This window comes from Methylobacterium jeotgali, assembly GCF_022179345.1.
In the GTDB taxonomy this organism is placed as follows: Bacteria; Pseudomonadota; Alphaproteobacteria; order Rhizobiales; family Beijerinckiaceae; genus Methylobacterium; species Methylobacterium jeotgali.
In genome coordinates this window covers 1-56121 of the sequence record NZ_BPQR01000027.1, presented here as the reverse complement: position 1 = coordinate 56121, position 56121 = coordinate 1, and the positions used below count along the sequence as shown (strand labels likewise).

Below are 56121 nucleotides of genomic sequence, written 5' to 3'. Positions count from 1 at the left end.
CAAGGGCGAGATGGGGTTGAGCGGCCGCGAGCGCTTCGATCCCGCCCTGCAGGACGCCATGGGCTTCCACCTGCTCGAGCGTCGCGGCTACAGCCGGTTCATGGCGGGACGCCTGAGCGTGACGGCCTTCGGCCTGAACCTCGCGAAGGAATGGGCGAGCTTCCCAGTGCTGCGCGCCTGCAAGGGGCAGCACCGCAAGGTCGAGCGCGGGCAAAGCTACTACGCCGGCGACGGGCAGAACCACGCCCTCGTCACGCCGGAGGCTATCGAGGCGCTGCTCACCGAGATCAGGCCGGCCGGCGCGAGCCAGGCCGAGGCCGCGCCGGTGCCGGCAGCGGTCGCGCCCGTCGAGGCACCGCAGCTCGTGCAGCCCGCCGGCCCGCCGGCCGCCGGCTTCCTCGGCCGGCTCAGATCCCTATTCGGGCGCTCGCAGCCGGCGGCCGCGGCGGTGCCGGTGGCCTCGCCGACGAAGGGCGACCCGACTGTCTACCGCGTGCAGGAGCGGCTGCGGCAGCTCAACTACTACCGCGTCGGCCGGCTCGACGGCGTGGACAGCATCGAGTTCCGCGACGCGGTGGCGGCCGCCCGCAAGGATAACGGGCTCGGCGACGGCGGCTTGGACAGCGCCTTCCTGACCGGCCTCTACAGCTTCGGGCAGCGGCCCGTCTCGGCGAGCCGCGGCGCGATGAAGCTGCCGGAGGCGATCCGCTACCGGCCGGAGGTCATGGCGCCCAACGTCACGGTCGGCGCCACCGGCCTCGCGGGCCTGTTCGCCAGCGTGGCCGGCGGCGCCGGCGTCTTCGACAAGGCCGGCGCCACGGTCGACCGCTTCAACGGCTATCTCGACACGGCCGACGCCTGGGCCACGAAGGGCGCGAGCGTCGCCGCGTTCGTCGGGGCGCACTGGCCCTGGCTCGTCGGCGCCCTCTGCGCCGTCCTCGTCTGGAAGGCGATCGTGGGCCTGGCGGACGGCATCGCCAAGATCAGGGCGGCGGTCTTCTGATGGTCGACCGCAACGGCCATTCGGCCGCCTACCCCGATCGGGCGATCGAGTGGCTGTTCACGGCGCTGATGCTGGCCTGGGGCGGTTGGCTCCTCATGCCCTGGGACACGTTCAAGAGCCCGCAATACGCGCTCCTCGCGGCGATCGCCGGCGAGAGCGTGTGGGGCGCCTGGTCGGTCAGCATCGGCCTGATCCGGGCGGCGGCGCTCTACGTGAACGGCGCGCACCGGCGGACGCCGGCGATCCGGGCGTTCTGCGCCATGCTCGGGTTCGTGTGGTGGCTGGTGCTGGCCTACCTGTTCCTGACCATGCCGGGCGCGCCGCCTTTCGCGGGCTTTAGCTGGTATCCCGTTCTCATGGTCTTCGAGGTCATGTGCATCTGGCGGTCGGCCGCGGACGGCTACCATTCTCGGGCCTTCACACGGCGAGCTGCGAACGCACGATGAGCGTCACGGCCGAGCAGGCGATCAGCGCGATCGTGACGCTCATCGGGAGCGGCGGCCTGGTGGCGATCGTCACCGCCTTCCTTGCCTACAAACAGGAGGCGGCGAAGGGACGCCGCGGCGATCCGGACGGGCGTGTGGTCGCCATGCAGGTGGCCGGGGCGCCCTGCCTGACGCAGAGCAAGGAATTCGAGCTGCTGGCCAACACCATGTCGGCGCTGAGCATCGAGGTCGCGGAGAACAACCGGCTGCTGCGCGCTCAGGCCGAGCGCGTCGAGTTCGAGCATGAGCTCGAGGACCGGGCGACGATGGAGCTGATGCGTCGGTTCGTCCGCGAGCACGGCGCGCCGATGGTCGACCGGCCAGGCGGCCCGCTTAACCGCCGGCGGGGCGATGTAGAGTGACCCTGCGGCCCCCCAAGGCGGCGTTTCCTCCCACTGGCCCGGCGTCCCTCGCCGGGCCATTTTCGTGCGACCCTCGGCGCAGTTGTTCCGTGCGACGATCGCATGAGATCGCCGGCATATCGCACGGCGCCGTGCGCTAAGTTGCTGTAAAGATTGGATTTCGGGATAACTCATTGTCATCAGCCGCGGTCGTCGGCTCACCGGACCTGGACCGTCGCCTCCGGCGCCTCCCTCTAGGGCGCTCGGGCACGAGACAGCTTCGGCCGGACCGCGGTTCGGCAATGGAAGGGCCGCCCAATGGGGCGGCCCTTCGGCTTTTCTCCCAAGGTCTTCGAGACCCAAGTCTCCCGATCCGGCCCGGCGCCCGGTCGATGCCGGCGCGCTCTTTTCCGAATCCAGGATCGTTTGCGGAAGCGCGCTCAGCGCTTCTGGAAGAGGGGCTGGGCCAGCGCCTCGGCCCGGGCCTGCCAGAGGTCGCGCTCCTCGCGGATCTCGGCCAGCGCCTGCATCTCGGACTCGACGTGGCGGCGCAGGTCGCGCAGCTCGTCGGCGAGCATCGCCTGGATCTCGGCGTAGCGCTCGCCCTCGATGCGCAGCTGCGCCTTGAGCAGCATGTTCTCGGCCATCAGCTCGGTGATGTCGGGGTCGCGGGCGGCCTCGGCGGCGGGCGCCGCGACCGTCTCCGGCGCGGTCTCGACGAGGCGGGGCGCCCAGCCCCCCCGATCCGGCTCCCCGCGCTCCTGCACGGGCTCCTCGGCCGCGGAGACGGCCTGGGCGCGGATGGCGGCGAGCCAGTCCCGCAGGGGTGCGGTGGCCGGACGGCCGCCGGCCTCGTGATGGGTGGCGTGGCGGGCAGGTTCGGCCATCGGTGAAGATTTCCTCTCGGTCGTCCTCATCCCATCAGATCATGCTTAACGAAGGGTAAATCTTAACGCCCACCCGCCGTCCCGGATCGGCCGGGTTTGACTTCCCCGTCCGGCCCGCTTATGGCCCGTTCCCCGATCCGACGCCCGGCGTCGACACGAAGCCGACCGGCCCGAGAGGCTGGAGGCCAACGCCCGACAGCGCGTGCGCGCCCTCGGGCGTGCTTCGCGTTGGCGGCACGGCTTTTCCGGATCGCCGACGCGAAACCGAAGGACGCCGTGACAGCCGAGACCCGGACCAGAGACGCCCCGGCGCTGCGCATCGAGGATGCCGTGAACACGCATTGCCCCTGGTCGGGCAAGCCGATCGCGGCCGACGCGCTGACGCTCTACAACGGCGCCGTGGTCGGCTTCTGCGATCCGGCGTGCCGGGACCGGTTCGCGCGGGCCGTCGACGCCTTCGAGGACGCGCTCAGGGCGCGCCGCGTCGAGAACGCCGGGCTCCACCAGTGAGCCGCACCTCTCCAGTCGGGACGCTCTGAGCATGTTCGAGGGCTTGTCCGACCGCCTGTCCGGCATCCTTTCCGGGCTGACGCGCCGCGGCGCGCTGACCGAGGCCGACGTCACCGCCGCCATGCGCGAGGTGCGCCGCGCGCTGCTGGAAGCCGACGTGGCGCTGGAGGTGGTGCGCGGCTTCGTCGACCGGGTCCGGGAGAAGGCCGTCGGCGCGACCGTGCTGAAATCGGTCACGCCGGGGCAGATGGTCGTCAAGATCGTCAACGACGAGCTCGTGGCGATGCTCGGCGCCGAGGCCGAGGTGATCGACCTCAACGCGCCCGCCCCCGTCGCCATCCTGATGGTCGGCCTCCAGGGCTCGGGCAAGACCACCACCACCGCCAAGATCGCCCGGCGCCTGTCGGGCCGCGAGAAGCGCCGGGTGCTGCTCGCCTCCCTCGACACCCGCCGCCCGGCGGCGATGGAGCAGCTCGCGGTCCTCGCCAAGCAGGTCGAGGTCGAGAGCCTGCCGATCGTCGCCGGCCAGTCGGCGGTGCAGATCGCGAGGCGGGCCATGGACGCGGCCCGGCTCGGCGGCTTCGACGTGGTGATGCTCGACACCGCCGGCCGCACCACGGTCGACGAGAGCCTCATGAACGAGGCCGCCGAGGTGAAGGCGGCCACCAAGCCCCACGAGGTGCTGCTGGTCGCCGACGCGCTCACCGGCCAGGACGCGGTCAACACGGCGCGGGCCTTCGACGAGCGCCTCGGCGTCACCGGCATCGTGCTCACCCGCATGGACGGCGATTCCCGCGGCGGCGCGGCGCTCTCCATGCGCGCCGTCACGGGCAAGCCGATCAAGCTCGTCGGCGTCGGCGAGAAGGTCGACGCGCTGGAGGAGTTCCATCCCGCCCGCGTCGCCAACCGCATCCTCGGCATGGGCGACATCGTCTCGCTCGTCGAGAAGGCGGCGGAGACGATCGATCAGGAACAGGCCCTTCGCACCGCCGAGAAGATGCGGAAGGGCAAGTTCGATCTCGAAGACCTGTCCATGCAGCTCGGCCAGATGGAGAAGATGGGCGGCATCGGCGGCCTCATGGGCATGCTGCCGGGCATGGGCCAGATCAAGAAGCAGGTCGAGGGCGCCAACCTCGACGAGCGGATGTTCAAGCGCCAGCGGGCGATCATCTCCTCGATGACGCCGGGGGAGCGCAGGAACCCCGACCTCCTCAAGAACTCCCGCAAGAAGCGCATCGCGGCAGGCGCCGGCGTCAAGGTCGAGGAGATCAACAAGCTCCTCAAGATGCACCGGACCATGGCCGACATGATGAAGGCGATGGGCTCGGGCAAGCGCGGCATCGGACAGGCACTGGGCTCGATGTTCGGGCTCGGCGGCGGGGGCATGCCGGGCATGGGAGGGGGGATGGGCGGCGGCATGCCGGGCCTGCCGCCGGGGATGCCCGAGCCGAGCCCGGAGCAGATCGCGGCGCTGGAGAAGCAGTTCGGCGGCAAGCTTCCGCCGATGCCGCCGGGCCTCGGCGGCGGCATGCCGAAGATGCCGGGCCTGCCGGGCCTGGGCGGCGCCAAACTGCCGGGCCTCGGCGGCTTCCTGCCGGGCAAGAAGAAGTGACGATCCTGTCCGCGCAGGGGGTCGACCCCGAACTGGCGGGCCTGCGCGAGAGCATCGACAACTTCGATGCCGCGCTGATCCATCTGCTCGCCGAGCGTTTCCGCTGCACGCAGCGGGTCGGCGAGCTGAAGGCCCGCAAGGGCCTGCCTCCCTCCGATCCGGGCCGGGAGGCGCGTCAGGTCAAACGCCTGAGAAACCTCGCGGTCGAGGCCAAGCTCGACCCCGATTTCGCCGAGAAGTTCCTCGCCTTCGTGGTCAAGGAAGTCATTCGGCACCACCGGACGATCGCCGAAAGCGTCGATCAGAACGCCGATCTCATTCAAAGCACCGAAAGGAAAGACTGATGTCCCTCAAGATCCGCCTCACCCGCGGCGGCGCCAAGAAGCGCCCCTACTACCGCATCGTCGTCGCCGACGCCCGCGCCCCCCGCGACGGCCGCTTCATCGAGAAGGTCGGCGCCTACGACCCGATGAAGGCCAAGGACGATCCGGCCCGCGTGGTGCTCGACAACGAGAAGATCGCCTCCTGGCTGCAGAAGGGCGCCCAGCCGACCGACCGCGTCCTGCGCTTCCTCGACGCCGCCGGCCTCGCCAAGCGCCCGGCCCGCAACAACCCGAAGAAGGCCGAGCCCGGCGAGAAGGCCAAGGAGCGGGCCGAGAAGCGGGCCGAGAAGGCCGCCGCGCCCGCCGAGGACGCCGCCGCCTGAGGCGCGCAGGATGACCCGCCGTCCCCCCGGCTCTTCCCTCCGCGGGGACGGCGCTCGCCGTCCGCGTCCGTCCGGCCGCCTGAGCGGCGAGGCCGAGACCTCGGCCCGCCGCCCGCCACCCGCCGCCCCCGAGCCGCCGCAAGCGGCCCCGGAAGGCTCCGGCCTCGTGCTGCTCGGCGAGTTCGGCCGGGCGCAGGGGCTAGCCGGCGAGGTCCGCCTCAAGTCCTACACCGCGGACCCGAAGGGGATCGCGGGCTACGGCCCCCTCGTCGCGACCGACGGGCGGCTCTTCGAGATCGCGTCCCTGCGGCAGGCCCCGGGCGGGGCGCCCGACATCCTCGTCGCGCGGGTGAAGGGCGTGGCGAGCCGCGAGGCCGCCGAGGCGCTCAACCGCATCGCCCTCCACGTGCATCGCGAAAGGCTCGGCGCGCCCGAGGACGAGGACGAGTTCCTGGCGACCGACCTCGTCGGGCTCGCCGTCTTCGATCCGCAGGGCCGCGAGATCGGCCGCCTGCGCGGCGTCGAGAACTATGGCGGCGGCGATCTTCTCGAGATCGTTCCGCTCGCTGGCGGCGCCAGCGCGCTCCTGCCCTTCACCAAGGCCTTCGTGCCGAGCCTCGACGTGGCCGGCGGCCGCATCACCGTCGACGCGCCGGACGATCTTTTCGATCCGCCGGGCCCGCGCCCCAAGGACGAGCCGGCCTGAAGGACCGTCTCATATCGTTTCCGGTTGCTTGGCTCGGTCGGCGCTTCTCCTCCCCGCAAGGGGGAGGAGAGAAGGCGCAGCGCCGAGCCGAGCAACCGGAAACCGATCAGGCCGCGTGCCGCCGGCTCCGGCCGGCGATCCCGGCCGAGGCCGTCACGACGCAGCCGATGGCGAGCCACTGAAGCGCTGTCAGGCGCTCGCCGAGAAGGGTGAGCGCGCAGAGCGCGGCCACCGCCGGCTCCAGGCTCATCAGGACGCTGAAGACCTGCCGGTCGAGGCGGCCGAGGGCGAACATCTCCAGCGAGTAGGGCAGCGCGCTCGACAGCACCGCCACCGCGAGCCCCAGGGCGAGGACGGCCGGCGACAGCAGCGCCTGGCCCGCCTGGACGAGGCCGAAGGGCAGCGTCACCAGGGCGGCGACGCTCATCCCGAGAGAGACGGCGAGCCCGCCATCGATGCGCGCCGCCCGCTGCCCGAACAGGATGTAGAGCGCCCAGCACAGGCCGGCGGCGAGCGCCAGGGCGATCCCGGCAGGATCGAGCGCCGTCCCGCCGTCGAGGGGCAGCAGCAGGCCGAGCCCCAGCACCGCGAGCCCGATGAAGGCGAAGTCCGCGGCACGGCGGGACGCCGCGATGGCGAGGCCGAGGGGGCCGACGAACTCCACCGCCACCGCGATCCCGAGGGGGATCGTGCGCAGCGACAGGTAGAACAGCAGGTTCATCGCCCCGAGCGCCGCCCCGTAGAGGGCGATGGCGCCGATGTCCCGCAGGGTGGCGGAGCGCCGCCAGGGCCGCCAGATCGCGGCGAGGATGAGCGCCGAGAAGCCGACGCGCAGCGCCGTCACGCCGGTCGCCCCGACGAGGGGAAACAGCGACTTGGCGAGCGAGGCCCCGGCCTGGATCGAGACCATGCCGGCGACGAGCGCCGCCACCGGCAGCAGGGCCGAGGGCGGCGCTCCGGCCGGGCCGGGCTTCACAGCACGAAGCGGCTGAGGTCGGCGTTGGCGGCGAGGTTAGCGACGCGCTCGCGCACGTAGGCCGCGTCGATCGCGATGCGCTCGCCGGAGCGGTCGGTGGCGGTGAAGGAGATCTCGTCGATGACCCGCTCCAGCACCGTCTGGAGGCGGCGGGCGCCGATGTTCTCCACCGAGCCGTTCACGTCCACGGCGACGCGGGCGAGCGCGTCGACGGCGTCCTCGCTGAAGACCAGCTCCACGCCCTCCGTCTCCATCAGCGCGGTCGTCTGCTTGAGCAGGCTCGCCTCGGTGGCGGTGAGAATCTGCTTGAAGTCCTCCACCGTAAGCGGTTGCAGCTCCACGCGGATCGGCAGGCGGCCCTGCAGCTCCGGCAGCAGGTCGGAGGGCTTCGAGACGTGGAAGGCGCCCGACGCGATGAACAGGATGTGGTCGGTCTTCACCGGCCCGTGCTTCGTCGCCACCGTCGTGCCCTCGATGAGGGGCAGGAGGTCGCGCTGCACGCCCTCGCGGGAGACGTCGGCGCCGGAGCGACTCTCGCGGGCGCAGATCTTGTCGATCTCGTCGAGGAAGACGATGCCGTTGTCCTCGACCTCGCGGATCGCCTCCTGCACCAGCGCGTCGGAATCGACGAGCTTGTCGGATTCCTCGGCCAGGAGCGGCGCGTAGGCGTCGGCGACGGTCATGCGGCGGGGCTTGCCCTTAGCCCCGGCAAACGCCTTGCCGAGCATGTCGCCGAGGTTGATCGCACCCATCGAGGCACCGGGCATGCCGGGGATCTCGAACATCGGCAGGCCCTGGGGCTGGCCGCCGGAGAGCTCGATCTCGACCTCCTTGTCGTCGAGCTGGCTGTCGCGGAGCTTCTTGCGGAAGCTCTCCCGGGTGGCCTGGCTGGCGGTGGGGCCGACGAGGGCGTCGAGGATGCGCGCCTCGGCCGCGGCCTCCGCCTTCGCCTGCACGGACTTGCGCTTCTCCTCGCGCACGAGGCCGATGCCGACCTCCACGAGGTCGCGCACGATCTGCTCGACGTCGCGGCCGACATAGCCGACCTCGGTGAACTTCGTGGCCTCGACCTTGAGGAAGGGCGCCCCGGCGAGCCGCGCGAGGCGGCGCGCGATCTCGGTCTTGCCGCAGCCGGTCGGGCCGATCATCAGGATGTTCTTCGGCGCCACCTCCTCGCGCAGCGGCCCTTTCAGCTGCTGGCGCCGCCAGCGGTTGCGCAGCGCGATGGCGACGGCACGCTTGGCGTCGCCCTGGCCGACGATGAAGCGGTCGAGCTCGGAGACGATCTCGCGGGGTGAGAAGGTGGTCATGTCAGGCCGTCTCCAGGCTCTCGATGACGAGGTTGCCGTTGGTGTAGACGCAGATCTCGGCGGCGATGCCCATGGCGCGGCGCACGATCGCCTCGGCGTCGAGGTCGGTGTCCTCGAGCGCGCGGGCGGCGGCGAGGGCGTAGTTGCCGCCCGAGCCGATCGCCATGACGCCGCCCTCCGGCTCCAGCACGTCGCCCGACCCAGAGAGCAGCAGCCCGACCTCCCGGTCGGCCACCAGCATCATCGCCTCCAGGCGCCGCAGGTAGCGGTCGGTGCGCCAGTCCTTGGTGAGCTCGACGCAGGCGCGGGTGAGCTGGCCGGGATACTGCTCCAGCCGCGCCTCCAGGCGCTCGAACAGGGTGAAGGCGTCCGCCGTCGCGCCCGCGAAGCCGCCGATCACCGCGCCCATGGCGAGCCGCCGGACCTTGCGGGCGTTGCCCTTCACGATGGTCTGGCCGAGGCTGACCTGCCCGTCGCCGCCGACGACGACGCGGCCGCCCTTGCGCACCATCAGGATCGTCGTCGCGTGCATGCTCGGGGGGGCGTGGGGCTCGGTCAACGCGGTCTCCGTGGATGAAGATCGCCCGGAGGTAAGCGTCGCCGGCCGGAAATGCCAACGCCTCCGGGCAGCGCGCGCAAGGCGTGAGCCGGCGCATATTTTTTATCCACCCCCTTGACGCGGGGGGCCCTTCGGGTGCGAACCCCCCGCGAAACCATCGAAGCCCCGGGACACACGCCATGACCGCCTCCCCGTCGCCGCTGTCGGACCTCTCGCAGGAGGCCCTCTCCGACCTGCGCCGTTCGCTCCGCGAGGAGTACGAGGCGCTGAAAGGCCGTGGCCTCAAGCTCGACATGACCCGCGGCAAGCCCGCCCCCGAGCAGCTCGACCTCGCCGCCGAGATGCTGGCGCTTCCGGGCAACCGCGACACCACCGCCGAGGACGGCACGGACGCGCGCAACTACGGCAACCTCCAGGGTCTCTCGGAGACCCGCGCGCTGTTCGCGCCGGTGCTCGGCGCGCCGGCCGACCAGGTGGTCGTCGCCAACAACTCCAGCCTCGCGCTGATGCACGACACGCTCGTCTATGCGCTGCTCAAGGGCGTGCCCGGCGGCAAGGGCCCGTGGTCGAAGGATACCGACATCGCCTTCCTTTGCCCGGTGCCGGGCTACGATCGCCACTTCACCCTCTGCGAGGGCTTCGGCATCCGCATGATCCCGATCGAGATGACCGGGGAGGGGCCGGACATGGACGCGGTCGAGGCCGCCGTCGCCGACCCGGCGGTGAAGGGAATATGGTGCGTGCCCCAGTACTCGAACCCGAGCGGGGAGACCTACAGCGAGGCGACCGTGAAGCGGCTTGCCGCGATGAAGACCGCCGCCCCGGACTTCCGGCTGATGTGGGACAACGCCTACGTCGTCCACCATCTCACGGACTCGCGCCCGCAGCTCGCCAATATCCTCGACGCCTGCGCGGAGGCGGGCCACCCGGACCGGGCCATCGTCTTCGCCTCGACCTCGAAGGTGACGATCGCCGGCGCGGGCCTCGCGCTGCTCGCCTCCTCGCCCGCCAACGTGCGCTGGTACCTCGCCCAGGCCGGGCGCCGCAGCATCGGGCCGGACAAGCTCAACCAGCTCCGCCACGTGCGCTTCCTGCGCGATGCCGCCGGCATCGATGCGCACATGGACCAGCACCGGGCGCTGATCGGCCCGAAGTTCGCCGCGGTGGAGCAGGCCTTCTCCGCCCGTCTCGACGGCCGGGACGTCGCCCGCTGGAGTCGGCCCGAGGGCGGCTACTTCGTCACCCTCGACGTCACCGACGGCACCGCGGGGCAAGTCGTAAGTCTCGCCAAGGAGGCCGGCATCGCGCTGACGCCGGCCGGGGCCACCCACCCCTACGGCCGCGACCCCCACGACCGGACGCTACGCATCGCGCCGACTTTCCCGAAGCTCGAGGAGGTTCGGCTGGCCGCCGAGGGCGTGGCGCTGTGCACGCTGCTCGCCGCCGTCGAGAAGCGCATCGGGGCCTGAGCGACCGATCGGACCGGCGCAGGCTACACCACCACGGTGATCGCCTGCGCCGCCCGTGTCAGGCCGGTGTAGAGCCAGCGGGCGCGGTGCTCGCGGAAGGCGTAGGACTCGTCGAAAAGGACCACCCGGTCCCATTGCGAGCCCTGCGCCTTGTGGACGGTGAGCGCGTAGCCGTAGGTGAACTCGTCGGTCTCCCGGCGTAGATATGCGGGGATCTCCTCCTCCGAGCCCTCGATCACCGCGCGCAGCACCTTGATGTCGGTGGGACGGCGGCGCAGCGCCGGGTCGTCCTCAGGGACCACGTCGAGGCGGACCGTGTCCGGACGCGGGGCCGCGCGAAGCGCATGGACCGTCCAGGTCGAGCCGTTGAGCAGGCCCTTGGTACGGTCGTTCCTGAGGCACACGAGCTTCTCGCCCACCGCCGGCATCGGGTCGGTCTGGCCTCGAAGCGCGCGAAGCCGCCCGTTGTAGAGCCGGCGGGTCTTGTTCAGGCCGACGAGCACCTGGTCGGCGTCGAGCACGAGATTCGGGTCGATCGTGCGGCGCGAGACCACGCGGCTCTCGCCGTACTCCCCGAGCGACAGGCGGCCGCCCTCGCGCACGGTCATCGCCATGCGCACGATCGGGTCGTCGGCGGCCTGGCGGTGCACGTCGGTGAGCATCACGTCGGGCTCGGCCTCGGTGAAGAAGCCACCGCCCCGCACGGGCGGGAGCTGGGCGGGGTCGCCGAGCACCAGCACCGGCTTGCCGAAGGAGAGGAGATCGTTGCCGAGGTCGGAATCGACCATCGAGCACTCGTCGATGACGATGAGGTCGGCCTTCGCCGCCGGGCCGGAGCGGTTGAGGGTGAAGCTCGGGCCGCCCTCGTCGCCCTCCTTGGTCCGGTAGATCAGGGCGTGGATGGTCGAGGCGTCGTGGCAGCCCTTCTGGCGCATCACGGAGGCCGCCTTGCCGGTGAAGGCGCCGAACACCACCGTGCCGTCGACGTCGTCGGCGATGCGGCGGGCAAGCGTCGTCTTGCCGGTGCCGGCATAGCCGAACAGCCGGAACACCTGCGGCTCGCCGTCCCTGATCCAATCGGCGATGGCTTTGAGCGCCGCGTCCTGCTGCGGCGCGAATCGTGTCGGGACCGCCTCGCTCACGGCCAGCGCACGGTGGGCGGTAGCGAGGACAGGATCGAGGCGACGTTGCCGCCGGTCTTCAGGCCGAAGATGGTGCCGCGGTCGTAGAGCAGGTTGAACTCCACGTAGCGCCCGCGCCGCACCTGCTGCTCCCACCGGTCGGCCTCGGTCCAGGGGGTGGCGAGGTTGGCGCGCACGATGGCCGGATAGGCCTCGAGGAAGGCGAGGCCGACGTCGCGGGTGAAGGCGAGGTCGGCCTGGGGCGCGCCCGTCCAGTGGTAGTCGTAGAAGATGCCGCCGATGCCGCGGGGCTCGTCCCGGTGCGCGAGGTGGAAGTACTCGTCGCACCACTCCTTGTAGCGGGCGTAGTCGGCGGCGGGCGCGTGCGCCTCGCAGGCCCGGCGCAGCGCCCCGTGGAAGACCTGCGTGTCGGGATCGGCCTGCGTCCGGCGCCGGTCGAGCACGGGGGTGAGGTCGGCCCCGCCCCCGAACCACGCCTTCGTCGTGACGACGAAGCGGGTGTTCATGTGCACCGTCGGCACGTTCGGGTTCCAGGGGTGGGCGATGAGCGAGATGCCGGTGGCGAAGAAGCGGGGGTCCTCCATCGCGCCGGGCATCTGGGCGCGGAACTCGGGCGCGAACTCCCCGTGCACCGTCGAGATGTGGACGCCGGCCTTCTCGAAGACGCGGCCCTTGAGCATCCCCATCTCGCCGCCGCCGCCCGGCGCGCCGGTATGGTCGGTTCGCACCCAGGGCGTCCTTACGAAGGTGCCGGGCTCAGGTGGCGCGTCGGCGTCGAAGGGGCCATCGGCCTCCCGCTCGATCGCCTCGAGGGCGCCCGTGATGCGGTCGCGCAGCGTCCGGAACCAGGCGGCGGCCTCGCCCTTCAGGGCGGCGAGGTCGCCGGGGTCCGGCGCCGGGGCGGCGTTCAGGGCGGATCGGCGGTCGGCCTTCGCATCGCTCATGGGAAGGCTTTTCCACCCCGGCGCCGATCCGTCAATTTGGGATCGGGTTCGGGCGGGGCGCCCGCTCAGGTGTCGGTCTGGCGAATCGCCTCGCCGACGATCATCGCCGCCGCCACCGCGACGTTGAGGGAGCGCATCCCGGTCCGCATCGGCACGCGCACGCGGGCCTCGGCCGCCGCGTGGACCGCCTCCGGCACGCCGGCCGATTCCCGGCCGACCATCACGCAGTCGCCGTCGCGGAACGCGAACCCCGTATAGGGCAGGGCCCCGGCGGTGGTGGCGAGCACCAGCCGGTGCCCGGCCTCCCGCCGCCAGGCGTCGAAGGCGCTCCAGGAGACGTGCCGCCGGACCTCCACGGCGTCGAGATAGTCGAGCCCGGAGCGGCGCAGGTGCCGGTCGGACACGTCGAAGCCCGCCGGCTCGATGAGGTCGACGGCGAGCCCCAGGCAGGCCGCCATGCGCAGCATCGTGCCCGTGTTCTGGGGGATGTCGGGCTGGTAGAGGGCGAGGCGGAGCACGGTCGGAGTGGGAGGCCTGGGCGCGGGTCTGGGTTGCCGGCGCGGCATCGCGCGCCGCTTGGCTTGCGGTCAAGGAGACTTACATCAGGGTCTCCCCCGATCGGACCCCTCATGTTCCTCGACTGGCTCGAGCGCCGCATCGACCCGTTCGCGCCCTTCGACGAGGAGCGCATGCCGCCGAAGACCGTGCTCGGCTTCGCGGCCTTCTACCTGCGCCCGATCCGCGGGCCGCTCCTGGCGCTGCTCGCCATCGCCATCGTCGCGGGCGGGCTCGAAGCCTCGCTCTACCTCGTGATGCGCTGGTTCATCGACCTCCTCGGCAGCGCCGACCGGGCGACGATCCTCGGCGACCACGCCGGCGAGATCGCGGCTGCGGCTTTCCTCGTGCTCGTGGCGCGCCCGGTCTCGATCTGGCTGCACGAGGCGCTCTCGAACCAGCTCGTGGTGCCCCAATCCACGAGCCAGATCCGCTGGCGCACGCATCTCTACACGCTCGGCCACTCGCTCTCGTACTTCCAGGCGGACTTCGCCGGGCGGCTCGCCAACCGGGTCGTCCAGGCGGGGCCGGCGGTGCGCGAGCTCGCCGTCACCTTCATCGACACGCTACTCTACGTGGCGATCTACGCGATCACCGCGATCGGCTTGTTCTCGTCGATCTCGCCCTGGCTGGCGCTGCCGGTGGTGGTCTGGGTGGCGCTCTACGCCTGGCTCACCGTCTGGTTCGTGCCCCGCGCCCGCGAGCGCTCCCACGCCACCGCCGACACCCGCTCGACGCTGATCGGGCGGATCGTGGACAGCTACACCAACATCCTCACCGTCAAGCTCTTCGCCCGCACGCAGGAGGAGCGCGCGGCCGTGCGCGGGGCGATGGACGTCCACACCCGCGCCTACCTGCACCAGTTCCGCCTCGTCACCCTGACGACGAGCCTGCTCGGCATCCTCAACAGCCTGCTGCTGGTCTCGACCGCCGCCGCCTGCCTGATGCTCTGGCGGGCCGAGAGCCTCTCCACCGGCGAGGCCGCGGCCGGGCTCGCCCTAGTGCTGCGCCTCATCGCCATGTCGGGCTGGGTGATGCAGACCGTGCGCGGCGTCTTCGAGAATGTCGGCGTCATCCAGGAGAGCATGCAGACGATCTCCCGGCCCCACGCCATCACCGATGCGCCGGGCGCCGTGCCGCTGAAGGTCACCCGCGGCGAGATCCGCTTCGAGGGCGTCGACTTCCACTACGGGCGCGGCGACGCCAGCGTGATCGAGGGGCTGAACCTGCGCATCGCGCCCGGGGAGAAGGTCGGGCTCGTCGGCGTCAGCGGCGCGGGCAAGACCACGATCACCTCGCTGCTGCTCCGCCTCCACGATCTCGAGGGCGGGCGCATCCTCGTCGACGGGCAGGACATCGCCGGCGTCACCCAGGATTCGCTGCGCGGCGCCATCGCCATGGTCTCGCAGGACACCTCGCTCCTGCACCGCTCGATCCGCGACAACATCGCCTACGGGCGGCCCGAGGCCCGCGAGGCGGAGATCGAGGAGGCCGCCCGCCTCGCCCATGCCGACGCCTTCATCCGCGGCCTCGTCGACCACAAGGGCCGGCGGGGCTACGAGGCGCAGGTCGGCGAGCGGGGCGTCAAGCTCTCCGGCGGCCAGCGCCAGCGCATCGCCATCGCCCGCGTGCTCCTCAAGGACGCGCCGATCCTGATCCTCGACGAGGCGACCTCCGCCCTCGATTCGGAGGTCGAGGCGGCGATCCAAGAGAGCCTCGACACGCTGATGCAGGGCAAGACCGTGCTCGCCATCGCCCACCGCCTCTCGACCATCGCCGCCCTCGACCGGCTGGTGGTGATCGACCGGGGGCGGATCGTCGAGGAGGGCACCCACGCCTCGCTCGTTTCGAAGGGCGGGCTCTACGCGCGGCTCTGGACGCGGCAGTCCGGCGGCTTCCTCGGCGACGGTGTCGACGAGCGGGAGCGAAAGCGTCGGAATTCCGACGCCTTGTCCGGCTAGACACCCCTCACGATCAGGCCGCCGCGCGGCCCCGGACCCTGTTTTTCGAGTTTGATGTCATGACGGCATATCCGCTCGCGGCCACCGCCGCGCGGGGACGGCCCCCCTATCCCCATCCCGTGGCGCGGGAGCTGCGGGCGACGCTCGCGCTCTCGGGGCCTCTCGTCCTCACCAACCTCGCCCAGCACGGGCTCGTCGCCGCCGACGTGGTGATGCTCGGCCGCATGGGCGCGACTCCGCTCGCGGCGGCGACGCTGGCGTCGAGCCTCTACTTCATCCTGTTCATTGGCGGCATCGGCCTGACCTCGGCGGTCGCTCCGCTGATCGCGGGCGCTCTCGGCCGGAACGCCGCCGACCGGGACGAGCCCCGCCGCCTCGTGCGCGCCGGATTCTTCGCGGCGAGCCTCGTCTGCGCGCCGCTGATGCTCGGCCTCTGGCACACCGGGGCGCTGCTCGCGGCGATCGGGGAGCCGGCCGAGCTCGCCGCGCTCGCCGGCGCCTACATGCGCACCCTGCAATGGGCGATGTGGCCGGCGCTGCTGTTCATGGTCCTGCGCGGCGCGCTCTCGGCGCTCGGGCGGCCGGGCTGGGCGCTGGCGGCGAGCCTCGCGGCGCTGCCCGTCAACGTCGCGCTGGGCCTCGTCCTCGCCTTCGATCCCGGCCCCTTCGGACTGGGTCTCGGCCTCGGCCCGGCGGGGATCGGCATCGCCACGACCTGCGCGGCCGCCTTCAGCCTGGCGGTGGTCTGCGGCATCGTGCTCGTCGACCCGCGCCTGCGCCGCTACCGGCTGCTGCACGGGTTCTGGCGGCTCGATCCGGCGCGCCTCGCGGCGGTGCTGCGGCTCGGCGCGCCGATGGCCGCGACCGGCCTCGCCGAGGCCGGGCTGTTCGAGGCGGCGGCGCTCGGCATGGGCCTGTTCGGGGCGGGACAGCTCGCCGCCCATGCGGTGGCGATCCAGATCGCGGCGATCTGCTTCATGGTGCCGAACGGCATCGCCCAGGCCGCGACCGTGCGGGTCGGCCTCGCCTTCGGCGCGCGGGACGGGGAGGGGATCCGGCGGGCCGGACGGGTGGCGCTCGGCCTCGCCTTCGGCTTCATGAGCCTGTGCGCGCTCGTGCAGCTCAGCGTCCCGGAGCGCCTGATCGGCCTGTTCATCGACCTCTCGGCGCCGGGCAACGCGGCGGTCGCGCCCTACGCGGTCGGCTTCGTGGGGTTGGCTGCTCTGTTCGCGGTGGCCGACGGCGTGCAGTCGGTGACGCTCGGGATGCTGCGCGGCCTCCAGGACGCGCGGGTGCCGATGCTGATCGCGGTCGGCGGCTACTGGGGCATCGGCGTGCCGGCGGGCGCGGCCCTGGCCTGGTGGGTCGGCCTCCAGGGCTACGGGATCTGGATCGGCTTCTGCGCCGGGCTGTTCGTGGTCGCCGTGCTGCTCGTCGCCCGCTGGCGGCACCTCGCCGCCCGGCGAGCACGGCCGCAGGTCTCGCATCCCGTCGAGAGCCCGCCGTCAGGCCGCTGATCGGGCCGGCGGAGAGGGGGCTCTTCGACGCCTTCCGGCGGACATGGCAGGCCTTCGTCGGACCGCGCGGGACATCCGGCGGCGGTCGCGCGAGGGCGGCGGCCGTCTGTCAGGGCCGCGCGCCCCGTGCCGGGAGGCCTCGATCATCCGGCAGCAGGGTTCCTCCGGAACCTCCGCGCGCCCGAGCGGAGCCGCCGCGTAAAGAGGCCGCAGCCGTCCGTCCGGGGGTGGCCGGCCACGGCCGCGCGGCGCCTTCCGCCGTCCCGATGCATCTTTGATACAGGGGTGCGCCGGGGCTCCGGCTCGGCTTGACTTCCGGCGGCGCGACGACGCATTGCACAGTTTAGAATAATGATGCTTCGGTCCTGAGCGCGGACCGACGCCCTCCGGACGCCACCGGGTAAGGCAGCGCCCTCCCGAGACGTCCGCCTGAATGGAGTTCTCGACCTTGGCGAACCCCTCCGCCACGCCCTCCACAGCCGGCGACGCATCCCTTCACGACGGCTCCCGCCGCGACTTCCTGTTCCTCGCCACCGGGGCCGGCCTCGCCGTCGGCGCCGGCGCCGTGGCTTGGCCGCTCGTCGCCTCGATGGCCCCCGACGCGGCGGTGATCGCCGCCGGCGCCCCGATCGAGGTCGATCTCGCCCCGATCCAGGAGGGCCAGATCATCAACGTGTTCTGGCGCGGCAAGCTGATCTTCGTGCGCAACCGCTCCGAGAAGGAGGTCAAGGAGGCCGACGCGGTCAAGATGAGCGAGCTCATCGACCCGCAGGCCGACTCGGCGCGCGTCAAGAAGGGCCACGAGAAGTGGCTCGTCGTCTACGGCAACTGCACCCATCTCGGCTGCGTGCCGATCGGTCATTCGGGCCCCTACGACGGCTGGTTCTGCCCCTGCCACGGCTCGCTCTACGACACGTCCGGCCGCGTCCGCCGCGGCCCCGCCCCCACGAACCTTCCCGTGCCTCCCTACGCCTTCCAGTCGGACACCAAGATCCGCATCGGCGAGGAAGGACCCAAGGAAGGCAAGGCCGCGGCCTGAGGAACGAGAGGAAGCGGATCACGCCCATGAGCGCACACGGCAACACCTACGTGCCCAAGAGCCGCCTCGCCAAATGGTTCGAGAGCCGGCTGCCGATCGCCGGGCTCGTGCACTCGTCCTTCATCGCCTACCCGGTGCCGCGCAACCTAAACTATTTCTGGACCTTCGGCGCCATCCTCTCGGCGATGCTCGGCGTCCAGATCATCACCGGCGTCTGGCTCGCCATGCACTACGAGCCCTCCGCCGCGGGGGCCTTCAACTCCGTCGAGCACATCATGCGCGACGTGAACTACGGCTGGCTGCTGCGCTACGCCCACGCCAACGGCGCCTCGATGTTCTTCGTGGCCGTTTACGTGCACATCTTCCGGGCGCTCTACTACGGGTCCTACAAGGCCCCCCGCGAGGTGCTCTACATCCTCGGCGTCGTCATCTACCTCCTGATGATGGCCACCGCCTTCCTCGGCTACACCCTGCCGTGGGGCCAGATGAGCTTCTGGGGCGCCACCGTCATCACCAACATCCTGGCGGCGATCCCGGTGGTCGGCGACACCATCCAGAGCCTGCTCTGGGGCGGCTACTCGGTCGGCAACCCGACGGTGAACCGCTTCTTCTCGCTGCACTACCTGCTGCCATGGATGATCGCCGGCGTCGTCGTGCTGCACGTCTGGGCGCTGCACGTGACCGGGCAGAACAACCCCGCCGGCATCCCGATCAAGTCGGGCAAGGACGCGGTGCCCTTCACCCCCTACGCGACGGTCAAGGACGTGTTCGCCACCGTGGCGTTCATGATCCTGTTCGCGTGGTTCATCTTCTTCCAGCCGAACTATCTCGGCCACGCCGACAACTACGTCCCCGCCAACCCCGCCGTGACCCCGGCCCACATCGTGCCCGAGTGGTACTTCCTGCCGTTCTACGCGATCCTGCGGGCGGTTCCTGACAAGCTCGGCGGCGTCATCCTGATGTTCGGCGCGGTGATGATCCTGGCGCTCGCGCCGTGGCTCGACACCTCGCGGATCCGATCCTGCAACTACCGGCCGATCTACCGGCAGTTCTTCTGGGTGTTCTTCGCGGTGTGCATCATCCTCGGCTGGCTCGGCGCCAAGCCCCCCGAGGGCGGCTACGTCATCGCGGCGCGGGTCTGCACCTTCTACTACTTCGCCCACTTCCTGATCGTGATGCCGCTCGTCGGCCTGTTCGAGACCCCGAAGGCCCTGCCGGGCTCGATCCTCGAGAGCGTCACCGGTCCGGGCAAGCAGGTGAGCGGGTCCGGCGTGCCCGCCGGCGCGGCAGCCGCGCCGTCGACCAAGGGCTGAGGGCAGGGAAGACCAGCATGACCATCTCCCTGTCCATCCTCGCCCGCCGCGCGGGCCCGCTTCTGGCGGCCTCGCTCCTGGCGCTCTCGCTCGGCACCGCCGCCTCCGGCGCGGCGGAGGCCCCGCAGCCGCCCCGCCAGAAGTGGAGCTTCGCGGGCGCCCTCGGCACCTTCGACCAGGCCCAGCTCCAGCGGGGCTTCCAGGTCTACAAGGAGGTCTGCTCCGCCTGCCACAGCATGACGCTGGTGCGCTTCCGCAACCTCGCGGAGCCGGGCGGCCCGGGCTACTCGGCCAATCAGGTCAAGGCGCTGGCAGCGACCTACCAGGTCAAGGACGGCCCGAACGATTCCGGCGAGATGTTCGAGCGGCCCGGCCGCCCGGCCGATGCCTTCCCGGCGCCGTTCCCCAACGACAAGGCGGCGGCCGCCGCCAACGGCGGCAAGGCGCCGCCGGACTTCTCGGTGCTCGCCAAGGCCCGCACCTACGAGCGCGGCTTCCCCTGGTTCGTCACCGACGTGATGCCCTTCGTCGGCTACTCGGAGCAGGGGGTCGACTACATCCACGCCCTGCTGGTCGGCTACGAGGAGGCGCCCAAGGGCATGGATGTGCCGGAAGGGACCCATTACAACAAGTACTACCCCGGCCACCTCATCGCGATGCCCAATCCCATCAGCGACGGGCAGGTGACCTACCCGAAGACCGACAAGGGCGAGCCGGTCGTGCCGGAGACGGTCGACCAGTACGCCAAGGACGTGGCGGCCTTCATGGCCTGGGCGGCCGAGCCGCACATGGTCGCCCGCAAGGCGCTCGGCTTCCGGGTGATCCTGTTCCTGATCGTGCTCAGCGCGCTGCTCTACTACGTGAAGAAGCGCATCTGGGCGGATGTCGGCGGCGAGGTCCACGGCCTCCAGCCGGAGCTGCACAAGGCGTACTGACGGCCCGCGCGAGGGTCGCAGACGCATCGGACGGGCCCCTCGCGGGCCCGTTTCCGTTCCGGCGCCGGGGCACTGTTGCCGCGATGCCGCCGCGCGCGGGCCCGCGCATGCTAACCATCCGCCCGGAGGGGCGCGGAGGCAGGCCTCGCCGGGGCCGACGGCTCCGGTCCCGGGCCGGCAGCACAGGGAGACGACTGCATGGCGAAAGCGGTGCTCGGCGTGATGGGCGGGTCCGGGGTCTACGACCTGCCGGGCCTCGAGGACATTCGCGAGGAGAGGATCGAATCGCCCTGGGGCGAGCCCTCCGACGCCCTGCGCATCGGCCGGATCGGCGATACGCCGGTGGTGTTCCTGGCCCGGCACGGGCGGGGCCACCGCTTCTCGCCGTCCGGCATCAACTACCGGGCGAACATCGACGTTCTGAAGCGGGCGGGCGTCACCGACCTCGTCGCGCTCTCCGCCTGCGGCTCGTTCCGGGCGGAGCTGCATCCGGGCCTGTTCGTACTCGTCGACCAGTTCGTCGACCGGACCCATGCCCGCGCCTCCTCGTTCTTCGGGAACGGTTGCGTCGCCCACGTCTCTCTGGCCCATCCGGTCGGGCCGGGCCTGCAGAAGCGCATCGCCGCGGCGGCGGAGGCCGAGGGGATCGTGGTGCAGCGGGGCGGCACCTATGTCTGCATGGAAGGCCCGCAGTTCTCGACCTTCGCCGAGTCGGCCTTCCACAAGGCGCAGGGCTTCGACGTGATCGGCATGACCAACATGCCCGAGGCCAAGCTCGCCCGCGAGGCCGAGATCACCTATGCCACCATCGCCATGGTCACGGACTTCGACTGCTGGCACCCTGGCCACGACGCCGTCGACGTCGCCTCGGTGATCGCGGTGGCCCGCGCCAACGCCGACCGGGCCGCCCGGCTCGTGGCACGCCTCGCCCGCGACTTCCCCGCCGAGCGCGAGGACTGCCCCGCGGGCTCGCACCGGGCGCTCGACGGCGCCATCATGACCGCCCCCGCCCAGCGCGACCCAGCGCTGCTCGCCAAGCTCGACGCGGTGGCCGGCCGCGTCCTGAACGGATAGAGCATCGTCCGCCGAAGTGGCTTCCGGTTCGGCGCCAGACAATGCGGCTCAACACAAGCGCGGCTCGCTTTCGGCGATCGCCGGATCAGCGAAAGCGATCCGCGCGGGCATTCATCATTCGCGCGGGCAAACCCTTTTCCGCGCGGGTGTTTCCGGACTAGAAGGCGGCCTTTCCCGGACGAGCCCGAGCATGCGATCCGCCAGCATCAGCCGCCGCACGGCGGAGACCGACGTCAGCGTGACGGTCGCCCTCGACGGCACCGGCTGCGCCGCCGTGTCGACGGGGGTCGGCTTTCTCGACCACATGCTGGAGCTCCTGGCCCGCCACGCGCTGTTCGACATTGAGGCGAAGGTGACGGGCGATTTGCATGTCGACCAGCACCACACCACCGAGGATACCGGCATCGCGCTCGGCCAGGCCTTCCTGAAGGCGCTCGGCGAGAAGCGGGGCATCGGCCGCTACGCCGACATTCACCTGCCCATGGACGAGGCGCTGACGCGGGTCGCCGTCGACGTCTCGGGCCGGCCGTTCCTGGTGTTCCGCACCCGCTTCCCCACCGAGAAGATCGGCGCCTTCGACAGCGAGCTCGTGCGCGAGTGGTTCCAGGCCTTCGCTATGAACGCCGGGCTGACGCTCCACGTCGAGACCCTCTACGGCGACAACTCCCACCACATCGCCGAGAGCTGCTTCAAGGGACTGGCGCGGGCGTTGCGGCAGGCGGTGGCGGTGGATCCCCGCGAGGACGGGCGCGTGCCCTCCACGAAGGGGTCGCTCTGAAGCACGCGCTCCGCCCGCCGCGGGCGAGCGCCAGAAGGGAGACGGCGATGCGCAGCTACACCTTCCATCCGCCGGCGGACGCGCGGCCCGGCGAGCCGCACGGCCTGGAGCGGGCGGTCCTGGTGCCGGACGGCTTCTCCTGGACGGCCTTCGTCTTTGGCGCGCTCTGGTTCCTCTATCACCGGCTCTGGATCGCGGCGCTCGTCGTCATCGCCGGGCTGGCGGCTGCGCTCGTCGCCGGATGGCTGCTCGGCCTCGCGCCGGGGGCGATCACCGTCGTGCTGCTGCTGCTGCACCTGCTCATCGGGCTCGAGGCGTCGAGCCTGCGCCGCTGGACGCTCCAGCGCTCCGGGCGGCCGGCCCGCGACGCCTTCCTGGCCGCCAACGCCACCGAGGCCGAGATGAAGGCGCTCGCCCGCTGGCTCGATCCGGACCGGACGCCCCCGGTCCCCGTCGCGCCCCCCGGCGCCACGGCGCGGGCGGCGGGACCGATCGTCGGCCTCTACCCGTTCGGCGAGGGCGGCCGGTGAGGGCTCCCGCGAGGAACGGATCGGAGAGACTGTGAGCGAGCGCGTCGCGATCATCGACTACGGCTCGGGCAACCTGCACTCGGCGGCCAAGGCCTTCGAGCGGGCCGCCCGCGAGGCCGGGCTCGACGGCACCTCGATCCGCGTGACCGGCGATCCGGCCGAGGTCGCCGCCGCCGACCGGATCGTGCTGCCGGGCGTCGGCGCCTATGCCGACTGCCGCGCCGGCCTCGATGCCGTGCCCGGCATGGTCGAGGCCATGACCGAGGCGGCGATCGGCAAGCGCCGTCCCTTCCTCGGCATCTGCGTCGGCATGCAGCTCATGGCGAGCCGCGGCCTCGAATACGCGGTCACGCCGGGCCTGGGCTGGATCCCCGGCGACGTCGGCCCGATCCGCCCGGACGATCCGGCCCTCAAGATCCCGCACATGGGCTGGAACACGCTCGTCCGCGCCCGCCCGCACCCGCTGCTCAAGGGCATCCCGGAGGGGCTGCACGCCTACTTCGTGCACAGCTACGCGCTCTCGCCCGAGCGGCCGGAGGACGTGGTGGCTGAGGCCGACTATGGCGGCGCCGTCACCGCCATGGTCGCCCGCGACAACCTCGCCGGCACCCAGTTCCACCCGGAGAAGAGCCAGCATCTCGGCCTCGCGCTGATCGCGAACTTCCTACGCTGGCGCCCCTGATCCACCGAACCCGAAGAGTCTCCCGCGTGATCCTGTTTCCGGCGATCGATCTCAAGGAGGGCCGCTGCGTCCGTCTCGTCCAGGGCGACATGGCCCAGGCCGTGGTCTTCAACGACGACCCGGCCGCGCAGGCGCAGAGCTTCGCGGAGCAGGGCTTCCCCTGGCTGCACGTCGTCGACCTCGACGGCGCCTTCGCCGGGGCGCCGATGAACGCGGGCGCTGTCGAGGCGATCCTCCGCCGGGTGCGCCTTCCGGTGCAGCTCGGCGGCGGCGTGCGCGACATGCGCACCCTGGAGGGCTGGCTCGAGAAGGGCGTCGCGCGGGTCATCATCGGCACCGCGGCGGTGCGCGACCCCGCCTTCGTGCGCGAGGCCGCGCGTCTGCATCCCGGCCGGGTGGCGGTGGGCATCGACGCCAAGGATGGGCGCGTGGCGGTGGAGGGTTGGGCGCAGACCTCCAGCATGACGGCCGAAGAGCTCGGCCGCCGCTTCGAGGACGCGGGCGTCGCCGCGATCATCTACACGGACATCGCCCGCGACGGCATCCTCAAGGGCCTCAACATCGAGATGACGCTGGCGCTGGCGCAAGCCGTCGGCATCCCCGTCATCGCGTCGGGCGGCCTCGCCTCGATCGAGGACGTGCACCGCCTGCTCCAGCCGGACTGCGCGCTGCTCGCCGGCGCCATCACCGGCCGCGCCCTCTACGACGGCCGCATCGACCCCGCCGAGGCGCTCGCCGCCATCGCCCGGGCGAAGGGCGGCGCCCCGACTGCCGGAAGCTGATCCGTGCTCAAGACCCGCATCATTCCCTGCCTCGACGTCAAGGACGGGCGCGTCGTCAAGGGCGTGCAGTTCCTCGAGCTGCGCGACGCCGGCGATCCGGTCGAATCCGCCAAGGCCTACGACGCGGCCGGCGCCGACGAGCTCTGCTTTCTCGACATCACCGCGAGCCACGAGGCCCGCGGCACGCTCCTCGACGTGGTGAGCCGGACGGCGGAGGCCTGCTTCATGCCGCTCACCGTCGGCGGCGGCGTGCGCACGGTGTCGGACGTCCGCCAGCTCCTGCTCGCAGGCGCGGACAAGGTCGGCATCAACACGGCCGCCGTGAAGAACCCCGATCTCGTGGCGGCGGCGGCGGAGAAGTTCGGGGACCAGTGCATCGTCGTGGCGATCGACGCCAAGCGCGTCTCGGTGGCCGGCGAGGAACCCCGCTGGGAGATCTTCACCCATGGCGGGCGCAGCCCCACCGGGATCGATGCCGTGGAGTTCGCCCGACTCGTGGCGGGCAAGGGCGCGGGCGAGCTTCTCGTCACCTCGATGGACAAGGACGGCACCCGCTCGGGCTACGACCTCGCGCTGACGCGGGCGATCGCCGACGCGGTGCCGGTGCCGGTGATCGCCTCCGGCGGCGTCGGCGGCCTCGACGACCTTGTCGCGGGCGTGCGCGAGGGCGGCGCCAGCGCCGTGCTCGCCGCCTCGATCTTCCATTTCGGCGAGGCGAGCGTCGGGCAGGCCAAGGCCCACATGGCCCGTGCCGGGCTCTCCATGCGGCTCGATCCGTGCTGAAAGCCCCGCAATCCACGGGCTCGGGGCGGGTTTTCAAGGCCGCTGCGGATCGCACGGGATTGTCAGGGCGGCGCCTTGCCGGGTAGCCGGCTTTGACGCAGGCTCGGATCGGAGAACTGTCTCCCGTGCCTGCCCCGCCGGACCGATGAACCATCCCCGATGACGGACTTCACCCTCCAAGACCTCGAGGCCCTCGTCGCCGAGCGCGCGGCGGCTCCCGTCGAGACCTCCTACACGGCGAAGCTCCTCGCGGGCGGGCCGGGGAAGGCCGCCAAGAAACTCGGCGAGGAGGCGGTGGAGGCGGCCATCGCCGCCGTCGAGGGGGATCGCGCCGGCCTCGTCTCGGAGGCGGCCGACGTGCTCTACCACCTCCTCGTGGTGCTGAAGGCCGGCGGCGTCGGCCTCGACGAGGTGATGGCGGAACTCGCCCGCCGCACCGCGCAGAGCGGGCTCGCCGAGAAGGCCGCGAGGCGCCACACGTGACGGGCCTCGACGATGCGGCGCCGGTCGCCGGCCCGCTGCCGGAGCCCGATCCGGGGCCCGGCCAGGACCCGGTGACGGGGCAGGGGCCGGAGCGGCTCTCGCCCTACCGCCTGTTCCGCCGGGAGGAATGGGCGCAGCTGCGCGCCGACACGCCCCTGACGCTGACCGCCGGGGACATCGAGCGCCTGCAATCCCTCAACGACCCGATCTCGGTCGAGGAGGTGGTGGCGATCTACCTGCCGCTCTCGCGCCTGCTCTCCCTCTACGTCGCGGCGACGCAGGGGCTGTTCAAGGCGACGCAGCGCTTCCTGCTCGCCGAGCGCGAGGCCAAGGTCCCCTACATCATCGGGCTCGCGGGCTCGGTGGCGGTCGGCAAGTCGACCACGGGGCGGGTCCTCGCCGCGCTGCTCGCCCGCTGGCCGAACACCCCGAAGGTCGACCTCATCACCACGGACGGCTTCCTGCTGCCGAACGCGGAGCTCGCCCGCCACGACGCCATGGACCGCAAGGGCTTCCCTGAGAGCTACGACACCGCGGCCCTGCTGCGCTTCCTCCACGACATCAAGGCGGGCCACAAGCGGGTGGCGGCGCCCGTCTACTCCCACCTCGTCTACGACCGGGTGCCCGGCGAGGAGCGGGTGGTGGAGAGCCCCGACATCCTGATCGTCGAGGGCCTCAACGTGCTCCAGCCCGCGCGGCTGCCGCGGGACGGCACCGCCATTCCCTTCGTCTCGGACTTCTTCGACTTCTCGATCTACCTCGACGGGCACGAGGACGACCTGCACCGCTGGTACGTGACGCGCTTCATGAAGCTGCGCCAGACCGCCTTCCGCGACCCGCGCTCCTACTTCCGCAAGTACGCCGAGATCGGCGAGGCGGAGGCGCTTGAGGTCGCCGACCGGCTCTGGAGCACGATCAACCTGCCGAACCTGCGCGAGAACATCCTGCCGACCCGCCAGCGCGCCAGCCTGATCCTCGCCAAGGGCGCCAGCCACCGCATCGAGAGCGTGGCGCTGCGGCGGCTGTGAGGCCTCAGGCGAAGGGAAAGACCGCCTCCGCCACGTAGGGCCCGCCGCCCGTCGAGGCGCGGGCGGAGAAGAGCACCACCTCCCGCGCCGTGAAGCGCACGGGCGCCAGCGCCGTCCCCGAGAGAAACATCGCCACGTCCTCGGGGCGGGCGGAGCGGTTCAGCCGGGCGAGCGTCACGTGGGGCGTGAACCTGCGCCGCTCCGGCTCTGCGCCGGCCCGGCGGGCGAGGCGCTCCTGCTCGGCCTGGAGGTCGAGGAGGTCGGGACTCGCCGCCACGGCCGCGAAGACCGCGCGCGGCCGATCGCCGCCGAAGCTCGCGAGCCCGTCGAGGGTAATCTCGACGGGCGGACGGGGGCGGGCCTCGGCCAGCGCCGCGCAGAGATCCTCGGCGAGATCGAGCGAGACGTCGCCGAGGAAGCGCAGGGTGACGTGGTAGTCGCCCGGCTCGATCCAGCGGGCGCCGGGCAGGCCGCCCCGGTGCAGCGCGAGCGTCTGCCCGATGGCCTCCGGGACGGCGAGCGCCGTGAACAGCCGGGGCACTTGAGCTACCGCTCCGCCCCCTGGAGGCGCCTCAAGAAAATCTCGACGGTCGGCAGGATGCCGGCGACGATGCCCTCGACGCCCTTGGCGTTCGGGTGCAGCCGGTCGGGCAGGGCGAGGGAGGCCTCGCCGGCGACGCCCTCCAGGAAGAACGGGTAGAGCACGAGCCCGTAGCGCTCCGCGAGGGTCGGGTAGATCGCGTCGAACTTCGCCACGTAGTCCGGCCCGAGATTGGCCGAGGCGCGCATCCCGGCGAGCAGCACCGGGATGCCGCGGGCCTTGAGCCGCGAAACGATGGTGTCGAGGGCCTTCCGCGGCACCTCCGGGTCTGTGCCACGCAGCATGTCGTTGGCGCCGAGCTCCAGGATCACCCCGTCCGTGCCCTCGGGCACCGACCAGTCGAGCCGGTCGAGGCCGCCGGTGGTGGTGTCGCCGGAGACGCCCGCGTTGGCGATCGAGACGTCGTAGCCCTTGGCGCGCAACGTGCGCTCCAGCACAGCGGGGAAGGCCGCCGCCGCGGGAAGCTGGTAGCCCGCCGTCAGGCTGTCGCCGAGCGCCACCAGCTTCAGAGGCCGGCCCTTCTCGTCGGCGGTTGCGGCGCCCGCCGCCGCTGCGGCAAAGAGAGCCATCAGCGCGACCAGAAGCCCGAGAACGCCCCGATGGCGGCCGCCGGCTTGGCGGCCCATATCGCCCGCACCCCTCCCGTCGCGGCGCCCCGCGAGCCTCGCATCCATCCGCCGCAGCATCGAAGATCGGTCTCCAACTCTCGTGAACCCCATGCCCGTCCCCGCGCACAGATCGGTCCCCGCGTGACCGCCGGCAACCCCGCCATCGCCCTCTCCGGGATCGAGCTGAGCCTCGGCCGGGGCGCGGCCCGCGTCCACGTCCTGCGCGGCGTCTCCCTGGAGGTCGGGCGCGGGGAGGCGGTCGGCCTCGTCGGCCCCTCGGGCTCGGGCAAGTCGACGCTGCTCATGGTTATGGCCGGGCTGGAGCGGCCGGATTCCGGATCGATCCGGGTCGAGGGCACCGATCTCGGCGGCCTCGACGAGGACGCGCTCGCCCGCTTCCGGGGCCGGCGCATCGGCATCGTCTTCCAGGCCTTCCACCTCGTTCCGACCATGACGGCGCTGGAGAACGTCGCGCTCCCTCTCGAGCTCGCCGACCGGGCGGACGCCCACGAACGGGCCGCCGAGGAGCTGCGCGCGGTCGGCCTCGGGGAGCGGCTGCACCACTACCCCGCCCAGCTCTCCGGCGGCGAGCAGCAGCGGGTCGCCATCGCCCGGGCCATCGCGCCCGATCCGGCGATCCTGGTGGCGGACGAGCCCACCGGCAACCTCGACGAGGCGACGGGGGCCGGCATCGTCGACCTGCTCTTCGCCCTCAAGCGCGACCGGGGCGCCACCCTGGTCCTCGTCACCCACGATCCCGGCCTCGCCCGGCTCTGCGACCGCACCGTGCGGGTACGCGCAGGGCGGATCGAGGCCGGAATCCCGGCCTGAGGCACGGCGATGCACGGAACCCTCGGGACGCCCGAGGCGCGGCGCCAGCCGCCGCGCCGGAGCCCCCTGCCGCTCACCTTGCGCCTCGCGCTGCGCGAGTTGCGCGGCGGGCTCTCGGGCTTCGTCGTGTTCCTGTTCTGCATCGCGCTCGGCGTCGCCGCGATCGCCGGGGTCGCCTCGGTGTCGCGCTCGCTCACCGACGGGCTCGGCCGCGAGGGCCGGCGCATCCTCGGGGGCGATCTCAGCTACAGCCTCATCAACCGGCAGGCGACCGAGGCCGAGCGCGCGGCGCTCGCGGCGGAAGGCCCCGTCTCCGTGGTCGCGTCCCTGCGGGCCATGGCGGTGGCCGGCGACGGCGCGGCGGCGCTGGTCGAGCTGAAGGCGGTGGACGGGACCTATCCCGCCGCAGGCCCCCTCGTCACAGATCCGGCCGCCCCGCTCCCCGATCTCCTCGCCCGGCGCGACGCAACCTTCGGCGCCGTCGCCGACCCGGCACTGCTGGCGCGCCTCGGCCTCAAGGCCGGCGACCGGGTGAGCCTCGCCGGCACGCCGGTCGAGATTCGCGCCACCCTCGTCTCGGAGCCCGACCGCATCGCCAACGGCATCGGCTTCGGCCCGCGCCTCCTCGTCTCGCAAGAGGCGCTCGACGCCACCGGGCTGGTGCGGCCGGGCAGCCTCAACCGCTGGAGCTACCGCCTCCAGAAGCCCGGCGCCACCGACGCAGAGCTCGCCGAGAGCGCCGCACGCATCGCCAAGGCGGTGCCGGAGGCGGGTTGGGAGATGCGCGCGCGCTCCGACGCCGACCCGCGCTTCGCCAAGAGCATCGAGCGCTTCACGCAGTTCCTCACCCTCGTCGGGCTGACCGCGCTGATCGTCGGCGGCGTCGGCGTGGCCAATGCCGTCCACGCCTTCGTCGAGCGCAAGCGCGGCTCCATCGCCACCTACAAGAGCGTCGGCGCGCCGGGCTCGGCGGTGGTGAACCTCTACCTGACCCAGGTGATGCTCATCGCCGGCATCGGCACGGGGATCGGTCTGGCGGTCGGCGCCGCGATCCCCTTCGCCATCGACGCGCTGTTCGCCGCGCAGCTGCCTCTGCCCCTGGAGCCGCGGCTGGCCGCGGGCGAGCTGGCGCTGGCCGCCGCCTACGGGCTCCTCACCGCGCTCGCCTTCGCGGTGACGCCGCTCGGGCGCGCCCACGACATCCCGGTCTCAGGGCTCTTCCGCGACCGGGTCGAGCCGGCGGGGCGCGGGGTGCGCTGGCGCTACCGCATCGTCCTAGTGCTGGCGCTCGCCGCGCTCGCAGGGCTCGCCGTCGCCACCGCCTTCGACCGGCGGGTGGCGCTGATCTTCATCGCCGCCGCCGGTCTCGCCTTCGGGGCGCTGCGCCTCGTCGGCCTCGGGCTGATGGCGCTGGCAAAGCGCCTGCCGCACCCGAAGCGGGCGGCCCCGCGCATGGCGCTCGCCAACCTCCACCGCCCCGGCGCGCTGACGCCCTCCGTGGTGCTCTCCCTCGGCCTCGGCGTGACGCTTCTCGTCGCCTTGAGCCTCATCGACGCCAACGTCCGCCGCGCCCTGACGGGGACGCTGCCGGCCTCGGCGCCGAACCTGTTCTTCCTCGACATCCCGGCGAGCGAGGCGGAGGGCTTCCACGCCTTCCTCGGCGGGCAGGCTCCTACCGGCCGCATCGAGCGCGTGCCGATGATGCGCGGGCGGATCGTGGCCCTCAACGGCACGCCTGCCGAGCGCATCCGCCCGCCGGAGGACGCCGCCTGGGTGCTCGACGGCGACCGGGGCATCACCTACGCCGCCGACATGCCGGAGGGCTCGACCCTCGTCGAGGGACGCTGGTGGGGCGCGGACGAGCGCGAGTCCCTCGTCTCCTTCGACGCGGAGCTCGCCGCCAAGCTCGAGCTCAAGATCGGCGACGCCGTCACCGTCAACGTGCTCGGCCGCCCCATCACGGCGCGCATCGCCAACCTGCGCAAGGTCGAGTGGCGCTCGCTCGGCATCAACTTCGTGATGGTATTCTCGCCGGCCACCTTCCGGGGGGCGCCGCACTCGGACCTGGCCACCCTGACGCTCCCCGGCGGCACCGATCCCGCCGCCGAGGCCGCGATCCTGCGCGCGACCGCCAAGACCTACCCCTCCGTGACCGGCGTGCGGGTGCGCGAGGCACTGGAGGCGGTGAGCGATCTCGTCGGGCGCCTCGTCACCGCGATCCGCGGCGCCAGCGCGGTCGCGGTGCTGGCGAGCCTGCTGGTGCTCGCCGGTGCGGTGGCCGCCGGGCACCGGGCCCGGCTCTACGACGCCGTGGTGCTGAAGGTGCTCGGGGCCGACCGCCGCCGCCTGCTCTCGGCCTACGCCCTGGAGTACCTCGCGCTGGGGCTCGTCACCGCGGCCTTCGGGCTCCTGGCCGGCGGGCTCGCCGGCTGGGTGATCGTCACGCGGGTGATGCGCCTGCCCTTCACCCTCGACCTGTCGGGCGCGCTTCTCGCGGCCGGGCTCGCGGTGCTGCTCGCGGTCGCGGCAGGGCTCGCCGGGACTTGGCGGATCCTCGGGCAGAAGCCGGCTCCCTACCTGCGCCAGTTCTGATCGTTCGGGCTCCGAGTCGTCGCGAAGGCTTTAACCGGTCTAAAGCGGCGGGCGCCGCGATCCCGAACCTGGAGACGAGCCTTACGTAAGGTTACCCGCGTTTAATCCTCGCTCGCCCCGAGAAAAACATTGCGGTTCGACCTCGAAAAGCGGCCCTGCGCAAGCGTCACGGGTCTTGCTTGGAATGCAGCGAGGCAACATATTCCGCGCTGAGGCATCGGGTGTGAACGGTGCCAGAGACCCCGCGCGAGCCTCCGGCCCTCCGGCCGGGCGCTCACCCGAAGGGAATCGTTCAAGGGACACCATTCATGGCATTCGACAACAGCCCCTTCCGGTACGGCGCCCAGGCCCCCGGATACGCCGGCAGCCAGGTCGAGGTCGACCAGGGCCTGCGGGCGTTCATGCTGGGCGTCTACAACAACATGGTCGTCGGGCTCGGCATCTCGGGCCTGGTGGCGCTCGGCCTCAACATGGCCGCGACCGCCCAGACGGCGACGGGCAAGCTCGCCCTGACGCCGTTCGGGCAGATGCTCTACACGAGCCCGCTGAAGTGGGTGCTGATGCTGGCCCCCCTGGCCTTCATCTTCATCTTCACGATGCGGATGGACCGGATGTCGGCCTCGGCCGCGCGGCTGACCTTCTTCGCCTTCGCGGCGGTGATGGGCGCCTCGATGTCGACGCTGCTTCTGGTGTTCACCGGCGCCAGCGTGGTGCGGGTGTTCTTCATCACCGCGGCCACCTTCGGCGCGTTGAGCCTCTACGGCTACACGACGAAGCGCAGCCTCTCGGGGATGGGCTCGTTCCTGATCATGGGCCTGATCGGCATCATCATCGCCTCGATCGTGAACATCTTCCTGGCCTCGAGCGCGCTGCAGTTCGCGATCTCGGTGCTCGGCGTCCTGATCTTCGCGGGGCTGACCGCCTACGACACGCAGAAGCTCAAGGAGATGTTCCTCTACTCCGGCGCCGATGCCGAGGGTGCGGCCAAGCTCTCCGTGAACGGTGCGCTGACGCTGTACCTCGACTTCATCAACATGTTCCAGTTCCTGCTGACCCTCCTCGGCGACCGCCGCTAGAGCCAGCACCAGACCCGGAACGAGAGAGCCCCGGCGGGAGACCGCCGGGGCTTTTTCCTTGGCGCGGGGCCGTGGCGGGCGGCCTCACACCGCCCGCAGGGGCTTCTCCAGCACGCCGAGCACGCGGGCGAGGTCGCTGCCGCGCTTCATCACCAGCCCGGTCGCGGCGACTACCGCGTAGGCGCCCTGGCGGCGGGCGAGCTTCGGATCCTTCTCGATCCGGTAGAGCGGCACCTCGGAGCTGCGCCGGTAGATCGAGAACACCGCCTTGTCCCGGCGGAAGTCGAGGGCATAGTCCCGCCACTCGCCCTCGGCGACCATTCGGCCGTAGAGGTTGAAGATCGTGCGCAACTCGTTGCGGTCGAACGCGACCTGCGGGGGCGGGGCGGAGGCGCTGCGGGGGCCGGGGAAGGGGACCACCGACGCCGCGGCGGCGGGCTCGCTCTGTCGGGGCTCGGCGCTCGACCGCTCGCTCATCGGCTCTCCATCCGGAATGCTTCGCTGGCTCGATGATGGGGCCCGCCGCCCCGGGCCGCAAGGCGCCGTGCCGTGGCGCAGGGGATACGGGCCAGAGAAAAAACATCACGAAATCGCCGCGATCGCGCCTTTTCCGAGCCGCGTTGCCTCCCTACATCACCTCGTGAACCTCGCCGGCCCGTGCCCGGACGTTCGCCCGAAACCCGAGCTCCCCAGCCCTCGGACGCGCGACCGGTCTCCACGGATGGCACTCCAGAGGTTTCGAGACCCAAGGACTTCAAAGGCCACCCTCACGGGTGGCCTTTTTTTCGCGCGGCTTTTCCCGGCGCCGCCGTTCTTTCCGGCGGCCGCACCGGCTATTCTCCTCGGCCGCCGCCGGCTCCCGGCGCGTGTCCCGAGACCCCGCGCCGACCCGTGCCCCATTTCGACGACGGCTTCCGCCGCACGCTCGCCGATCTCTTCGCCTGGCGGCGGGACGTGCGCCGCTTCCGCACCGATCCGGTGCCCGAGGAGGCGTTCCTGGCCTGCCTCGATCTCGCCCGGCTCAGCCCCTCCGTGGGCAACAGCCAGCCCTGGCGCTTCGTGCGGGTCTCCGACCCCGCGCGCAGGGCCGCCATCGTCGGCAGCTTCGAGCGCTGCAACGACGCGGCCGCGGAGCGCTACGCGGACGAGCGGGCCGCGCTCTATCGCAGCCTCAAGCTCGCGGGGCTCAGGGAGGCGCCTGTCCACCTCGCCGTGTTCTGCGACGAGACCACGGAGGCGGGCCTCGGCCTCGGCCGGGCGACCATGCCGGAGATGCTGCGCTACTCGGTGGTCGGCGCGGTGCAGACCTTCTGGCTCGCCGCCCGCGCGCGGGGGCTCGGGGTCGGCTGGGTCTCGATCCTCGACCCCTGCGACGTCACCGCGAGCCTCGACGTGCCCGCCTCCTGGCGGCTCGTCGCCTATCTCTGCGTCGGCTATCCGCAGGAGGAGCACCTCGACCCCGAGCTCGTCCGCCACGGCTGGCAGGAGGCCGACCCGGCCGCCGCCGCGCTCCTGGAGCGCTGAGCGCATGCATCAAGGTTAGCGGGTCGCGAAGACTGATCCGCCCATTCGCGGGACTGCGTTCCCGCGTCCTTGATCGCGTTTTCCGGTAACCGTGCATCGCCCGCCCAGTCGTTTCGCCCGTCAACCGGAACGACAAGCTTCGATCCCGATTGTCGTGCCGCGTAAGGTCACGCTTTCAGGGACATCTCCGATGAACGGGCAGAAGGGGTTGCGGGGTGCGGCGCTCGCCGGCGCGATGCTGGCGGGCTTGAGCCTGGGTTCGACGGCGCCGGCCGCGGCGCGCGAGGTGGTGGCGTTCTCCGACGGGCTTTCGCCGGGCTCGGTGGTCATCCGCATCTCGGAGCGGCGCCTCTACCTCGTCAACGGGGACGGCACCGCGATCCGCTACCCCGTGGCGGTGGGCAAGCCGGGCAAGCAGTGGGTCGGCACCACCCGCATCGACGGCAAGTACGTCGCCCCGGCCTGGTCCCCGCCCCGCGAGGTCAAGCGCGACAACCCGCGCCTGCCCGATCTCATCGCCGGCGGCTCGCCGAGCAACCCCATGGGCGCGGCGGCGATGACGCTCGCCGGGGGCGAGTACGCCATCCACGGCACCAACCGGCCGAGCTCTGTCGGCACCTACGCCTCCTACGGCTGCGTGCGCATGTACAACCAGGACGTGGTCGACCTCTACCAGCGGGTCTCGGTCGGCGCCGAGGTCTACATGGTGCGCTGACGGGAACGGTCCCGCGCCTCTCCGGGCCTGAACGGCCGCCCGCGCCCATGCGCGGGGTCCCTTGCCCCGATCCCGTCGGGGCGAGGGCGCGCGGGGCTCAGAAGTCGACGGCGAGGCCCTTCACCTCCCAGTCCTCGTAGCGCACCGGCTCCAGGCCGCCCCGGCCGAGCCGCTCGCCGCCGGCCACGATCGCCGCCGCGCGGGCATCGATGGCGGCCCGCCGCTCGGCGGCCTCGGCGAGCGCCCGCTGCGCCGCCGGGCTGAGCGGGCGCGGGGGAGCGGAGTCATCCTGCCCCGTGGCAGGCGCCGACGGGACATGCGTTGCAGGATCTTGCATCGGCGGGCCTCCGGTGGGAGGGCGGGAGCGGCGCGTTCGGCGCCTTCGGGATCAGGGACATGGCATCGATGGCCTCAGGCCGCAACGCGCGGTCGCCCGGTGGCCGCAAGGCCAGGGCACGGATTCCGGAGCCGGTTCCGGAGATCGTGGACGAGCCGGTCGCGGGCCTGGCGCCCCGCCGGGCCGCCCTCGAGGCGGTGGCGGAGCTGCTCGGACAGGGCCGGGCGCTGGCCCTCGACGACGCCCTCGCGGGGGCCGGGGCCCGCGCCGGCGTCGCCGGTCCGGACGCGGCGCTGGCGCGGGCCATCGCCACGGCGACCTTCCGGCGCCTCGGCTTCCTGAAGGCCGCGCTCGCCGCCCGCCTCGCCGAGGGGCTTCCGGAGGACGAGCCGCGCTTCCTGGCGCTTCTCGCCACCGGCGCAGCGCAGATCCTCGACCTCTCGGTGCCCGACCACGCCGCCGTCGACCTCGCCGTGCGCCTCGCCAAGGCGGAGCCGCGCCTGCGCCACCGCGCCGGCCTCGTGAACGCGGTGCTGCGCCGCATCGCCCGCGAGGCGGAGGAGATCCGCGCCGCAGAGACGAACCCGCTCGCCGACAACACGCCGGATTGGCTCCGCCAGCGCTGGATCGCGGCCTACGGCCGGGAGAGCGCGGAGAGAATCGCCCGCGCCCATCTCTCGGGCGCGGCCATCGACATCACCGTGCCGGCAGGCGCCGACCGCTGGGCCGACATGCTCGCGGCGGTGCTGCTGCCGACCGGATCGCTGCGCCTGTCCGACACCCGCACCCCGGTCGCCGAGCTGCCGGGCTTCGTCGAGGGGGCGTGGTGGGTGCAGGACGCCGCCGCCGCCATCCCGGCCCGCCTGCTGCACGTCAGGCCGAACGAGCGCGTCGCCGACCTCTGCGCGGCACCCGGCGGCAAGACCGCCCAGCTCGCCGCGGCCGGGGCCGCGGTGACGGCCGTCGACCGCTCGGGCCCCCGCCTGCGGCGCCTGTCGGAGAATCTCGGCCGTCTGTCGCTGGAGGCGAAGATCGTCGTCGCCGACGCCCTCGACCTCGACGAGCCCCCCTTCGACGCCGTGCTCCTCGATGCGCCCTGCTCGGCGACCGGCACCATCCGCCGCCACCCGGACGTGGCCTGGACGAAGTCCGAGGCCGATATCGGCCGTCTCGTCGCGCTCCAGGAGCGGCTCCTCGACAAGGCCGCCGATCTGCTCAAGCCGGGCGGGCGGCTCGTCTACTGCACCTGCTCCCTGGAGCGGGAGGAGGGGGAAGAACAGGTCGCCCGCTTCCTCGACCGGCACCCGGACTTCGCCCTCGACCCGGTGCGGCCCGACGAGATCGGCGGCCTCTCGGGCCTGATCGACGCGGCCGGCCACCTGCGGACCCTGCCCTCGGGGGAGCCCGCCATGGACGGATTCTTCGCGAGCCGGCTCCTGAAGCGGGCCTGACCGCCGCCCCGAGGCCGTTTCCCGATGCTTAACGGCCGGTTAAGAGGCTCGCTCTAGCTTCACGAGGAGGGGAGGCGGCCTGCGACCGGCCCGTCCCGCGGGGAGAGGGCGTGCGCTGGGGTCCGGATCGCTGGACGATGTATCGGCTCCTCGGCCGCGAGATCGCGCGCGCCGTGCGCCGTGCCGCGGCCCGGGCCAGCGCGGCGCCGGACATCCTCGCCCGCGCCCGCGTGACCGGGCTCGCCATCGCTCCCCACGACCTGCGCACCTCCGACGCCACCTTCGCCGACGACATCTACGCCGGGCTCTTCGTCTTCGCCGGCCGCTCGCTCGCCGTGCAGGGCCGCTCGCCCTTCGACTACGCGGCGCCCTCGCCGGAATGGGCCGAAGCACTCTACGGCTTCGGCTGGCTGCGCCACCTGCGCGCCGCCGACACCCCGCTGGCGCGGGCCAACGCCCGCGCCTTCGTGGCCGACTTCATGGCCGGACGCGGCGATCCCGTGCTCGCGGGCGCGACCTCGGTGACGGCCCGGCGCCTGATCTCCTTCCTCAGCCAGTCGCCGCTGGTGCTGGAGGGGGCCGACCACGCCTTCTACCAGGCCTTCCTGCGCCTGATCCGGCGCACCGCCCGCGACCTCGAGCGGGCCCTGCGGCAGGGCGTTCTCCCCCAGGCGCGCCTCGAGGCGGCGGTGGCGCTCTGCTACGCGGGGCTGTGCTGCGAGGGCCTCCAGCCGATCCTGCGGCGCGCCACACGCATCCTCTCGCGGGAGCTCGACCGGCAGGTCATGCCCGATGGCGGCCACCGCAGCCGCGACCCGCGCTTCGCCATGGAGCTCGCCCTCGACCTCCTGCCGCTGCGCCAGAGCTTCCTCAGCCGCCGGGTCGATCCGCCGGAGGCCCTGCTGCGGGCGATCGACCGGATGCTGCCGCTGTTGCGGCTCCTGCGCCATGCCGACGCCTCGCTCAGCCACTTCAACGGCATGGGCGCCACCGCCGCCGACCATCTCGCGACGCTGCTCGTCTACGACGGCACCATGGCGCGCCCGCTCACCCACGCGCCGCATTCGGGCTACGAGCGGCTCGAGGGCGGCCGCGTGGTGCTCGTCGCCGATGTCGGCTACGCGCCGCCCCTTCTCCAGTCGGCGAAGGCCGGGGCCGGCTGCCTCTCCTTCGAGATGTCGAGCGGGCCGCAGCGGATCGTCGTGAACTGCGGCCTGCCCGAGAGCGGCGAGGAGCTGCGCCGGCTCGCCCGCACCACCGCCGCCCACTCCACCGCCACCGTCGCCAACGTCTCCTCCTGCCGCTTCCTCTCCGGCGGCGGCTGGTGGGGGGAGCGCCGGGCCGTCGCCTGGCTGGGCAAGCGCCTCGGGCCCGTGGTGCTGCGCGGTCCCTCGACGGTGAAGGCGGTGCGCTCGCAGATCCCCGGCACCGAGATCCTGGCGGCGAGCCACGACGGCTACGCCCGCGACTACGGCATCGTCCACGAGCGTCGCTGGCGCCTCGCGACCGCGGAGGGACGGCTCGAGGGCGAGGACGTGTTCCTGCGCGAGGGCGGCGGTCTCAACCGGCCCCGCGACGTCGCCGTGCGCTTCCATCTCCACCCGACCGTGCGCCTGCGCGAGGAGCATCTCGGCTCCGTCGACCTGGCGCTGCCGCTCGGCGAGGTCTGGCGCTTCCGGGCCGAGGGCGCGGCGGTGAGCATCGAGGAGAGCGCCTACTTCGCCGGCCTCACCGGCCCGAGGCGCACGGAGCAGATCGTGCTCCACGTGCGCGTCGACGGCCCGACCGAGCTGCGCTGGTCCTTCACCCGCCTCGACGCCCAGGCGGCGGGCGCCTGAGGCCGCCGCTGGCCGGGCCGGGGCCGTTCGTGTTACCGGCGCGGAGACGCGCCCCCCGCGCCCCGACCACGGGCCGGGCGCGCGAACGGACAGGGTTTCCAGAGGCTTCGATGTCCCACGACTCGGTGCGGATCACCCGCGCGCTGCTCTCCGTCTCCGACAAGACCGGGCTCGTCGATTTCGCGCGGGCGCTCGTCGGCCACGGCGTCGAGCTGGTCTCGACGGGCGGCACCTACCGGGCGCTCTCCGAGGCGGGGCTGCCCGTGCGCGAGGTCGCCGAGCTGACGGGCTTTCCCGAGATGATGGACGGGCGGGTGAAGACCCTGCACCCGGCGGTGCACGGGGGCCTTCTCGCCGTGCGCGACAACCCCGAGCATCAGGCGGCGCTCGCCGCCCACGGCATCGGCGCCATCGACCTCCTCGTGGTCAACCTCTACCCGTTCGAGGAGACGCTCGCGAAGGGCGGGGCCTACGACGACTGCGTCGAGAACATCGACGTCGGCGGCCCGGCGATGATCCGCGCGGCGGCCAAGAACCACGCGGACGTCGCCGTCGTCACCGAGGCCGGCGCCTATGCAGGGCTCCTCGCCGAGCTGACCGAGACCGGCGGCTCGCTCGGCGCGGCGACGCGCCGGCGCCTGGCGCAGGCCGCCTTCGCCCGCACCGCCGCCTATGACGGGGCCATCGCCGCCTGGCTCGCCACGCAGGTGGGGGAGGGCGAGCGGAGCTTCTTCAGCGCCGGCGGGCGCCTCGCGCAAGGGCTGCGCTACGGCGAGAACCCGCACCAGGCGGCGGCCTTCTACCGCTCCGCCGGGGCCGTGCGGCCCGGCGTCGCCAGCGCCCGGCAGGTGCAGGGCAAGGAACTCTCCTACAACAACCTCAACGACACCGACGCCGCCTACGAGTGCGTGGCCGAGTTCGACCCGGACCGCGCGGCGGCGGTCGTCATCGTCAAGCACGCCAACCCCTGCGGCGTGGCGGAGGGCGCAAGCCTCGCGGAGGCCTACGAGCGGGCGCTCGCCTGCGACCCGACCTCGGCCTTCGGCGGCATCGTCGCCCTGAACCGCACCCTCGACGCGGAGGCCGCCCGGCGCATCGTCGAGATCTTCACCGAGGTGATCATCGCCCCCGACGCCACGGAGGAGGCGGCGGCGATCGTCCGCGCGAAGAAGAACCTGCGGCTGCTGCTCGCCGGAGGCCTGCCCGATCCGCGCGCGCCCGGAGAGACCGTGAAGAGCCTCGCCGGCGGGCTCCTCGTGCAGGCGCGCGACGCGATGAGCGTCGACGACATGCCGCTCACCGTGGTGACGAAGCGGCCGCCGAGCGAGCGGGAATACGCGGATCTGCGCTTCGCCTACCGGGTCGCCAAGCACGTCAAGTCGAACGCCATCGTCTACGCCCGCGAGGGCGCCACGGTGGGGATCGGCGCTGGGCAGATGTCGCGGGTCGATTCCGCCCGCATCGCCGCCTGGAAGGCCGGGGAGGGGGCCGCCCGCCTCGGGCTGGCGGAGAGCCTCGCCAAGGGCTCCGTCGTCGCCTCGGACGCGTTCTTCCCTTTCGCCGACGGGCTGCTCACCGCCGCGGAGGCCGGCGCCACCGCCGTGATCCAGCCCGGCGGCTCGATGCGCGACGCGGAGGTAATCGCCGCCGCCGACGCGGCCGGCCTCGCCATGGTCTTCACCGGCCACCGCCACTTCCGGCACTGAGCGCGCTTTCACAGCGAGCGCCGGTACCACGACGACGGCGGATATCCGCCGTTCCGGACAAGAAAAAGAGAGCGGAATGACATCGGAACGACGCAGCGCCGGCCCTCTCGCCGATCTGCTCGACGTGCTCCGGCCGAAGCGGACGCCTCGAGCCACCAAGCGCGAGATGCGCGCCTTTCTGAGTGCTTTGACGGCGGCTGGACTGTTCGACGGCGCCTGGTACCTGAGGCGTTACGGCGATGTCGCGGGTACGGATCTCGATCCCCTTGCGCACTTCCTGCACTTCGGGCGCTTCGAGAAGCGCTCGCCGGGACCCGACTTCGACGCCGCTTGGTACGCGGCGCATTACGGCGATGCGATCGGCGGGATCGACCCGACCGCGCATTACCTCATGGTCGGTAAGCCTCAGGGTCTCCACCCTCTGCCGCGCCACCTGCGCCCCGGCCGCCGGGTCTACGCGCGCTCGCCCCAGGCGCTCGCCGCCGAGCGGGAGCGCCCGAGGACGCAGACCCGCGGCATCCTGATCCGCACCTATCACGCCGACGCGTTCCGGCTTTACTTCGCGCTCCGCTCGATCGGGAAGCACTGCACCGGCTTCGACAGCCTCGTCGTCGTCTGCCAGCCCTCCTCGGAATGGGCCATCGCGCCGGTGGTAGCCTGCTTCGACTTCGCGCGGCTCGTGCTCTGCGAGCCCTACGCGAACGACTACATCGGCCAGCAGATCACCAAGCTGATGTCCCACACCTTCGTCGCCGAGGACGTCATCTTCCACGTCGACAGCGACTGCATCTTCTTCGAGCCGACCGACCTGTCCCGCTACATGGACGGCGACGTGCCGCTGCTCTTCCATCGCAGCTACGACTCGCTCTACCGCCGGTTCGTCGCGATCCCCTGGCAGGAGGTGACCTCGCGCTTCATGCTCCGCCAGGTCGACCACGAGTTCATGTGCGGCTTCCCCTTCGCCTACCCGCGGGCGCTCTACGAGGACCTCCACGCCTGGTTCGTCGCCACGCACGGCTTCGACTACGGGGCGATCGAGGGGCATCTGCTGCAGAAGGACGCCTTCTCCGAGTTCAACCTTCTCGGCGCGTTCAGCTTCCAGGCCGGGCGGCGCTACAACACGCCGGTCTCGTTTGAGGAGACCGGGTTCGACTTCCGGATGCACCAGTACTGCCGGGTCAGCGACCGAAACGACCGCTCGATCTCGCCGCAGGAACTCGCGGAGCTCGAGAGCCTCACGGAGTACGATCCCGGCTGAGGGCGGCCCGCGGGACGAAGCCCGGGCGCGTCCCGAAAAGAAGTGCCGCCGCCCGGTGGGGCGGCGGCATGGGAGAGTTCGAGGGCGGCCCGCCGGGTCGGCGGGCCGCGCATCGTCGGATCAGTGACGCGCCGGCGGGACGCCGTCGATGTCGGCGAAGATGTCCCGGTCCTTGGTCTCCGGCACGAAGAACAGGCCGACCAGCACGGTCATGACGGCGATCGCGATCGGGTACCAGAGGCCGTAGTAGATGTCGCCCGTGGCGGCCACCATCGCGAAGGCGGTGGCCGGCAGCAGGCCGCCGAACCAGCCGTTGCCGATATGGTAGGGCAGCGACATGCCGGAGTAGCGGATCCGGGTCGGGAACAGCTCCACCAGCGCGGCGGCGATCGGGCCGTAGACCATCGTCACGAAGAGGACGAGGACGAACAGCAGCCCGATGATGGAGGCGGTCTGGGCGCGGAAGATGTCGAAGGGGTTCGACATCTTCACGATGCCCGGATCGCCCGCCTTGGGGTAGCCGGCCGCCTGGAGCACCGGGTTCGCCGCCTTGCCGAGATCGGCCGACGAAAGGCCGTCCGTCACCGGGATCTCGGTGTCGTTGACCTTGATCCGCACCGGTTGGCCCGTCGGGGCGGCCTCGGTGGTGTACTTCACCGACGACTTGGCGAGGAAGTCGCGGGCGAGGTCGCAGGGCGCGGTGAACTTGCGCGTGCCGACCGGATTGAACAGGTCGCCACACTGCTTGGGATCGGCGATCACCGAGACCTTCACGGTCTGGATGGCCTTCTCGAGGTTCGGGTTGGCAATGGCAGTGATGTGGTGGAAGATCGTGAAGTAGCTCACTGCCGCGATCGCGCAGCCGGCCAGGATGATCGGCTTGCGGCCGATCTTGTCAGAGAGCCAGCCGAAGAACACGAAGAAGCCGGTGCCGAACACGAGCGACCAGGCGATGAGCAGGTTCGAGGTGTAGCCGTCGACCTTCAGGATCGATTGCAGGAAGAACAGCGCGTAGAACTGGCCGGTGTACCAGACGACGCCCTGGCCGGCGGTGAGGCCGAGCAGCGCGACGAGCGCGATCTTGGCGTTGCGCCACTCGCCGAAGGCCTCCTTCAGCGGCGCCTTTGAGGTCTGGCCCTCTTCCTTCATCTTCTTGAAGGCGGGGGACTCGGAGAGCTGCAGACGGATCCAGACGGAGATGCCGAGCAGCACCACCGAGACCAGGAACGGAATGCGCCAGCCCCACTCGCGGAAGGCCTCCTCGCCCGTGATGGTGCGGGTCGCGAGGATGACGATCAGGGAGAGGAACAGCCCGAGGGTCGCCGTCGTCTGGATCCAGCTCGTGTAGAAGCCGCGCCGCCCGTTCGGAGCGTGCTCGGCCACGTAGGTCGCCGCGCCTCCGTACTCGCCGCCGAGCGCCAGGCCCTGGAGCAGGCGCAGGATGATCAGGATGATCGGGGCGGCGATGCCGATGCTCGTGGCGCTGGGCAGGATGCCGACGATGAAGGTCGACACGCCCATGAGCAGGATCGTGACGAGGAAGGTGTACTTGCGGCCGACGAGGTCGCCGATGCGGCCGAACACCAGGGCCCCGAACGGGCGCACGATGAAGCCCGCGGCGAAGGCGAGCAGCGCGAAGATGTTGCGCGTCGCCTCGTCGTAGAGCGGCTTGCCGTCGGGGCCGAGAACGTTGAAGAACTGCGCGCCGATGATCGCGGCGAGCGAGCCGTAGAGATAGAAGTCGTACCACTCGAACACGGTGCCGAGCGACGAGGCGAAGATGACGCGCTTCTCAGCCTTCGTCATCGGTCTCGTCGCGTCCCCCGCCCGCGGAACTGCGGTGCCTACGGCCATTGTCGGTTTCCTCCTCGAGAACGCGTGCGTACCGGTCCCTCTGGCGGGGATTCCGGCTTGGGGCCGCAGGGCCCGCGCCCGCAGGGCTCTTCGCGGCCGAGCGGATTTCGCAACGCTAGCCTGCACGGCCGCGCCGCCCAAGAGAGCGGCCGTGCAGGTTCACGCATTCGTAAGAGTTTGTAACAGTTTTGCGCGGCCCGGTCCGGTCCGGGCCGCATCTTCGCCGGCTCAGCGAGGGCGGTTCTGGCGGTTCTCGATGAGGTCGTCGACGACGAGCGGCTCGGCCAGCGTCGAGGTGTCGCCGAGCGAGCCGAAATCGTCCTCGGCGATCTTGCGCAGGATGCGGCGCATGATCTTGCCCGAGCGGGTCTTCGGCAGGCCCGGCGCGAACTGGATCAGGTCCGGCGAGGCGATCGGTCCGATGTCCCGGCGGACCCAGGCGACGAGCTCCTTGCGGAGCGCGTCGTCGCCCTCCTCGCCCTGGTTGAGGGTGACATAGGCGTAGATGCCCTGTCCCTTGAGGTCGTGGGGGTAGCCCACCACGGCGGCCTCGGCGACCTTCGGATGCGCGACGAGGGAGGACTCGACCTCCGCCGTGCCCATGCGATGGCCCGAGACGTTGATGACGTCGTCGACGCGGCCCGTGATCCAGTAGTAGCCGTCGCCGTCCCGCCGGCAGCCGTCGCCGGTGAAGTACTTGCCCTTGTAGGTCGAGAAGTAGGTCTGCTCGAAGCGCTCGTGGTCGCCGTAGACGGTGCGCATCTGCCCCGGCCAGGAATCGGCGAGACAGAGATTGCCCTCGCAGGCGCCCTCCAGGACCTTGCCCTCGGCGTCCACCACCTCCGGCGTCACGCCGAAGAACGGCCGCGTGGCGGAGCCCGGCTTCAGGGCCGTGGCGCCGGGGAGCGGCGTGATCAGGATGCCGCCGGTCTCCGTCTGCCACCAGGTGTCGACGATCGGGCAGCGGCCGTCGCCGACGACCCGGTAGTACCACTCCCAGGCCTCCGGGTTGATCGGCTCGCCGACGGAGCCGAGCACCCTCAAGGACGCGCGGGAGGTCTTCTTCACCGGGCCCTCGCCGCCGCCCATCAGCGAGCGGATCGCGGTCGGCGCCGTGTAGAAGATGTTGACCTGATGCTTGTCGACCACTTCCCAGAACCGGGCGTTCGACGGGTAGGTCGGGATGCCCTCGAACATCAGCGTCGTGGCGCCGTTGGCGAGCGGCCCGTAGACGATGTAGCTGTGGCCCGTGACCCAGCCGACATCGGCGGTGCACCAGTACACGTCGCCCTCGTGGTAGTCGAACACGTACTCGTGCGTCATCGCGGCGTAGACGAGGTAGCCGCCGGTGGTGTGGACCACGCCCTTCGGCTGCCCGGTCGAGCCCGAGGTGTAGAGGATGAAGAGCGGGTGCTCGGCCTCGACCGCCTCGGCGGGGCAGTCGTCGGTCACCTGCTCGGCGGCCTCGTGGTAGTAGACGTCGCGACCGGGCTCCATCGGCACGGCGGTGCCGGTGCGGCGCACCACCACGACGTGGTCGACGGCGTCCTTGTCGAGCCGGGCGATGGCGGCGTCGACATTGGCCTTGAGCGGCACCTTGCGGCCCCCGCGCAGGCCCTCGTCGGCGGTGATGACGAGCTTCGACTCGCAGCCCTTGATGCGGCCGGCAAGCGAGTCCGGCGAGAAGCCGCCGAACACGATCGAGTGGATGGCGCCGAGCCGGGCGCAGGCCAGCATCGCGTAGGCGGCCTCGGGGATCATCGGCAGGTAGATCGTCACCCGGTCGCCCTTGCCGACGCCGCGGTTGCGCAGGACGTTGGCCATCCGGCAGACCTGGGCGTGCAGCTCCCGGTAGCTGATGTGCTTCGACTCGCCCGGGTCGTCACCCTCCCAGATGATCGCCGTCTGGTCGCCCCGGGTCTCGAGGTGGCGGTCGATGCAGTTGTGGGCGACGTTGGTGGTGCCGTCCTCAAACCACCTGATCGAGATGTTGCCCGGCTCGAAGCTGGTGTTCTTCACCCGCGTGTAGGGCTTCATCCAGTCGATGCGCTTGCCCTGCTCGGCCCAGAACGCCTCCGGGTCGGCGACGGAGGCTGCGTACATCTTCCGATATCCGGCGTCGTCGATATGCGCCCGCTGGCGCCACGCGTCCTGGACCTCGACCCGCTTCTCGTCCATCGCATCTCTTCCCTGCACGGCGCCCGATCGTTCCGCGGGAGGCCCCTCGCCCCCGCGCCTGCCCGGCGTCCCTGAACCTTCGGCGCCGGCCCTCCGGCCGCCGCGACGCTCCCCGCACCGGCCGGAACCGGGAGGCGAGCACCATACCCCGGCAGCTAGGCGCCCGGTTTCGCGGCTGTCAAGCGAGGCGAAAGTACACGTCCGCCGGCCGCAAGGCACGGAAATCGATACCGAAATGCCGCCGGGCGCGGATTATACGCCGACCCGCGCGCGATCCGATCGCACGCGGGGATGACAAGCCTTCGGGATTGTCTCGCGCCGGGCGGCGATGGGCGTCAGGCGCTCATCGCCCTCGGCAGCGGGAACAGGATCTCGACGAGCGTGCCCTCGCCGCGGCGACTGGTGAGACGGAAGCGGCCGCGGTTCGCCTCGACGAGGGCCTTCATCAGCGACAGGCCCATCGCCGCGCCCGGCGTCTCGCGGCCGGACGCGGCCGGGCGGGGGGCGAAGGGCGACATCAGCGCGGCGATCTCCGCCTCGCCGAGCCCCTCGCCGGTGTCGCGGATGCGCAGGGTGACCTCGCCGCGCTCGGAGAGGGTCGTCGAGACGATCACCTGCCCCCCGGCCCCGGTGTCGCGGATCGCCGCGGCGAGGAGGCCGAGGACGCTCCGGCGCAGGGCGCTGCCGTCGGCCATGAGCAGGGGCAGGTCCTCGGAGAAGCTCGTGCGCAGCACCACCCGGCCGCGGGCGGCGTAGGGCTGGAGCGCGGCGACGCAGCCGGCGACGAGGTCGTTGAGGGCGAGCGGCCCGGCGGCGAGGTCCCGGCGTCCGGCCTCGATCCGGGCGAGCTCCTCGAGCTCGTCGATCAGCACGAGAAGCTCCTCGCCCGAGGCCCGGATGTCGCGCAGGGCCTCCCGGTAGCTGTCCGATCCGAGGGGGCCGTCGCCCTCGGCGAGGATCATCCCGGCCGAGCCGAGGATGCCCTGCACCGGCGGACGCACGCCCTCGCGCAGGCGCGTCACGTAATCGGCGCGGGCTCCGGCGAGGCGGGCCTCATCATGGGCTGCCGAGGAGGCGCCCGCTTCGGCCCGGCGCAGGAGCAGGATGCGGCGGCCATCCGCCCGCGGCGACGTCAGGACGAGGCTGACCGTCGGGCTCTCCGGCGGCTCCGAGCCCGCGAGCCGCGCCTCGCGGGCTCCGGTGCCCGGCGCCTCGACCAGGGCCCGCACCGCACCGCGGTCGGCGGGCTCGAACAGGTCGGGCAGGCCGGTGCCGACGAGCTCGCGGGCCTCCCCGCGGAACAGCAATGCCGCGGCCCGGTTCAGCGAGAGCAGGCGGCCGGCGCGGTCGAGGGTCGCCACCGCCTCGGCCACCGCGTCGAGGGCGGCCTCCGCGTCGCTTGCCCGCGCCGCGCGGACCGTGTCGGCGAGTCCCCGCGCGGCCTCGCGGGGACCGGCCTCGCCGGCCGGCCGCACCAACAGGCAGTCCGCCGGCTCGCCGGGCCACGGGAGCGGCGCGCTCTCGACCGTGACGTCGAGGAGCCCCGCGTGCCGCGTCGCCATCGGCACGGGATGGAGGCCGGGGCCGAGCTCGCCGCGCCGGCCGAGGGGCGACAGGCCGAACAGGCGCTCCAGCGGGGTCTCGCCGGGGCGATTCGGGTCCGCCTCCCGCAGCGCGGCGAGATCGTCGTGGCCGGACAGGGCGAGGAAGCGGCGGTTGGCGTGGAGGATGCGCCCGTCCCGGCAGACGAGGAGCGCCGCCGGCACGCCCTCGAGGAGCGCGGCCGCGGCGGACTCGGCCCCGCGGGGGCCGGGAAAGGGCGTGATCCGGGCCGCCGTCGGGTCGGTCTCCTCGGCGCGGGCCGTCTCGATCGCGTCGTCGCCGGCAAAGCGCGCCCGCAGGGCGCGGGCGATCTCGTGGAAGGCATCGTGCTCGTTGAGGGAGAGCGGCTGAGACTCGGCCTCCTCCGGGCCGAGGGCCGGCGCGGGTTCGACGGGCTCCCCGTTGCCCGGTTCCGCGCTCTCCGGAACGATCTCCGTCGCCGGCTCCTCCGCCAGGGGCGCGACCGCGCGCACCAGCCCGAAGCCGGCAAAGCCCGCGAAGGGCCGGCCGGCCCGGGCGAGGGGGACGCCGGAGAGCGCGACCGTGAGCCGGCGCCCGGCCGCCTCGAGGGCCAGGATGGCGGGCAGGGCGCGGAAGGTCGCGGTGCCGGCGAGCGCCGCGAGCAGCGCATCGGCCTCGCGCAGGGTTCCCTCCGCCGCCAGCGCCTGCCAGCTCCGGCCGCCGAGGAGGCGCGCGAAGGGGCCATCGCCCGAGAGGCGGCCGGCGGCGTCGCCGCGCCAGACGAAGCGCTCGCCGGGAGCCGGCAACGGGGGCAGGGGTTCGGCGACCGGCTCCGGCGCGGGTGGAGACTCCGACGCAACAGCGGGGGCGGGCGCCTCTTCGGGCGCGGGCGGCGCGGGAGCGGGCACGGGCGGTGCCGTCCCGGCCACCCGCCGGCGCGGCAGGGGCGCGGCGGGCGCGAGCAGCAGCACCGGCGCCTCCGCGGCGTCCCGGCCTCGGGCGACGAGGCAGGCGGCGGGCGCTGCGATGCGGCGGGGATCGAGGCGCAGGCGGGCGAGGAGGAACCCGTCCTCCGGCGGGCGCAGCCGGCCGATCTCGGCGGCGAGGCCGGCCGCGGCCCCGGCGAGGGCGGCCGCGGCGGGCGAGGCGAGGCGCACGCGCGCACCGTCTCCCGAGAGCACCAGGAAGGGCGCATCCGGCGCGGTCGCGGCGGCCAGGCGCGGATCGGCCGCCCAGGCCGCGAGCGCGGGGGCGAGGGACGACCTCTCGGCCTGCTGGCTCTCCGGCGCCGGGGCGCCGGACGCGTCGCTGGTCATGGGCAACCGTGGATTGACGGACAAGATGACGGGGCTGGACGAGTATAGGGCGAATGCCCGGAGGGGCTGGACACTTCAAGCAGGCGTCACACGTTTACCCACCGTCAACCTTAATACACCGGGCGCGGGGTGGCTTCGCCGCGCGAATCTGCTATTGTGCAGTGCACAAAGCGAATCGGCCCCACGACCCGCGCCAAGCGGGCTCGGCCCAGACACGGAAGGAGACACGACGTGAGCATCAATCCCCCGAACTACGAGATTCCGACCGAGATGCGCGACTTCGCGGAGAAGAGCGTCGAGCAGGCCCGCAAGGCGTTCGACAGCTTCATCGGCGCGGCCCGCCGCACCTCCGACACCGTCCAGGGCTCGGCCGAGACCGCCCGCAACAACGCCCGCGACGCCTCGGCCCGCGGCTTCGAGTTCGCCGAGCAGAACGTCAACGCCGCCTTCGATCTCGCCCAGAAGCTGGTGCGCTCGAAGGACGTGCAGGAGGCGCTGCAGCATCAGGCCGAGTTCGTCCGCAGCCAGTTCGCGGCGATCCAGTCGCAGGCCAAGGAGTTCGGCGGCCTCGCGCAGTCGGCCTTCCAGGAGGGTGCCGAGCGGGCCAAGAGCGCCTTCCAGGAAGGCGCCGAGAACGCCCGCAAGGCCGCCGAGGCCGGTGCCGACGCTGCCCGCCAGGCCGGCCAGGACGCGCAGGCCGCCGCCCAGGCCGCGGCCCGCAAGGCCACGCCGAACACCTGATCCTCGAAGTCCTCCGTCTCGGAGGATCACGTTCCGGCCCGTCCCGCTTCCTCAGCGGGGCGGGCCGTCTCGTTTTCGCCGCCATTGCCGGGGATGGCCGGGATCAGGCCCCGCACGGTCGCGGGCGCGGGCCGCCTGCGGAGGAAGACCGAGATGCGCTCACTCACGCGCGGCCTGACGGCCGCGACGGCCCTCACCCTGGCCCTCGGGATCGCCGGGGCGGGTGAGGCGACCGCCCAGTACTACGATTATGGCCGCCCCCCGCCGCCGGATGGCTACTACGACGCCCCGGTGCGCCGCCCGCCGCCGCCGCGCGGCCGCCCGGTCGGCTACAATTGCGAGGCCGTCCAGTACGGCATCAGCGGCGCGCAGCCCTATTCCTGTCCCCTGCCGGGTGCCCGCCCCCTCGGGGCGCGCTGCTTCTGCGACATGCCGATCGCCTCGTTCAGCAGCCCGCAGACGGCGGCCGGGCACGTGGTGCCGTAAGGCCCCACCGCATCATCCAAACGCGAAAGAGCCCCGCGACCTCGGTCGCGGGGCTCTTTCGTTCCGATCGGTGCGGTCGCCTCAGTTCAGGACGACGACCTTGGCGCCGACCTTCACGCGCTCGTAGAGGTCGGTCACGTCCTCGTTGGTCATGCGGATGCAGCCGGAGGAGACCGCCTGGCCGATGGTGTCCGGCTCGTTGGAGCCGTGGATGCGGTACTCGGTCGAGCCAATATACATGGCGCGGGCGCCGAGCGGGTTCTCGATGCCGCCGGCCATGTAGCGAGGCAGGTCAGGGCGGCGGGCGAGCATCGCGGCCGGGGGCGTCCAGGACGGCCACTCGCGCTTGGCGGTGACGGTCTTGACGCCCGACCAGGTGAAGCCCGGCCGGCCGACGCCGACGCCGTAGCGGATCGCCTCGCCGTTCGGCAGCACGTAGTAGAGCCGGCGCTCGGCCGTCACCACGACGATGGTGCCCGGCTTGTAGTTGCCGTTGAAGGCGACGATCTCCCGGGGGATCGGCTGGACCTGCGCCTGGGGCGCGGCCTGCACGCCCTGGCCGTAACCGGGGGCGTAGCCGGGGCTCGGCGTGCCCTGGTAGCCGTAGGGCTGGGACTGCTCGGCGTAGTAGTCCTCGGCATCCGAGCCGAAGGGATCGTAGGCAGAGACCGCGAAAGCGGGTGTGGCGGCGAGAGTGCAGAGCCCGGCGAAGCCGGCAACGGCGCTGGCGAGGGTCTTCATGGCTGACCTACCTGTGCAATAACCTTTGCCATACAAGCGTGAGCGTGGCGTCCCGGTTCCGGTGGAAGCCGACGATTTCGCTGGCGATGGCGAATACATAGAACAGCCACGCTTGGCCGCGGTGCGGGGACGCACCGGATCGCGCCGTCCGTCGCCTCAGGGCAGGAGAGGGGGCGGCTCGGTGGCCGCCCGCTCGGCCTCGACCAGCACGTCCGCCGGCCGCCAGGGCTTGGCGATGAACACGGCGTTGTCCGGCAGCGCCGGACGGCCGGCGTAGCGGCCCGAGGTCACGACGAGCCGCGCCTGCGGCCACAGGGTCGCGACGGCGTGGGCGAGCTGGAGCCCGTCCATCTCGCCGGCGAGCCGCACGTCGGCGAAGACGAGGACGACGTCGTTACCCCGCGCCTGGAGCACGCCGAGGGCCGCCTCGGCGCTGTCGCAGGTCACGGGCTCCAGCTCGGTCTCGGAGAGGAGGCTCTCGGCAAGCGCGCGCAGGTCGGCGTCGTCCTCGACCACGAGGGCGAGGCGGGTCCCGGTCGGCGCGGCGCGGGCGCAGCCTTCGCCGGCTGCGGGCGATGCACCCTGCTGGCGGACCCGGTGCACGAGGCCGGCGAGATGCTCGGGCAGGCCCTCGGAGATGAGCGAATCGTAGAAGGAGGCCAGCGTCTCGCCGATCTGGTCGAGGGGGATGCCGGGCGTCAGGGTCTCGGAGCGCGCGGGCCGGAGCGCGCGCTCGTCATCCGGTCCTCCGTCCCGACGCGACTGGTTCACAGGGCTGCCTCTTCGCTGCGCCACCGGCGCCGGGCGCAAGCGCGCCGCGGCTCCGGGGCGTGATGGATGCCCTGTGAAAAGTCGTGAGGCGGCGCTCAGTTGCGGCGGCGGGGCCGATTTGCGCCCGCCCCCCTTGCCGGAAGGAGGCGGGAACGGGATTACGCCGGGTCCCGCCGCGTCACTCGGCGCCGGCCTCGGCATAGGCGAGCATGCCGGAGACGGTGCGCACGTCGCGGTAGCGCTCGCCGCGGGTGCTCATCATCGCCTCGAACTTCCCGTGGACCTCGGCGACGGAGAGGCTGACGGGCTTCTTGCGGCGGCCGTGGCCGGCAGCGAAGAAGATCGCGCGGTTCGCCCGCGCCGGCCCCGGCAGGAGCTGGGCGGCGGCGGCCTTGGGCTTGTCGGCGACCTTGGTCAGGAAGCCCTCGGCGTCGTCGGGGCCGAGGAAGTGGGCGAGGTAGACCTCGCCGAGGCTCAGCTCGCGGCCGATGCGCAGCGCGATGCGGGCGGCGTCGCGCTTGAGCATCTCGCCGGCCATCAGCGCCGAGAGGTAGGGGTCGCGGCGCAGTTCGAGGATGCGAGCGCGCTCCGCAGGGTCGGCCACGACCGGCCGGTCGTTGGCGTCGGCGGTGACGAGGGCGGCGTCCTGGGCGAGGCCGTACTTGGCGCCGAAGTCGCGCACCACGCCGAGCCAGGTGCGCTCGATGAACTGGAACAGTCCGGTCGCCGAGGAGGTCTTGGCCTGGACCTCGGTCTTAAAGCTCGATTCCTTGTCGGCCACCGCCATCAGCAGCACCGGATCGGTCTGCACGGCCTGAGCGGCGCGCACGATCTTCTGCACGAGGTGGCGCCGGATCTTCATCGGGCCGAACTCGAGGATGTCGTTGGGGTCGCCGAGCGCGCTCTCGGAGAGCAGGTAGTCGTAGGAGACCCGGTCGACGGCGTTGGAGCCGAGATCGGTGTCGAGATCGTGGACCGGGGAGAAGGCGGCGGCCGCCTTCAGCACGGGCGCGGGCGCCTCGGGGGCGGGCAGCGCGGCGGTGCGCAGGCGCGGCGCCGGCATGGCGACCTCGGTCGCGGCATGGGCGGCGGGCACCGCCTTCTCGAGGCCGATCCGGGCGAGGTCGGTGCCGGAGCCGAGCAGGACGGCGCTGACGCCGCCGGCGATGAGGACGACCGAGAGGAACGAGCGGGCGAGCGCCGGGCGGCTGCCATGGTCGCGGGCGACCGAGGAGGACGCGGCGATGACGTCGCGGTCCGAACCGGCGCGGCGCGGAGCGGAGGCAGACCTCAGAGTTCCGATACGGCGGCCCTGCATCGCGGTGTGTGTCTCCTGCGGGCGTCCTGGACGACGCTTTTAAGGATTCCCGTTTTCCCGGCGCTTGTGGCGGCAAAACGGCCACGGTCGTGTCTTCCTGTGGCATCGGATGCCGAAACTGCGGCGGCGTGACTTTCAGGCCACAATCCGGCCCGCCGACGGCCCCGGACGCAGCCGCGCCCGCGGGAAGTTCACCCCGAGGCGGGCGGCCTGGTGGTCGAGCCCCTCGCGGCCCATGAGCGGGCTGTAGAAGGGGTCGCCCTCCGCCAGCAGCGCCGCCCAGCGCTCCCGGAACAGGGCGGTGTCGGCGGGATGCTTCAGATCGCCCGCCCGGCGCGTCGCCGATTCGCGATGCAGGAGAACGCTCTGGGCGTCGTTGAGGACGGACAGGCCCGCCTCGCGGATGCGCAGGCAGAGGTCGGTGTCGTTGAAGCCGACGGCGAAGCGCGCGTCGAAGCCGCCGACCCGCTCGAACACCTCCGAGCGCAGCATCAGGCAGGCGGCGGTGACGGCGGAATAGTCGCGGGTGGCGACGAGCCCGCCGAGCGGTCCCGGCCGTCGCGCGCCCGACCTGTCCCGGAAGGGCACGAACTTGTGGGCATGCTCGGCCGGGCCGTTAACACCGGCGAGCACGCCCGAATGCTGCACCGTGCCGCCGGGGTAGAGCAGGGTGGCGCCGACCGCGCCGACCTCGGGCCGGCCGGCGAGCGCGCGCATCCGCTCCAGCCAGCCGGGCTCCCGCGCCTCGATGTCGTTGTTGGCGAAGAGCAGGAAGGGCGGCAGCTCGCCGGGCCGCGCCCGCGCGTGGGCGACGGCCGCGTTGTTGATCGCGGCGTAGTTGAAGGGACCCTCCACCCGCAGCACCGCGACGCCCGGCGGCGGGGCGGCGAGCCAGGCCCGCGTCGCCGGGTCCTGCGAGAGATGGTCGACGACGAGGATGTCGAGATCGTCCGGGCGCGCCGTGGCGCGCAGCGACTCGATGCAGGGCCGGAGCAGGTCGAGGCGGTCGCGGGTCGGGATCACCGCGAGCACCCGGCCGCCCGGATCGGGAAAGTCGGCACGGTAATAGTTGAACAGGCCGGTCGCCGACGCCTTCGCGCCGGGGCTGAGCCTCGCGAGGTGGCGGTCGAGGGCGACCACCGTCGCCGCCTCGACGCGCTCGGCCATGCGGTGTCCGGTGCTGCTCTCGTGGGTGCGCCAGCGGTAGAGGATCGCCGGCACGTGGGCGATTCTTTCCGCACGCTCAGCCACCCGGAGGACGAAATCGACGTCGCCGGAGATGTCCATGCCCTCGTCCCAGCCGCCGACCGCCCGGGCGAGCCCCGCCTCCACGCAGACCGGATGCACGAAGTAGGGGTGGCAGAGATAGTAGTCCCAGGACCAGGCCGGCCGCAGCTGCGGGCGGATCAGCTGCGACAGGTCGGGGCCGGTGAGCACCTCGTCGGCGTAGACGAGCCCGGCGCCGAGCCCCCTCACCGGCCCCGCCGCGCGCAGCAGGTGGAACACCGCGTCGGGCTCGAGCGCGTCGTCGTGGTCGAGGAAGGCGATGTGGGTGCCGGCGGCCGCCGCGATCCCCCGGTTCACGCTCCTGGCGATGCCGAGATTGGTCTCGTTGCGCAGGCATCGGATGCGGGGGTCGCGGGCGGCGTAGTCGGCGAGAACCGCGCGGGTCTCCGGGTTCGCCGAGGCATCGTCGACGCAGACCAGCTCCCAGGCCGGGCACCATTGGGCGAGGACGCTGTCGAGACACTCCCGCAGCCAGTCCGGCGGCGTGTCGTGGACGGGCACGACGAGGCTCAAGACCCGCCCCGCGACGGCGCGAGCGAGGCGCCGGGCGAGCCACGCGCGGAAGGCGCCCCGAACCCGGTCGCCTCGTGCGAGCCGGCGCTGCCAGTCGGCGCCGAGACGCTCGGTGCGAGGCGAGCCGGACAGCTCCCAGTTCGATCCGGCGAGCCGGGCGCGGACCTCGACGGCGCCCCGCGCGAAGAGGTCGGGGGGCAGTTCGGCGAAGAAGCCGGCGCGGCCGTCCCCGTAGCCCGCCGCCGCCACGTCCTCCCGGGGCAGCTCCGCCCGCACCCGCCGCAGCACGCGACCATCGACGAGGAACTCGACGGTCGGGGGATGACCGGGCCGGAGCGGATCCCAGGCCCAGCCCGTGGCGACGCCCCCCTGCAACCCGTCGAGGGCGCCGACGAAGGGTCCCTTGCGGGCCGCCGCCGCGCCCGGCAGCCGGGAGACGAGGAGGCGCAGGCCGCGCCGGAGCCCCCGCCAGGGGGCGAGGGGAGAGGGAAGCCGGGGGCGCGGCTGCGTCACTCGATCTGTCTCGGCACGACGCGGGATGCGTCGCGGCGGCCTTACAGGCTCCGCGCGGCCGGGGCGAGCGGGCAGGACGGCTCAGGAGTGCGGGAGCGCCTGCGGTCGGCGACGCGCGCCGCCGGGCGGCAGGCGATTCTCAGCGGCCGCGGCCCGTGCCGGTGCCGGTCTTGAGATGCAGGAAGCTGCGCTCGCCGGTCGCAGCCTCGGCCACGTGCTCGATCGAGGCGAGGAGCTCGCCGACGGAGCGCGGCGCGGCGAGCCGGCCCTGCGCCCGGCCGTCCACCGCCCGCGCGGTGACGGCGCCGGCAGCGATCTGCGCCTCGGAGAGCCGGTCGAAATCCCTGTGCCGCTTCATGAGCCTCTCCCGCGGGGCGAGACCTGCCCGTGCGGCGAGACTTGGCGGGGCATGGTTGACGAAAGGTTAACGAGACAGGCTCGTCCCGACGGTCTCGCGGGAACCGCCGGACACGACGCAGGCGGATACAGCCCGGATCAGCTCTTCGAGGCCGAGGAGGTCAGCGGCGGGGTCTGCTGGTGCTGCACGACACGCCACTTGTCGTGCTCCAGGCGGCGGTAGGTCGAGGTGCAGTGCGCCTCGTAGGTCTCGCCGTCGCGCGACGCCTTGGCGTGGTAGGCGATGACGATCAGGCCCTCCTGGGGCCGGGCGATCCGGCCCTTGGCGATCTCGACCTCGGACCAGCGCGGGGTGTCCGCGACGGCTTCGATCGCCTGCGACCCGCTCAGTACGAAGGGCGGCTGCGGCAGCACCATCAGGCATTCCTCGTCGACGAGCGCGCGGTAGTGGTCCGCCCCGCCGGTCCAGAGGCTCTTCTCGAAGGACCACACGCGATCATCGTCCATGGCTCGGCCTCGGCTCGTCCGTCGTCTCGGGAGGTGAGCGGAGAATCGATCAGCGGGACGATCGTTCCCCCAGCGGCGAGCGGTCGAGCCCGTCGAGCAGGTCCTGCGGATCACGGTAGATCGCGATGCAGCCGGCGGCGCTGAGATCGGCCTCGGGGAAGCCGCCGCAGAGCATGCCGATCGTGGCGAGCCCCGCCTTGCCCGCGGCCTGCGCGTCGTAGGGCGTGTCGCCGATCGCCACGATGGCGTCCTTGCCGATCGGCGCGAGCTTCCTCAGCGCCGCCTCGAAGATGTCTGGGTGCGGCTTCGAGCGCTCGGCGTCGTCCGCGGAGGTGGCGACGTCCACGAGGTCGCCGATGCCGAGGATCTCCTGATAATGCTCGACCTCGTCGCGCTTGCCGGAGGAGGCCAGCGCGATCGTGAGACCGGCCGCGCGGATGTGCTCGAACAGGGCGCGCACGCCGGGGAACGGCTTCACGTGAGGAAGGTATTCGCGCTTGAACAGGCCGGAGCGGTAGGCCTCGATGGTCTTCCCCTCCCGCTCGACGCGCTCGGGCGGGAGGAACACCGGCATCAGCTCGTCGCCGCCCTTGCCGATCTGGCGGCGGACAACGTCGAAATCCGTCTCCACGCCGAAATGCGCGAAGGCCTCGACCCAGGCCCGCGCGTGCAGGCCGACGCTGTCGAGGAGCGTGCCGTCGATGTCGAAGATCACTGCGCGCACGAGAGCCCCTCCGGGACGAGGAGCCGCCCGAGAATGGGGAGATAGCGGGCGCGGCCAGGCCGACCGCCGAGGCGGGCCGCGGCGCAACGCCGCTCGGCGGCGATCACGGTCCGCGTCGTTCCAGTTCGGAGGAGGCGATCGTCTCGAACGGCATGCCGCCTACCGGCCCGGATCGTCCGAGCGGCTCGGCCGTGAGAGGAGGATCGACAGGAATGGTACCACCGCCCCGGCTCGAACGGGGGACCCCCAGATCCACAATCTGGTTGCGGGGGCGGCCCACGATTGACAACCTCGGGCTTTGCTCCCCAGAACGTACAGCGGAAACTAGGGGTACAACCAGACGCCGGAGACCACGTCGGCCCACGCCCGACCACGAGTTTCGTCTGATTGCACCCCCGCTGCACCCCCGGGGACGAGGTCTGAATGGCGCGCCGTGCGCTCACCGAGAACGTGGTCAAGCTGACGCGCCAGGCCGTCACCGACGCTCGCGTGGAGCCGGGGCAGGGCGAACGCACGGTCTGGGACGCGGAGGTCCGCGGGCTCGGCCTGCGCGTGCGTGCCTCGGGCTCGAAGACGTGGGTGATCCGCCCGCCCGAACGCGGCGG

General features: G+C 72.2%; 54 protein-coding genes and 1 pseudogene (1 of these 55 only partly in view). 34 read left to right on the top strand and 21 right to left on the bottom strand.

Annotated features, from left to right (window positions below; genetic code table 11):
* The 3 genes in view from MFF04_RS08350 to MFF04_RS08340 are tightly spaced (each overlapping or abutting the next) and all read left to right on the top strand, a layout consistent with a single transcriptional unit that may run on beyond the window.
* Window positions 1-1003, top strand: the 3' portion of a protein-coding gene (locus MFF04_RS08350) for a lysozyme family protein (protein WP_238275009.1). The gene continues 251 nt to the left of window position 1, outside the view; 1003 of the gene's 1254 nt are visible here — the last part of the coding sequence; its start codon lies off the left edge, out of view; it ends in the stop codon at window positions 1001-1003.
* Window positions 1003-1449, top strand: coding sequence for a hypothetical protein (locus MFF04_RS08345; protein ID WP_238275006.1), 447 nt, complete (start codon window positions 1003-1005; stop codon window positions 1447-1449). The genes MFF04_RS08350 and MFF04_RS08345 overlap by 1 nt, the downstream gene beginning before the upstream one ends.
* Window positions 1446-1850 carry a hypothetical protein gene (locus MFF04_RS08340; protein WP_238275004.1) on the top strand — a complete coding sequence of 135 codons (405 nt, stop codon included), beginning with the start codon at window positions 1446-1448 and terminating at the stop codon, window positions 1848-1850. Before MFF04_RS08345 ends, MFF04_RS08340 begins: the two co-directional genes overlap by 4 nt.
* 419 nt (window positions 1851-2269) lie before the next feature.
* Here the strand turns inward: MFF04_RS08340 and MFF04_RS08335 are convergent, their stop codons facing one another.
* Window positions 2270-2716 carry a hypothetical protein gene (locus MFF04_RS08335; RefSeq protein WP_238275003.1) on the bottom strand — a complete coding sequence of 149 codons (447 nt, stop codon included), beginning with the start codon at window positions 2714-2716 and terminating at the stop codon, window positions 2270-2272.
* Between the two features lie 276 nt (window positions 2717-2992).
* Here MFF04_RS08335 and MFF04_RS08330 point away from each other — a divergent pair, with 276 nt between their 5' ends.
* The 5 genes from MFF04_RS08330 to rimM are packed head-to-tail and all read left to right on the top strand — an operon-like array spanning window position 2993 to window position 6250.
* A complete protein-coding gene (locus tag MFF04_RS08330) occupies window positions 2993-3226 on the top strand; it encodes a glutathione S-transferase (RefSeq protein ID WP_238275001.1) in 234 nt (77 codons plus the stop codon).
* Window positions 3227-3257: 31 nt separating this feature from the next.
* A complete protein-coding gene (gene ffh, locus MFF04_RS08325; protein WP_238274999.1) occupies window positions 3258-4838 on the top strand; it encodes a signal recognition particle protein in 1581 nt (526 codons plus the stop codon).
* On the top strand, window positions 4835-5182 hold the full coding sequence (locus MFF04_RS08320) for a chorismate mutase (protein WP_238274997.1): 348 nt from the start codon (window positions 4835-4837) through the stop codon (window positions 5180-5182). Before ffh ends, MFF04_RS08320 begins: the two co-directional genes overlap by 4 nt.
* Window positions 5182-5544, top strand: a complete 363-nt coding sequence (rpsP, locus tag MFF04_RS08315; protein ID WP_238274995.1) for a 30S ribosomal protein S16 — start codon at window positions 5182-5184, stop codon at window positions 5542-5544. The genes MFF04_RS08320 and rpsP overlap by 1 nt, the downstream gene beginning before the upstream one ends.
* A gap of 10 nt (window positions 5545-5554) precedes the next feature.
* Window positions 5555-6250 carry a ribosome maturation factor RimM gene (rimM, locus tag MFF04_RS08310; protein WP_238274994.1) on the top strand — a complete coding sequence of 232 codons (696 nt, stop codon included), beginning with the start codon at window positions 5555-5557 and terminating at the stop codon, window positions 6248-6250.
* Between the two features lie 106 nt (window positions 6251-6356).
* Here the strand turns inward: rimM and MFF04_RS08305 are convergent, their stop codons facing one another.
* The 3 genes from MFF04_RS08305 to hslV form a co-directional block, all read right to left on the bottom strand.
* On the bottom strand, window positions 6357-7160 hold the full coding sequence (locus tag MFF04_RS08305; RefSeq protein WP_238275076.1) for an EamA family transporter: 804 nt from the start codon (window positions 7158-7160) through the stop codon (window positions 6357-6359).
* 62 nt (window positions 7161-7222) lie between these two features.
* The gene (gene hslU, locus MFF04_RS08300; RefSeq protein ID WP_238274993.1) at window positions 7223-8536 is read right to left on the bottom strand and encodes an ATP-dependent protease ATPase subunit HslU; all 1314 of its coding nucleotides are present in this window, start codon (window positions 8534-8536) and stop codon (window positions 7223-7225) included.
* A gap of 1 nt (window position 8537) precedes the next feature.
* Window positions 8538-9068, bottom strand: a complete 531-nt coding sequence (gene hslV, locus MFF04_RS08295; protein WP_238275075.1) for an ATP-dependent protease subunit HslV — start codon at window positions 9066-9068, stop codon at window positions 8538-8540.
* Between the two features lie 206 nt (window positions 9069-9274).
* On the opposite strand from hslV, the gene MFF04_RS08290 reads away from it, so the two are divergent.
* Window positions 9275-10564, top strand: a complete 1290-nt coding sequence (locus MFF04_RS08290; RefSeq protein ID WP_238274992.1) for an aspartate aminotransferase type Ic — start codon at window positions 9275-9277, stop codon at window positions 10562-10564.
* A 23-nt stretch (window positions 10565-10587) separates the two neighbouring features.
* On the opposite strand, the gene MFF04_RS08285 is transcribed toward MFF04_RS08290, so the two are convergent.
* The 3 genes from MFF04_RS08285 to MFF04_RS08275 form a co-directional block, all read right to left on the bottom strand.
* The gene (locus tag MFF04_RS08285; RefSeq protein WP_238274991.1) at window positions 10588-11706 is read right to left on the bottom strand and encodes an ATP-dependent DNA helicase; all 1119 of its coding nucleotides are present in this window, start codon (window positions 11704-11706) and stop codon (window positions 10588-10590) included.
* Window positions 11703-12650: an oxygen-dependent coproporphyrinogen oxidase gene (hemF, locus tag MFF04_RS08280; RefSeq protein ID WP_238274990.1), complete on the bottom strand. Its 948-nt coding sequence runs from the start codon at window positions 12648-12650 to the stop codon at window positions 11703-11705. The genes MFF04_RS08285 and hemF overlap by 4 nt, the downstream gene beginning before the upstream one ends.
* A 65-nt stretch (window positions 12651-12715) precedes the next feature.
* Window positions 12716-13168: a tRNA (cytidine(34)-2'-O)-methyltransferase gene (locus tag MFF04_RS08275; protein WP_238274989.1), complete on the bottom strand. Its 453-nt coding sequence runs from the start codon at window positions 13166-13168 to the stop codon at window positions 12716-12718.
* Window positions 13169-13279: 111 nt separating this feature from the next.
* Between MFF04_RS08275 and MFF04_RS08270 the strand changes: the two genes are divergently transcribed.
* The 13 genes from MFF04_RS08270 (at window position 13280) to coaA (ending at window position 26110) form a co-directional block, all read left to right on the top strand.
* Window positions 13280-15166, top strand: coding sequence for an ABC transporter ATP-binding protein (locus MFF04_RS08270; protein ID WP_238274987.1), 1887 nt, complete (start codon window positions 13280-13282; stop codon window positions 15164-15166).
* A gap of 59 nt (window positions 15167-15225) precedes the next feature.
* Window positions 15226-16683 (top strand): MATE family efflux transporter, encoded by a 1458-nt coding sequence (locus MFF04_RS08265; protein WP_238274985.1) that lies wholly within the window; start codon window positions 15226-15228, stop codon window positions 16681-16683.
* Window positions 16684-17116: 433 nt separating this feature from the next.
* Window positions 17117-17722 carry a ubiquinol-cytochrome c reductase iron-sulfur subunit gene (petA, locus tag MFF04_RS08260; protein WP_238274983.1) on the top strand — a complete coding sequence of 202 codons (606 nt, stop codon included), beginning with the start codon at window positions 17117-17119 and terminating at the stop codon, window positions 17720-17722.
* Window positions 17723-17748: 26 nt separating this feature from the next.
* The gene (locus tag MFF04_RS08255; RefSeq protein WP_238274981.1) at window positions 17749-19035 is read left to right on the top strand and encodes a cytochrome b; all 1287 of its coding nucleotides are present in this window, start codon (window positions 17749-17751) and stop codon (window positions 19033-19035) included.
* Between the two features lie 17 nt (window positions 19036-19052).
* Window positions 19053-19970: a cytochrome c1 gene (locus MFF04_RS08250; protein WP_238274979.1), complete on the top strand. Its 918-nt coding sequence runs from the start codon at window positions 19053-19055 to the stop codon at window positions 19968-19970.
* Between the two features lie 198 nt (window positions 19971-20168).
* The gene (locus tag MFF04_RS08245; protein ID WP_238274978.1) at window positions 20169-21044 is read left to right on the top strand and encodes an S-methyl-5'-thioadenosine phosphorylase; all 876 of its coding nucleotides are present in this window, start codon (window positions 20169-20171) and stop codon (window positions 21042-21044) included.
* 190 nt (window positions 21045-21234) lie between these two features.
* The gene (gene hisB, locus MFF04_RS08240) at window positions 21235-21822 is read left to right on the top strand and encodes an imidazoleglycerol-phosphate dehydratase HisB (RefSeq protein WP_238274977.1); all 588 of its coding nucleotides are present in this window, start codon (window positions 21235-21237) and stop codon (window positions 21820-21822) included.
* A 47-nt stretch (window positions 21823-21869) separates the two neighbouring features.
* Window positions 21870-22352: a DUF2628 domain-containing protein gene (locus tag MFF04_RS08235; protein WP_238274976.1), complete on the top strand. Its 483-nt coding sequence runs from the start codon at window positions 21870-21872 to the stop codon at window positions 22350-22352.
* A 31-nt stretch (window positions 22353-22383) separates the two neighbouring features.
* Complete coding sequence (hisH, locus tag MFF04_RS08230; RefSeq protein WP_238274975.1) at window positions 22384-23034, top strand: imidazole glycerol phosphate synthase subunit HisH; 651 nt, start codon at window positions 22384-22386, stop codon at window positions 23032-23034.
* A gap of 26 nt (window positions 23035-23060) precedes the next feature.
* Window positions 23061-23816 carry a 1-(5-phosphoribosyl)-5-[(5-phosphoribosylamino)methylideneamino]imidazole-4-carboxamide isomerase gene (gene hisA, locus MFF04_RS08225; protein WP_238274974.1) on the top strand — a complete coding sequence of 252 codons (756 nt, stop codon included), beginning with the start codon at window positions 23061-23063 and terminating at the stop codon, window positions 23814-23816.
* 3 nt (window positions 23817-23819) lie between these two features.
* The gene (gene hisF, locus MFF04_RS08220) at window positions 23820-24599 is read left to right on the top strand and encodes an imidazole glycerol phosphate synthase subunit HisF (protein WP_238274973.1); all 780 of its coding nucleotides are present in this window, start codon (window positions 23820-23822) and stop codon (window positions 24597-24599) included.
* Window positions 24600-24758: 159 nt separating this feature from the next.
* The gene (locus MFF04_RS08215; RefSeq protein ID WP_238274972.1) at window positions 24759-25082 is read left to right on the top strand and encodes a phosphoribosyl-ATP diphosphatase; all 324 of its coding nucleotides are present in this window, start codon (window positions 24759-24761) and stop codon (window positions 25080-25082) included.
* Between the two features lie 35 nt (window positions 25083-25117).
* Window positions 25118-26110 (top strand): type I pantothenate kinase, encoded by a 993-nt coding sequence (gene coaA, locus MFF04_RS08210; RefSeq protein ID WP_238275074.1) that lies wholly within the window; start codon window positions 25118-25120, stop codon window positions 26108-26110.
* 4 nt (window positions 26111-26114) lie between these two features.
* Here coaA and thpR read toward each other — a convergent pair whose 3' ends face one another.
* Both thpR and MFF04_RS08200 read right to left on the bottom strand, forming a co-directional pair.
* Window positions 26115-26651 (bottom strand): RNA 2',3'-cyclic phosphodiesterase, encoded by a 537-nt coding sequence (gene thpR, locus MFF04_RS08205; protein ID WP_238274970.1) that lies wholly within the window; start codon window positions 26649-26651, stop codon window positions 26115-26117.
* A 5-nt stretch (window positions 26652-26656) separates the two neighbouring features.
* Window positions 26657-27397: an arylesterase gene (locus tag MFF04_RS08200; RefSeq protein WP_441338607.1), complete on the bottom strand. Its 741-nt coding sequence runs from the start codon at window positions 27395-27397 to the stop codon at window positions 26657-26659.
* 63 nt (window positions 27398-27460) lie between these two features.
* Here MFF04_RS08200 and MFF04_RS08195 point away from each other — a divergent pair, with 63 nt between their 5' ends.
* The 3 genes from MFF04_RS08195 (at window position 27461) to MFF04_RS08185 (ending at window position 31818) form a co-directional block, all read left to right on the top strand.
* Window positions 27461-28150, top strand: coding sequence for an ABC transporter ATP-binding protein (locus tag MFF04_RS08195; protein WP_238274969.1), 690 nt, complete (start codon window positions 27461-27463; stop codon window positions 28148-28150).
* Window positions 28151-28159: 9 nt separating this feature from the next.
* On the top strand, window positions 28160-30742 hold the full coding sequence (locus MFF04_RS08190) for an ABC transporter permease (protein WP_238274968.1): 2583 nt from the start codon (window positions 28160-28162) through the stop codon (window positions 30740-30742).
* A gap of 308 nt (window positions 30743-31050) precedes the next feature.
* A complete protein-coding gene (locus tag MFF04_RS08185) occupies window positions 31051-31818 on the top strand; it encodes a Bax inhibitor-1/YccA family protein (protein ID WP_238274967.1) in 768 nt (255 codons plus the stop codon).
* Between the two features lie 84 nt (window positions 31819-31902).
* On the opposite strand, the gene MFF04_RS08180 is transcribed toward MFF04_RS08185, so the two are convergent.
* The gene (locus MFF04_RS08180) at window positions 31903-32295 is read right to left on the bottom strand and encodes a DUF2794 domain-containing protein (RefSeq protein WP_238274966.1); all 393 of its coding nucleotides are present in this window, start codon (window positions 32293-32295) and stop codon (window positions 31903-31905) included.
* A gap of 414 nt (window positions 32296-32709) precedes the next feature.
* Here MFF04_RS08180 and bluB point away from each other — a divergent pair, with 414 nt between their 5' ends.
* Together bluB and MFF04_RS08170 are read left to right on the top strand one after the other, a co-directional pair.
* A complete protein-coding gene (bluB, locus tag MFF04_RS08175) occupies window positions 32710-33342 on the top strand; it encodes a 5,6-dimethylbenzimidazole synthase (protein ID WP_238274965.1) in 633 nt (210 codons plus the stop codon).
* A gap of 190 nt (window positions 33343-33532) precedes the next feature.
* On the top strand, window positions 33533-34057 hold the full coding sequence (locus tag MFF04_RS08170) for a L,D-transpeptidase (RefSeq protein ID WP_238274964.1): 525 nt from the start codon (window positions 33533-33535) through the stop codon (window positions 34055-34057).
* Between the two features lie 97 nt (window positions 34058-34154).
* Here MFF04_RS08170 and MFF04_RS08165 read toward each other — a convergent pair whose 3' ends face one another.
* Window positions 34155-34394: a DUF1674 domain-containing protein gene (locus MFF04_RS08165; protein ID WP_238274963.1), complete on the bottom strand. Its 240-nt coding sequence runs from the start codon at window positions 34392-34394 to the stop codon at window positions 34155-34157.
* A gap of 59 nt (window positions 34395-34453) precedes the next feature.
* Between MFF04_RS08165 and MFF04_RS08160 the strand changes: the two genes are divergently transcribed.
* From MFF04_RS08160 to MFF04_RS08145, 4 genes are all read left to right on the top strand, one after another.
* A complete protein-coding gene (locus tag MFF04_RS08160) occupies window positions 34454-35845 on the top strand; it encodes an RsmB/NOP family class I SAM-dependent RNA methyltransferase (RefSeq protein ID WP_283206352.1) in 1392 nt (463 codons plus the stop codon).
* A 110-nt stretch (window positions 35846-35955) separates the two neighbouring features.
* The gene (locus MFF04_RS08155) at window positions 35956-37683 is read left to right on the top strand and encodes a heparinase II/III family protein (RefSeq protein WP_238274962.1); all 1728 of its coding nucleotides are present in this window, start codon (window positions 35956-35958) and stop codon (window positions 37681-37683) included.
* Between the two features lie 110 nt (window positions 37684-37793).
* Window positions 37794-39389, top strand: a complete 1596-nt coding sequence (gene purH, locus MFF04_RS08150; protein WP_238274960.1) for a bifunctional phosphoribosylaminoimidazolecarboxamide formyltransferase/IMP cyclohydrolase — start codon at window positions 37794-37796, stop codon at window positions 39387-39389.
* A gap of 76 nt (window positions 39390-39465) precedes the next feature.
* Window positions 39466-40647, top strand: coding sequence for a hypothetical protein (locus MFF04_RS08145; RefSeq protein ID WP_238274958.1), 1182 nt, complete (start codon window positions 39466-39468; stop codon window positions 40645-40647).
* Between the two features lie 120 nt (window positions 40648-40767).
* On the opposite strand, the gene MFF04_RS08140 is transcribed toward MFF04_RS08145, so the two are convergent.
* The 3 genes from MFF04_RS08140 to MFF04_RS08130 all read right to left on the bottom strand — a co-directional run bounded on the left by MFF04_RS08140 (window position 40768) and on the right by MFF04_RS08130 (window position 47558).
* Entirely contained in the window at window positions 40768-42501 is a 1734-nt protein-coding gene (locus MFF04_RS08140) for an MFS transporter (RefSeq protein WP_238274957.1), read from the bottom strand.
* A 228-nt stretch (window positions 42502-42729) separates the two neighbouring features.
* The gene (acs, locus tag MFF04_RS08135) at window positions 42730-44679 is read right to left on the bottom strand and encodes an acetate--CoA ligase (RefSeq protein WP_238274956.1); all 1950 of its coding nucleotides are present in this window, start codon (window positions 44677-44679) and stop codon (window positions 42730-42732) included.
* A gap of 335 nt (window positions 44680-45014) precedes the next feature.
* Entirely contained in the window at window positions 45015-47558 is a 2544-nt protein-coding gene (locus MFF04_RS08130) for a sensor histidine kinase (RefSeq protein WP_238274955.1), read from the bottom strand.
* A gap of 237 nt (window positions 47559-47795) precedes the next feature.
* Between MFF04_RS08130 and MFF04_RS08125 the strand changes: the two genes are divergently transcribed.
* A complete protein-coding gene (locus tag MFF04_RS08125) occupies window positions 47796-48299 on the top strand; it encodes a phasin (RefSeq protein WP_283206353.1) in 504 nt (167 codons plus the stop codon).
* 153 nt (window positions 48300-48452) lie between these two features.
* Entirely contained in the window at window positions 48453-48785 is a 333-nt protein-coding gene (locus MFF04_RS08120; protein ID WP_238274954.1) for a hypothetical protein, read from the top strand.
* 81 nt (window positions 48786-48866) lie between these two features.
* On the opposite strand, the gene MFF04_RS08115 is transcribed toward MFF04_RS08120, so the two are convergent.
* From MFF04_RS08115 to MFF04_RS08085, 7 genes are all read right to left on the bottom strand, one after another.
* Complete coding sequence (locus tag MFF04_RS08115) at window positions 48867-49526, bottom strand: L,D-transpeptidase (protein WP_238274953.1); 660 nt, start codon at window positions 49524-49526, stop codon at window positions 48867-48869.
* Window positions 49527-49682: 156 nt separating this feature from the next.
* Window positions 49683-50216, bottom strand: coding sequence for a response regulator (locus MFF04_RS08110; RefSeq protein WP_238275070.1), 534 nt, complete (start codon window positions 50214-50216; stop codon window positions 49683-49685).
* A gap of 259 nt (window positions 50217-50475) precedes the next feature.
* On the bottom strand, window positions 50476-51615 hold the full coding sequence (locus tag MFF04_RS08105) for a transglycosylase SLT domain-containing protein (protein ID WP_238274952.1): 1140 nt from the start codon (window positions 51613-51615) through the stop codon (window positions 50476-50478).
* A 135-nt stretch (window positions 51616-51750) separates the two neighbouring features.
* Window positions 51751-53928: a glycosyltransferase family 2 protein gene (locus tag MFF04_RS08100; protein ID WP_238274951.1), complete on the bottom strand. Its 2178-nt coding sequence runs from the start codon at window positions 53926-53928 to the stop codon at window positions 51751-51753.
* Between the two features lie 139 nt (window positions 53929-54067).
* Window positions 54068-54286 (bottom strand): hypothetical protein, encoded by a 219-nt coding sequence (locus MFF04_RS08095; protein ID WP_238274949.1) that lies wholly within the window; start codon window positions 54284-54286, stop codon window positions 54068-54070.
* Between the two features lie 137 nt (window positions 54287-54423).
* Window positions 54424-54792 (bottom strand): DUF4440 domain-containing protein, encoded by a 369-nt coding sequence (locus tag MFF04_RS08090; RefSeq protein ID WP_163363402.1) that lies wholly within the window; start codon window positions 54790-54792, stop codon window positions 54424-54426.
* A gap of 49 nt (window positions 54793-54841) precedes the next feature.
* Entirely contained in the window at window positions 54842-55516 is a 675-nt protein-coding gene (locus MFF04_RS08085) for an HAD family hydrolase (protein WP_238274947.1), read from the bottom strand.
* A 423-nt stretch (window positions 55517-55939) separates the two neighbouring features.
* Between MFF04_RS08085 and MFF04_RS08080 the strand changes: the two are divergent.
* Window positions 55940-56121: pseudogene (locus tag MFF04_RS08080) on the top strand (Arm DNA-binding domain-containing protein); the annotation flags it as partial.

Coding starts and splice junctions, on each gene's coding strand:
- MFF04_RS08200 (WP_441338607.1), bottom strand. CDS start 27,397: ATGCTGCGGCGGATGGATGCGAGGCTCGCGGGGCGCCGCGACGGGAGG.
- MFF04_RS08305 (WP_238275076.1), bottom strand. CDS start 7,160: ATGGTCTCGATCCAGGCCGGGGCCTCGCTCGCCAAGTCGCTGTTTCCC.
- MFF04_RS08185 (WP_238274967.1), top strand. CDS start 31,051: ATGGCATTCGACAACAGCCCCTTCCGGTACGGCGCCCAGGCCCCCGGA.
- MFF04_RS08145 (WP_238274958.1), top strand. CDS start 39,466: ATGACATCGGAACGACGCAGCGCCGGCCCTCTCGCCGATCTGCTCGAC.
- MFF04_RS08215 (WP_238274972.1), top strand. CDS start 24,759: ATGACGGACTTCACCCTCCAAGACCTCGAGGCCCTCGTCGCCGAGCGC.
- MFF04_RS08255 (WP_238274981.1), top strand. CDS start 17,749: ATGAGCGCACACGGCAACACCTACGTGCCCAAGAGCCGCCTCGCCAAA.
- MFF04_RS08180 (WP_238274966.1), bottom strand. CDS start 32,295: ATGAGCGAGCGGTCGAGCGCCGAGCCCCGACAGAGCGAGCCCGCCGCC.
- MFF04_RS08250 (WP_238274979.1), top strand. CDS start 19,053: ATGACCATCTCCCTGTCCATCCTCGCCCGCCGCGCGGGCCCGCTTCTG.
- acs (WP_238274956.1), bottom strand. CDS start 44,679: ATGGACGAGAAGCGGGTCGAGGTCCAGGACGCGTGGCGCCAGCGGGCG.
- rimM (WP_238274994.1), top strand. CDS start 5,555: ATGACCCGCCGTCCCCCCGGCTCTTCCCTCCGCGGGGACGGCGCTCGC.
- hslV (WP_238275075.1), bottom strand. CDS start 9,068: ATGCACGCGACGACGATCCTGATGGTGCGCAAGGGCGGCCGCGTCGTC.
- petA (WP_238274983.1), top strand. CDS start 17,117: ATGGAGTTCTCGACCTTGGCGAACCCCTCCGCCACGCCCTCCACAGCC.
- MFF04_RS08265 (WP_238274985.1), top strand. CDS start 15,226: ATGACGGCATATCCGCTCGCGGCCACCGCCGCGCGGGGACGGCCCCCC.
- MFF04_RS08245 (WP_238274978.1), top strand. CDS start 20,169: ATGGCGAAAGCGGTGCTCGGCGTGATGGGCGGGTCCGGGGTCTACGAC.
- MFF04_RS08105 (WP_238274952.1), bottom strand. CDS start 51,615: ATGCAGGGCCGCCGTATCGGAACTCTGAGGTCTGCCTCCGCTCCGCGC.
- MFF04_RS08140 (WP_238274957.1), bottom strand. CDS start 42,501: ATGGCCGTAGGCACCGCAGTTCCGCGGGCGGGGGACGCGACGAGACCG.
- MFF04_RS08090 (WP_163363402.1), bottom strand. CDS start 54,792: ATGGACGATGATCGCGTGTGGTCCTTCGAGAAGAGCCTCTGGACCGGC.
- MFF04_RS08290 (WP_238274992.1), top strand. CDS start 9,275: ATGACCGCCTCCCCGTCGCCGCTGTCGGACCTCTCGCAGGAGGCCCTC.
- MFF04_RS08165 (WP_238274963.1), bottom strand. CDS start 34,394: ATGCAAGATCCTGCAACGCATGTCCCGTCGGCGCCTGCCACGGGGCAG.
- MFF04_RS08115 (WP_238274953.1), bottom strand. CDS start 49,526: ATGAAGACCCTCGCCAGCGCCGTTGCCGGCTTCGCCGGGCTCTGCACT.
- hslU (WP_238274993.1), bottom strand. CDS start 8,536: ATGACCACCTTCTCACCCCGCGAGATCGTCTCCGAGCTCGACCGCTTC.
- MFF04_RS08235 (WP_238274976.1), top strand. CDS start 21,870: ATGCGCAGCTACACCTTCCATCCGCCGGCGGACGCGCGGCCCGGCGAG.
- ffh (WP_238274999.1), top strand. CDS start 3,258: ATGTTCGAGGGCTTGTCCGACCGCCTGTCCGGCATCCTTTCCGGGCTG.
- rpsP (WP_238274995.1), top strand. CDS start 5,182: ATGTCCCTCAAGATCCGCCTCACCCGCGGCGGCGCCAAGAAGCGCCCC.
- MFF04_RS08335 (WP_238275003.1), bottom strand. CDS start 2,716: ATGGCCGAACCTGCCCGCCACGCCACCCATCACGAGGCCGGCGGCCGT.
- purH (WP_238274960.1), top strand. CDS start 37,794: ATGTCCCACGACTCGGTGCGGATCACCCGCGCGCTGCTCTCCGTCTCC.
- MFF04_RS08170 (WP_238274964.1), top strand. CDS start 33,533: ATGAACGGGCAGAAGGGGTTGCGGGGTGCGGCGCTCGCCGGCGCGATG.
- MFF04_RS08120 (WP_238274954.1), top strand. CDS start 48,453: ATGCGCTCACTCACGCGCGGCCTGACGGCCGCGACGGCCCTCACCCTG.
- MFF04_RS08340 (WP_238275004.1), top strand. CDS start 1,446: ATGAGCGTCACGGCCGAGCAGGCGATCAGCGCGATCGTGACGCTCATC.
- MFF04_RS08345 (WP_238275006.1), top strand. CDS start 1,003: ATGGTCGACCGCAACGGCCATTCGGCCGCCTACCCCGATCGGGCGATC.
- MFF04_RS08160 (WP_283206352.1), top strand. CDS start 34,454: ATGGCATCGATGGCCTCAGGCCGCAACGCGCGGTCGCCCGGTGGCCGC.
- hisB (WP_238274977.1), top strand. CDS start 21,235: ATGCGATCCGCCAGCATCAGCCGCCGCACGGCGGAGACCGACGTCAGC.
- MFF04_RS08130 (WP_238274955.1), bottom strand. CDS start 47,558: ATGACCAGCGACGCGTCCGGCGCCCCGGCGCCGGAGAGCCAGCAGGCC.
- MFF04_RS08190 (WP_238274968.1), top strand. CDS start 28,160: ATGCACGGAACCCTCGGGACGCCCGAGGCGCGGCGCCAGCCGCCGCGC.
- MFF04_RS08270 (WP_238274987.1), top strand. CDS start 13,280: ATGTTCCTCGACTGGCTCGAGCGCCGCATCGACCCGTTCGCGCCCTTC.
- hemF (WP_238274990.1), bottom strand. CDS start 12,650: ATGAGCGATGCGAAGGCCGACCGCCGATCCGCCCTGAACGCCGCCCCG.
- MFF04_RS08095 (WP_238274949.1), bottom strand. CDS start 54,286: ATGAAGCGGCACAGGGATTTCGACCGGCTCTCCGAGGCGCAGATCGCT.